General features: G+C 44.4%; 60 protein-coding genes and 5 pseudogenes (1 of these 65 cut by a window edge). 50 read left to right on the forward strand and 15 right to left on the reverse strand.

The features are described from left to right. The first annotated feature begins 159 nt into the window (after nucleotides 1–159). The 12 genes from C9I98_RS20005 (at nucleotide 160) to C9I98_RS20065 (ending at nucleotide 11585) form a co-directional block, all read left to right on the forward strand. The gene (locus C9I98_RS20005; RefSeq protein ID WP_036828663.1) at nucleotides 160–684 is read left to right on the forward strand and encodes a hypothetical protein; all 525 of its coding nucleotides are present in this window, start codon (nucleotides 160–162) and stop codon (nucleotides 682–684) included. Nucleotides 685–1458: 774 nt separating this feature from the next. Next, the gene (locus C9I98_RS20015; protein WP_036824062.1) at nucleotides 1459–1803 is read left to right on the forward strand and encodes a helix-turn-helix domain-containing protein; all 345 of its coding nucleotides are present in this window, start codon (nucleotides 1459–1461) and stop codon (nucleotides 1801–1803) included. After that, on the forward strand, nucleotides 1800–2231 hold the full coding sequence (locus tag C9I98_RS20020; protein WP_036824065.1) for a hypothetical protein: 432 nt from the start codon (nucleotides 1800–1802) through the stop codon (nucleotides 2229–2231). Before C9I98_RS20015 ends, C9I98_RS20020 begins: the two co-directional genes overlap by 4 nt. Before the next feature lie 57 nt (nucleotides 2232–2288). Beyond that, a complete protein-coding gene (locus C9I98_RS20025; RefSeq protein ID WP_036824068.1) occupies nucleotides 2289–2873 on the forward strand; it encodes a hypothetical protein in 585 nt (194 codons plus the stop codon). 97 nt (nucleotides 2874–2970) lie between these two features. Beyond that, on the forward strand, nucleotides 2971–3474 hold the full coding sequence (locus tag C9I98_RS20030) for a hypothetical protein (protein ID WP_146153895.1): 504 nt from the start codon (nucleotides 2971–2973) through the stop codon (nucleotides 3472–3474). Beyond that, nucleotides 3471–6254, forward strand: coding sequence for a CS1-pili formation C-terminal domain-containing protein (locus tag C9I98_RS20035; RefSeq protein WP_081878970.1), 2784 nt, complete (start codon nucleotides 3471–3473; stop codon nucleotides 6252–6254). Before C9I98_RS20030 ends, C9I98_RS20035 begins: the two co-directional genes overlap by 4 nt. Before the next feature lie 20 nt (nucleotides 6255–6274). Further along, a complete protein-coding gene (locus C9I98_RS20040; protein ID WP_051902273.1) occupies nucleotides 6275–6706 on the forward strand; it encodes a hypothetical protein in 432 nt (143 codons plus the stop codon). A gap of 8 nt (nucleotides 6707–6714) precedes the next feature. Then, nucleotides 6715–7002, forward strand: a complete 288-nt coding sequence (locus tag C9I98_RS20045; RefSeq protein ID WP_107272407.1) for a hypothetical protein — start codon at nucleotides 6715–6717, stop codon at nucleotides 7000–7002. Continuing rightward, nucleotides 6986–8086, forward strand: a complete 1101-nt coding sequence (locus tag C9I98_RS20050; protein ID WP_051902577.1) for a hypothetical protein — start codon at nucleotides 6986–6988, stop codon at nucleotides 8084–8086. Before C9I98_RS20045 ends, C9I98_RS20050 begins: the two co-directional genes overlap by 17 nt. Continuing rightward, the gene (locus tag C9I98_RS20055) at nucleotides 8087–8959 is read left to right on the forward strand and encodes an OmpA family protein (protein ID WP_051902502.1); all 873 of its coding nucleotides are present in this window, start codon (nucleotides 8087–8089) and stop codon (nucleotides 8957–8959) included. A gap of 11 nt (nucleotides 8960–8970) precedes the next feature. Next, complete coding sequence (locus C9I98_RS20060; RefSeq protein WP_107272408.1) at nucleotides 8971–11310, forward strand: Ig-like domain-containing protein; 2340 nt, start codon at nucleotides 8971–8973, stop codon at nucleotides 11308–11310. 65 nt (nucleotides 11311–11375) lie between these two features. Next, nucleotides 11376–11585, forward strand: coding sequence for a hypothetical protein (locus C9I98_RS20065; protein ID WP_146153896.1), 210 nt, complete (start codon nucleotides 11376–11378; stop codon nucleotides 11583–11585). Nucleotides 11586–12012: 427 nt separating this feature from the next. On the opposite strand, the gene C9I98_RS20070 is transcribed toward C9I98_RS20065, so the two are convergent. The 3 genes from C9I98_RS20070 to C9I98_RS20080 all read right to left on the reverse strand — a co-directional run bounded on the left by C9I98_RS20070 (nucleotide 12013) and on the right by C9I98_RS20080 (nucleotide 14053). Further along, on the reverse strand, nucleotides 12013–12264 hold the full coding sequence (locus C9I98_RS20070) for a type II toxin-antitoxin system Phd/YefM family antitoxin (protein WP_081879117.1): 252 nt from the start codon (nucleotides 12262–12264) through the stop codon (nucleotides 12013–12015). A gap of 252 nt (nucleotides 12265–12516) precedes the next feature. Next, the gene (gene hpaR, locus C9I98_RS20075) at nucleotides 12517–12939 is read right to left on the reverse strand and encodes a homoprotocatechuate degradation operon regulator HpaR (RefSeq protein ID WP_036830855.1); all 423 of its coding nucleotides are present in this window, start codon (nucleotides 12937–12939) and stop codon (nucleotides 12517–12519) included. A gap of 286 nt (nucleotides 12940–13225) precedes the next feature. Then, the gene (locus C9I98_RS20080) at nucleotides 13226–14053 is read right to left on the reverse strand and encodes a PEP-CTERM sorting domain-containing protein (protein ID WP_036830857.1); all 828 of its coding nucleotides are present in this window, start codon (nucleotides 14051–14053) and stop codon (nucleotides 13226–13228) included. A gap of 437 nt (nucleotides 14054–14490) precedes the next feature. Between C9I98_RS20080 and phnC the strand changes: the two genes are divergently transcribed. The 14 genes from phnC to C9I98_RS20150 all read left to right on the forward strand — a co-directional run bounded on the left by phnC (nucleotide 14491) and on the right by C9I98_RS20150 (nucleotide 25905). Beyond that, on the forward strand, nucleotides 14491–15300 hold the full coding sequence (phnC, locus tag C9I98_RS20085) for a phosphonate ABC transporter ATP-binding protein (protein ID WP_036830859.1): 810 nt from the start codon (nucleotides 14491–14493) through the stop codon (nucleotides 15298–15300). 22 nt (nucleotides 15301–15322) lie between these two features. Next, nucleotides 15323–16315 carry a phosphonate ABC transporter substrate-binding protein gene (phnD, locus tag C9I98_RS20090; RefSeq protein ID WP_036830861.1) on the forward strand — a complete coding sequence of 331 codons (993 nt, stop codon included), beginning with the start codon at nucleotides 15323–15325 and terminating at the stop codon, nucleotides 16313–16315. Between the two features lie 64 nt (nucleotides 16316–16379). Next, nucleotides 16380–17168 carry a phosphonate ABC transporter, permease protein PhnE gene (gene phnE / locus C9I98_RS20095; protein ID WP_107272409.1) on the forward strand — a complete coding sequence of 263 codons (789 nt, stop codon included), beginning with the start codon at nucleotides 16380–16382 and terminating at the stop codon, nucleotides 17166–17168. A gap of 86 nt (nucleotides 17169–17254) precedes the next feature. Then, nucleotides 17255–17950 (forward strand): phosphonate metabolism transcriptional regulator PhnF, encoded by a 696-nt coding sequence (gene phnF / locus C9I98_RS20100; protein ID WP_107272410.1) that lies wholly within the window; start codon nucleotides 17255–17257, stop codon nucleotides 17948–17950. Beyond that, nucleotides 17951–18397 (forward strand): phosphonate C-P lyase system protein PhnG, encoded by a 447-nt coding sequence (gene phnG, locus C9I98_RS20105; RefSeq protein WP_036832186.1) that lies wholly within the window; start codon nucleotides 17951–17953, stop codon nucleotides 18395–18397. Between the two features lie 28 nt (nucleotides 18398–18425). Continuing rightward, on the forward strand, nucleotides 18426–19034 hold the full coding sequence (phnH, locus tag C9I98_RS20110) for a phosphonate C-P lyase system protein PhnH (protein WP_036832188.1): 609 nt from the start codon (nucleotides 18426–18428) through the stop codon (nucleotides 19032–19034). Then, a complete protein-coding gene (locus C9I98_RS20115) occupies nucleotides 19025–20146 on the forward strand; it encodes a carbon-phosphorus lyase complex subunit (protein ID WP_036832191.1) in 1122 nt (373 codons plus the stop codon). The genes phnH and C9I98_RS20115 overlap by 10 nt, the downstream gene beginning before the upstream one ends. Nucleotides 20147–20167: 21 nt before the next feature. Continuing rightward, nucleotides 20168–21100, forward strand: a complete 933-nt coding sequence (locus C9I98_RS20120; RefSeq protein WP_051902712.1) for an alpha-D-ribose 1-methylphosphonate 5-phosphate C-P-lyase PhnJ — start codon at nucleotides 20168–20170, stop codon at nucleotides 21098–21100. 11 nt (nucleotides 21101–21111) lie between these two features. Next, a complete protein-coding gene (gene phnK / locus C9I98_RS20125; protein ID WP_036832194.1) occupies nucleotides 21112–21930 on the forward strand; it encodes a phosphonate C-P lyase system protein PhnK in 819 nt (272 codons plus the stop codon). Between the two features lie 14 nt (nucleotides 21931–21944). Next, nucleotides 21945–22676, forward strand: coding sequence for a phosphonate C-P lyase system protein PhnL (phnL, locus tag C9I98_RS20130; RefSeq protein WP_245907206.1), 732 nt, complete (start codon nucleotides 21945–21947; stop codon nucleotides 22674–22676). Between the two features lie 22 nt (nucleotides 22677–22698). Further along, nucleotides 22699–23835 (forward strand): alpha-D-ribose 1-methylphosphonate 5-triphosphate diphosphatase, encoded by a 1137-nt coding sequence (gene phnM, locus C9I98_RS20135; protein WP_036832197.1) that lies wholly within the window; start codon nucleotides 22699–22701, stop codon nucleotides 23833–23835. Nucleotides 23836–23887: 52 nt separating this feature from the next. Next, nucleotides 23888–24463 carry a ribose 1,5-bisphosphokinase gene (gene phnN, locus C9I98_RS20140; RefSeq protein WP_036832200.1) on the forward strand — a complete coding sequence of 192 codons (576 nt, stop codon included), beginning with the start codon at nucleotides 23888–23890 and terminating at the stop codon, nucleotides 24461–24463. Between the two features lie 24 nt (nucleotides 24464–24487). Beyond that, a complete protein-coding gene (phnP, locus tag C9I98_RS20145) occupies nucleotides 24488–25252 on the forward strand; it encodes a phosphonate metabolism protein PhnP (protein ID WP_036832203.1) in 765 nt (254 codons plus the stop codon). Then, nucleotides 25252–25905, forward strand: a complete 654-nt coding sequence (locus C9I98_RS20150) for a DapH/DapD/GlmU-related protein (RefSeq protein WP_036832206.1) — start codon at nucleotides 25252–25254, stop codon at nucleotides 25903–25905. The genes phnP and C9I98_RS20150 overlap by 1 nt, the downstream gene beginning before the upstream one ends. Nucleotides 25906–26011: 106 nt before the next feature. On the opposite strand, the gene C9I98_RS20155 is transcribed toward C9I98_RS20150, so the two are convergent. After that, nucleotides 26012–26749 carry a MaoC family dehydratase gene (locus C9I98_RS20155; protein WP_036832209.1) on the reverse strand — a complete coding sequence of 246 codons (738 nt, stop codon included), beginning with the start codon at nucleotides 26747–26749 and terminating at the stop codon, nucleotides 26012–26014. 555 nt (nucleotides 26750–27304) lie between these two features. On the opposite strand from C9I98_RS20155, the gene C9I98_RS20160 reads away from it, so the two are divergent. Together C9I98_RS20160 and C9I98_RS20165 are read left to right on the forward strand one after the other, a co-directional pair. After that, nucleotides 27305–28423, forward strand: coding sequence for a serine hydrolase domain-containing protein (locus tag C9I98_RS20160; protein ID WP_245907207.1), 1119 nt, complete (start codon nucleotides 27305–27307; stop codon nucleotides 28421–28423). 26 nt (nucleotides 28424–28449) lie between these two features. Beyond that, nucleotides 28450–28662: pseudogene (locus tag C9I98_RS20165) on the forward strand (alternative ribosome-rescue factor A); the annotation flags it as partial. Nucleotides 28663–28744: 82 nt separating this feature from the next. Here C9I98_RS20165 and C9I98_RS20170 read toward each other — a convergent pair. After that, a complete protein-coding gene (locus C9I98_RS20170; RefSeq protein WP_036832214.1) occupies nucleotides 28745–29404 on the reverse strand; it encodes a pyridoxamine 5'-phosphate oxidase family protein in 660 nt (219 codons plus the stop codon). Nucleotides 29405–29498: 94 nt separating this feature from the next. On the opposite strand from C9I98_RS20170, the gene pdxR reads away from it, so the two are divergent. The 5 genes from pdxR to C9I98_RS20185 all read left to right on the forward strand — a co-directional run bounded on the left by pdxR (nucleotide 29499) and on the right by C9I98_RS20185 (nucleotide 34081). Next, nucleotides 29499–30932, forward strand: coding sequence for a MocR-like pyridoxine biosynthesis transcription factor PdxR (pdxR, locus tag C9I98_RS20175; protein ID WP_036832216.1), 1434 nt, complete (start codon nucleotides 29499–29501; stop codon nucleotides 30930–30932). 343 nt (nucleotides 30933–31275) lie between these two features. Next, nucleotides 31276–31437: a hypothetical protein gene (locus C9I98_RS26585; RefSeq protein WP_158262702.1), complete on the forward strand. Its 162-nt coding sequence runs from the start codon at nucleotides 31276–31278 to the stop codon at nucleotides 31435–31437. 95 nt (nucleotides 31438–31532) lie between these two features. Continuing rightward, entirely contained in the window at nucleotides 31533–31709 is a 177-nt protein-coding gene (locus C9I98_RS26590; protein WP_158262703.1) for a hypothetical protein, read from the forward strand. Between the two features lie 91 nt (nucleotides 31710–31800). Then, the gene (locus tag C9I98_RS20180; RefSeq protein ID WP_107272411.1) at nucleotides 31801–33381 is read left to right on the forward strand and encodes an ATP-binding protein; all 1581 of its coding nucleotides are present in this window, start codon (nucleotides 31801–31803) and stop codon (nucleotides 33379–33381) included. Nucleotide 33382: 1 nt separating this feature from the next. Beyond that, nucleotides 33383–34081 carry a response regulator gene (locus tag C9I98_RS20185; RefSeq protein WP_036830772.1) on the forward strand — a complete coding sequence of 233 codons (699 nt, stop codon included), beginning with the start codon at nucleotides 33383–33385 and terminating at the stop codon, nucleotides 34079–34081. Between the two features lie 65 nt (nucleotides 34082–34146). Here C9I98_RS20185 and C9I98_RS20190 read toward each other — a convergent pair whose 3' ends face one another. Next, nucleotides 34147–34872, reverse strand: a complete 726-nt coding sequence (locus C9I98_RS20190; RefSeq protein WP_036830770.1) for a TetR/AcrR family transcriptional regulator — start codon at nucleotides 34870–34872, stop codon at nucleotides 34147–34149. Between the two features lie 352 nt (nucleotides 34873–35224). Between C9I98_RS20190 and C9I98_RS20195 the strand changes: the two genes are divergently transcribed. From C9I98_RS20195 to C9I98_RS20205, 3 genes and pseudogenes are all read left to right on the forward strand, one after another. After that, nucleotides 35225–36403 (forward strand): efflux RND transporter periplasmic adaptor subunit, encoded by a 1179-nt coding sequence (locus C9I98_RS20195; RefSeq protein ID WP_245907208.1) that lies wholly within the window; start codon nucleotides 35225–35227, stop codon nucleotides 36401–36403. A gap of 2 nt (nucleotides 36404–36405) precedes the next feature. Then, nucleotides 36406–39492, forward strand: a pseudogene (locus C9I98_RS20200) (efflux RND transporter permease subunit). Between the two features lie 109 nt (nucleotides 39493–39601). Beyond that, complete coding sequence (locus tag C9I98_RS20205) at nucleotides 39602–40129, forward strand: GNAT family N-acetyltransferase (RefSeq protein ID WP_036819037.1); 528 nt, start codon at nucleotides 39602–39604, stop codon at nucleotides 40127–40129. A 65-nt stretch (nucleotides 40130–40194) separates the two neighbouring features. Here C9I98_RS20205 and nfsB read toward each other — a convergent pair whose 3' ends face one another. Then, nucleotides 40195–40848 carry an oxygen-insensitive NAD(P)H nitroreductase gene (gene nfsB / locus C9I98_RS20210; RefSeq protein WP_036819046.1) on the reverse strand — a complete coding sequence of 218 codons (654 nt, stop codon included), beginning with the start codon at nucleotides 40846–40848 and terminating at the stop codon, nucleotides 40195–40197. A 129-nt stretch (nucleotides 40849–40977) separates the two neighbouring features. Here nfsB and C9I98_RS20215 point away from each other — a divergent pair, with 129 nt between their 5' ends. From C9I98_RS20215 to C9I98_RS20225, 3 genes are all read left to right on the forward strand, one after another. Then, a complete protein-coding gene (locus C9I98_RS20215; RefSeq protein ID WP_036819040.1) occupies nucleotides 40978–41355 on the forward strand; it encodes a winged helix-turn-helix transcriptional regulator in 378 nt (125 codons plus the stop codon). Between the two features lie 22 nt (nucleotides 41356–41377). Continuing rightward, entirely contained in the window at nucleotides 41378–42325 is a 948-nt protein-coding gene (locus tag C9I98_RS20220; RefSeq protein ID WP_036819042.1) for a LysR family transcriptional regulator, read from the forward strand. A 77-nt stretch (nucleotides 42326–42402) separates the two neighbouring features. Beyond that, nucleotides 42403–43023 (forward strand): LysE family translocator, encoded by a 621-nt coding sequence (locus tag C9I98_RS20225; protein ID WP_036828070.1) that lies wholly within the window; start codon nucleotides 42403–42405, stop codon nucleotides 43021–43023. Between the two features lie 9 nt (nucleotides 43024–43032). Here the strand turns inward: C9I98_RS20225 and C9I98_RS20230 are convergent, their stop codons facing one another. After that, complete coding sequence (locus C9I98_RS20230) at nucleotides 43033–44034, reverse strand: GlxA family transcriptional regulator (protein ID WP_036828069.1); 1002 nt, start codon at nucleotides 44032–44034, stop codon at nucleotides 43033–43035. A 135-nt stretch (nucleotides 44035–44169) separates the two neighbouring features. Between C9I98_RS20230 and C9I98_RS20235 the strand changes: the two genes are divergently transcribed. Next, nucleotides 44170–44781, forward strand: a complete 612-nt coding sequence (locus tag C9I98_RS20235) for a LysE family translocator (RefSeq protein ID WP_036829977.1) — start codon at nucleotides 44170–44172, stop codon at nucleotides 44779–44781. Between the two features lie 130 nt (nucleotides 44782–44911). Further along, nucleotides 44912–45580, forward strand: a complete 669-nt coding sequence (locus C9I98_RS20240) for a CatB-related O-acetyltransferase (protein WP_036829979.1) — start codon at nucleotides 44912–44914, stop codon at nucleotides 45578–45580. Nucleotides 45581–45644: 64 nt separating this feature from the next. On the opposite strand, the gene C9I98_RS20245 is transcribed toward C9I98_RS20240, so the two are convergent. Further along, nucleotides 45645–47036, reverse strand: a complete 1392-nt coding sequence (locus tag C9I98_RS20245) for an MATE family efflux transporter (RefSeq protein ID WP_036829980.1) — start codon at nucleotides 47034–47036, stop codon at nucleotides 45645–45647. A gap of 551 nt (nucleotides 47037–47587) precedes the next feature. On the opposite strand from C9I98_RS20245, the gene C9I98_RS20250 reads away from it, so the two are divergent. Continuing rightward, nucleotides 47588–48523, forward strand: a complete 936-nt coding sequence (locus C9I98_RS20250; protein ID WP_107272412.1) for a pPIWI-associating nuclease domain-containing protein — start codon at nucleotides 47588–47590, stop codon at nucleotides 48521–48523. A gap of 129 nt (nucleotides 48524–48652) precedes the next feature. Here C9I98_RS20250 and C9I98_RS26920 read toward each other — a convergent pair whose 3' ends face one another. The 4 genes from C9I98_RS26920 to C9I98_RS26460 form a co-directional block, all read right to left on the reverse strand. Further along, entirely contained in the window at nucleotides 48653–48829 is a 177-nt protein-coding gene (locus C9I98_RS26920; RefSeq protein ID WP_245907209.1) for a hypothetical protein, read from the reverse strand. Between the two features lie 110 nt (nucleotides 48830–48939). Continuing rightward, nucleotides 48940–49251, reverse strand: coding sequence for an HNH endonuclease (locus C9I98_RS27100; protein ID WP_338049229.1), 312 nt, complete (start codon nucleotides 49249–49251; stop codon nucleotides 48940–48942). A gap of 46 nt (nucleotides 49252–49297) precedes the next feature. Next, nucleotides 49298–50728, reverse strand: coding sequence for an AAA family ATPase (locus C9I98_RS20265; RefSeq protein ID WP_107272413.1), 1431 nt, complete (start codon nucleotides 50726–50728; stop codon nucleotides 49298–49300). A gap of 473 nt (nucleotides 50729–51201) precedes the next feature. Beyond that, entirely contained in the window at nucleotides 51202–51474 is a 273-nt protein-coding gene (locus tag C9I98_RS26460) for a hypothetical protein (protein WP_081879055.1), read from the reverse strand. A gap of 145 nt (nucleotides 51475–51619) precedes the next feature. Here C9I98_RS26460 and dhiT point away from each other — a divergent pair. The 3 genes and pseudogenes from dhiT (at nucleotide 51620) to C9I98_RS20280 (ending at nucleotide 53013) form a co-directional block, all read left to right on the forward strand. Further along, nucleotides 51620–51891: pseudogene (gene dhiT, locus C9I98_RS20270) on the forward strand (type II toxin-antitoxin system toxin DhiT). After that, on the forward strand, nucleotides 51885–52409 hold the full coding sequence (dhiA, locus tag C9I98_RS20275; protein ID WP_036827998.1) for a type II toxin-antitoxin system antitoxin DhiA: 525 nt from the start codon (nucleotides 51885–51887) through the stop codon (nucleotides 52407–52409). The pseudogene dhiT and the gene dhiA overlap by 7 nt, the downstream one beginning before the upstream one ends. A 133-nt stretch (nucleotides 52410–52542) precedes the next feature. Then, entirely contained in the window at nucleotides 52543–53013 is a 471-nt protein-coding gene (locus C9I98_RS20280) for a GNAT family N-acetyltransferase (RefSeq protein ID WP_107272414.1), read from the forward strand. A 35-nt stretch (nucleotides 53014–53048) separates the two neighbouring features. Here C9I98_RS20280 and C9I98_RS20285 read toward each other — a convergent pair. Then, nucleotides 53049–53123: pseudogene (locus C9I98_RS20285) on the reverse strand (hypothetical protein); the annotation flags it as partial. 296 nt (nucleotides 53124–53419) lie between these two features. On the opposite strand from C9I98_RS20285, the gene C9I98_RS20290 reads away from it, so the two are divergent. The 3 genes from C9I98_RS20290 (at nucleotide 53420) to C9I98_RS20300 (ending at nucleotide 54643) form a co-directional block, all read left to right on the forward strand. Continuing rightward, nucleotides 53420–53752: a type II toxin-antitoxin system RelE/ParE family toxin gene (locus C9I98_RS20290; RefSeq protein ID WP_036829551.1), complete on the forward strand. Its 333-nt coding sequence runs from the start codon at nucleotides 53420–53422 to the stop codon at nucleotides 53750–53752. Continuing rightward, nucleotides 53739–54053 carry a helix-turn-helix domain-containing protein gene (locus C9I98_RS20295; RefSeq protein ID WP_036829548.1) on the forward strand — a complete coding sequence of 105 codons (315 nt, stop codon included), beginning with the start codon at nucleotides 53739–53741 and terminating at the stop codon, nucleotides 54051–54053. Before C9I98_RS20290 ends, C9I98_RS20295 begins: the two co-directional genes overlap by 14 nt. Nucleotides 54054–54187: 134 nt before the next feature. Further along, nucleotides 54188–54643 carry a hypothetical protein gene (locus C9I98_RS20300; protein ID WP_036829545.1) on the forward strand — a complete coding sequence of 152 codons (456 nt, stop codon included), beginning with the start codon at nucleotides 54188–54190 and terminating at the stop codon, nucleotides 54641–54643. A gap of 59 nt (nucleotides 54644–54702) precedes the next feature. Here the strand turns inward: C9I98_RS20300 and C9I98_RS20305 are convergent. After that, nucleotides 54703–54848: pseudogene (locus C9I98_RS20305) on the reverse strand (IS110 family transposase); the annotation flags it as partial. Nucleotides 54849–55061: 213 nt separating this feature from the next. On the opposite strand from C9I98_RS20305, the gene C9I98_RS20310 reads away from it, so the two are divergent. Together C9I98_RS20310 and C9I98_RS20315 are read left to right on the forward strand one after the other, a co-directional pair. Next, nucleotides 55062–55439 (forward strand): VOC family protein, encoded by a 378-nt coding sequence (locus C9I98_RS20310; RefSeq protein ID WP_036829542.1) that lies wholly within the window; start codon nucleotides 55062–55064, stop codon nucleotides 55437–55439. 197 nt (nucleotides 55440–55636) lie between these two features. Further along, on the forward strand, nucleotides 55637–56038 hold the 5' portion of the coding sequence (locus tag C9I98_RS20315) for a GFA family protein (RefSeq protein WP_107272415.1). Its footprint extends 3 nt past the window's final position; only the first 402 of its 405 coding nucleotides appear in the window; its start codon is at nucleotides 55637–55639; its stop codon lies off the right edge, out of view.

Consider the following 56038-nt stretch of genomic DNA (forward strand, 5'->3'; position numbering starts at 1 on the left):
GTACACCACAGGATATTACAGCGAGATCAGGCCACATCAATATAACGGTGGCCTGACGCCAAATGAGTCAGAACGATTATTTTGGAATGACTCTAAAACCGTGGCCAATTTCAGTTGACCACTTCAGAGATAGGAAAAATCCAACCTAGTGTTTATAAGATGATGAAAATATTATCTATTATGGGAGTGGACTTATACCCCTTCATAAGGTCTTTAGACGTTGATGTTGAAGATAATGTCATTTATAAAGCACTTGAAAAACGTTACCAGTCATTCCATGCTGTAATATCAAATGCAAGTTACTCCCCTCAGACAAAGCAAGAAGTACCAGTTAAGTGTTATCCATTATTAAGAGATGCTAATGATGGACAAGTTTTATCTGGGATTCATAATTTAGCATCGCACTTAAAAATAAATACCAAAATGCTAAATTTGGTGGATATGTATTTATACCAAATGACACATCGGATAAATGGGCGAAAATTCATCTCAGCCCATGATGAAATAGTAGGGCATACCTTGTCGTTCTTTTTCAATAATGATGAGTTTGACCAGTTTAAGCCGAATAAAGTTGATTTCACCAAAGCAATATCGTACTCAGAAACTAAAGATTTTGTGTACTTTACAACGAGTACATTTGCCTTAGCAAGGATATTGCCATTGAGACAACACTTCGGGATCTAAAGTACATATGTGATAAACCCAATATTAAACGGATTGCTATGCTAATTATTAATCCAGATGTACTTGAAGCGAATAAGGCACTTGGTTACGACACCTTCAAGTACTCCGATGAGTGTGATGAAGGCGCAAGCTTAGAGCTAAATGGGCGGTATTTTAATTACTGTGTAATGATCATTGATAAGCTCAAGTTGCTTAGTAATAAACATATTATTGATTTTATGAAAAAAACGATGTCATCACAACAGATGTAAACTAACTGACACATCGAATATGAAAATTATACTAGGTGAATAATTGTAAAATATCGCTTTTAATTTTCGAATTAGGCAACTAGTACATATATACAGTTTTGGTTGCTATCCTTTCTAATTTAGCCTAAGAGTATAATTTCACGCTTAATATTTTTGCTAAAGTTGACATTAACCTTACATAAAGTGTGATTTTTATCTCAATAATTTATTCAAATGATGTGAGCATGAAATATATTTTGTGCTCATTGTTCTTTTGTTACAAGCAAAAAATAACATACCTTTGTTTTATAAAACAGCAGTTTAGCCCATGAATTATATAAGTGGTGCTTTAACTCTAATTATAAATTAGGCAGAAATTATATTGAATAACGTATGGATGCTAATGAATTGGTATTCATAACACGGCAAAATTATCTACGAAACAGGGGGTTGTTGTTAATTTTAATTTAACTAAATCAGTGTCTTATATTTAAAGCTTTTTATATTACGTACATAAACAGTAGCAAATGAAGCATTGTTTTTTATGGATATGAGGTTCGATGTGTTTGTTTTTTCCGACTTTATCAAGAATCGTCGTCTTCAAGAAGGACTGACTCAACAGGAGTTTGCTTTAAGGTTAAGCGAGGCTTCTCCAAAATTACATGGCGTTGATAATGTCACTCTTTCTCGATGGGAAAAAGATCAAATAACACCGACATTACGTCGGATGGTACAAATACTTGACGCTTTAGGAGAAGGCGTCATGGCCCGGTTGTTAAAAGCGAAGCTGCCAATGCGTAAGACTGTTGTAAATAACTTGCAGCGCCTTTGTTTGGTCAGTTTAATTTACCGGTTGAAAATGCGAATGCTTCTTGGGTTTCTGATATGAGTGAAGCAGGTTCGATAGCATCTCGTTACCGAACCCAGCTTGAAACCCAGGTGCTTTGGGGATCGGGTGAAATACTATTATTGTCGCAGGCTAAAGTCGCAGTATTAGTCTTAAATGATGTACCAATGGCCTACATCGCCTATGCATTTGATAAGAATATACTGAGGGTATTACATGTTGCATATCGTGATCGTCAGAGTTTAATCAGTTTGCAGAGATATTTAGCAGAGTGTTTAGATAACAACTCTTCGGTGTTACATATATTTGCCAAGGTGCCAGATCCACCTTCCCGCTCGCTATTTTTAGCGCTAGGGGCATCAAATTGTACATATAAAGATTCGCTTTATATTGAGCGAGACGAGTTACTGGCAAATGTCATTAGTATTTTAGCCAGTACCTCTAAATTAGAACAGCCTTGTAAAGTCTAAGTCTATTTTTTGTAGTCGGAGTGGCCGGCTACATGATGTAAAAAAGGAAATAATAACATGAAAAAGCAAGTATTGACCGCTGCTGTTGCAGCTGTCATGGGGTTTACTTTTGCTATGCCAGCAACAGCAAATGTATCGAGTGACTCTGCCCAAGCCAATATCTATTGGTCAGGTCAGATCCCGGGTGCCATTGTTGGTAATGGCATTGCTTTGGGGAGCCCAACGGGTGGCGATATTTCTTCAGGTAACCTTGAACCAAAAACGGATGGAACTTTTGTTTCGGACATTATTAATGTACGTGCGTTCGCAACCAAAGACGACGGTAATGGTGGCGAAGAACTAGATCCTGATACCTGGTATACAGGTGCTATCGATTGGACGTTGACGAATGCTCAAGTCAACCTGACTACTTCTGGTGGTAATAGCACTGATGCATATAACTCTGATAACTTAGAATTTAAGATTAATGGCTCGCCTGTTGAGGAAGGAACCCCATATACAACGGCAGATGGTGATGCTCCCGATGCAAATATAACTGTTGGTTATACAGACCCTATCACAGGTGAAGTTTTCCCGAACGACACAGTTCGAGTTGATGTCACTCTATTTGCTGGCCCTGCTGGTGGTGCGCCAACCCCATAAATTAATAAGCGACAACAAAGCTGCGTAAGTGGCTTTGTTGTCAATTCTTTGCCTGTAATGAATTTGCTGAGTAGTAGTAATGCGAAGAAGTATAGCGATGGTAATTATTCTTTTTGGGGGAGTGACGAACGGATTAATGGCAAAACAGATCCCGCATTTATTTAAGGTATCAACCTATATAGATAAAACGGATCTCTACCCTTATTCTTTGACGCTATTGGCTGAGCCATCATCGCTTTATTTAGAGTTTAATTCCCAATTGGGTCGTTTTGATGATGCGACTACTGAACTAATTGTAAATTCTAATATTCCTGAAGTAGAAAGTGCCGCTTTTACTTACCAAGTTACCCTTGTCACCAATGAATCTAATTGCCAGCGGTACAGTGAAACGGAACCCGTGCTTGTTAATGTGATGGACGTCTATCTAGACGGCCAAAGCATGCAAGAGGGGGTGGCATCTTCACGTCAGTACTTGGATGAAGTTGACGAAAGTGGTTTGCGTGTTGGTCGTAATGAAATTCTCCTTCGTAGTCAGCTAATTGAAGAACGTGCTTTAGGTTGCAGTGGCGAAATAATGTTAGAGGCCGAGTTGGCATTATGAACAGGTGGATAGTGTTGTTTTACTGTGTGCCATCGATAGTGCTAGCCCAAGTGCCGGATGGCTTTGAAGACTTATTTGCCGAAGAGGAAGTTCGTGCCCGCGTAAGCCTAAATGATCAAATATCAATAACGGTACCCGCAACAATGGGCATGGGCTCTGCCACAATCATGGAACAGAGCAAAGCGGAATTGGTTCAGTTTCTTGAACGTAATTACGTGAGCCGAAAACACTCAGGATCGATAGTTGCAGAGCTTATCACTGGAGTGAGTGACTCAATTCATTGCCCTGGACGACGCGCAACCTGTCAGGTAGCCGACAGCGGGCGTGGCGAGGTGCAGTATGTTGTGGTCAATGAGCAAAATACACTCCGTATTTTGGTGCCTGACTCGGCCATGGTGTCTGTACAAAATAACAAGCGTTATATTAACCAAAGCCCAGGCCGGAATGCACTGGTCATGCACAACCGGCTTAGTATTAATGGTGGTTCAGAAGGCAATCCCCAAGCGTATTATCAGAACGAAGCGGTATTGGGGATGTTCGGCGGCTACCTTCAGGCTGATCTGAATGCGACAACGGATGAAAATAATAGCGAAGGTGATTATGTCTACCTGGATGAGCTAGCAGGGCATTACTTAAACGAAAATCACCGCCTCAAGTTGGGTTTTACCTCAGAAAATGTTCCAAGGATATGGAATGGTACGGCTTTTCTAGATACCAGAGAAGATTTAAGCGTGCTTGAGGCAGCGGCTGGAACAACCAGAGAGCTTGAGTTTGTTAATGATGAGCAGCGACCAAGAATATATTTTTCAGTCGGCCAAGCTGGGCGACTGTTTGTTCGACGTGAAGACGGTACACCAGTATTAGAACGTAACGTAACCGCCGGCCAACATTTTGTTTCTTATAACGATTTACCTTCGGGAATATCTACTCTGACATTTGAAGTCAGAGCGGGTGAGCGGGTGCTGTATGAAGAAGTGCATAAAGTTTATAACACCCCCAGTACCCGAATGACAGCAGGCGATTGGGATTATTTCGTTGCAGCAGGAAAGCTTTACGATCAAGAGGTTGTGCACAATGAGCTTCTAGCCCGAAATGTTGACGATTATCAGCATGACGCATTTAGTGAATTTCGGGTAGCAACCCAGTTGAACGATGACTTCAAACTGGGTCTGGGGGTGTTTAACACTTCGCAAGATTATTTTGCCAAGGCAGCGCTGGCCTATCAGCCAACGAATGACATCTCTGTTGAGGCATTGTATGGGCAGTTTGGTGACGAAAGTTATTACCTTCAATCTACATTTCGGTTGTTCGGGCTTAATTTAAACGCGAGTCGATTTGCAGACCGAACTGATACGCCAGAAGAGATGACTTTTTCAAATTATCTGTTTGGTTATGGCTCAAACAGAGAGCTTAGCGCGAATTACGTGGTTCCGATTGGGCAAGGCCGCGCATATTTCAATTACTCGTACTTGGAAAGTGAGCTTTTGACAAGTGTGCTTATCGATAATGATGAAGAGCTGTTAACAGAATATGAGTCAGTGACTGCTGGATATACCTTCAGTGCTTGGCGACGTTCTACTGTCGATGTAAGCGCAATGTATACCAATGATAAAGATGATATTGGCATCGAGCATGATGAGCTTACATTTAGATTGTCAGTATCAATACCACTGAGTCGTAGTGCTTATGCCTCATACAGTGTCAGTGCCGATGATGATCAGCACTTGCACCGTATTGCCGCGGGTAATTCATATACCTTGTCTCCTGATGCATCCGTGAATATGGAGGTTGGCGCGAGCTACGACAACCTTGAAGATCTCGAAGATGACTTTGGTTTTGATGCCTCTGTGTCTGGTAATTATGACAATGATTACTTGACCAGCAGCGCTTTTGTTTATGGCGACGAAGATAACTTTAATGTCTCGGCGAACTTAAATTCAACCACAGTGGTGACATCGAACGGCGTATATCAGACGCGCGATAAGGCCGATGCTTACTTAGTGGTTGAAAACACCAGTGCGGCTACAGCGGTCAGCATAGATGAAGGACAACGTGATTTTTTGACCGTGGCAAACCTCAAAGGCAATGGCCAACATGCCGGGCGTATATTGCTAGATAGCGATGAAGTGATTCATCCGCTAGAACGGTATCGAGAATACCAGGTGACATTAGACGAAGCCGCAAGTGACTATCACAACCTTGGTGACTCGAATGCGTCTGCCAGTAGTTACCCCGGAACACTCATTCGCCTGGATGTGGATATGCGAGAAATTAAGTCCTATATATCCACTTTTGATGATATCGAAGGTAACCCGGTTAATACGGTTGAATGCCGTGGGCAGGGGTGTGTGGATGTCGAAGTACTTGCAGAGGGGGTATTCAAATTCAGGGTCAGTGCTGGGATGCCGTTTGAGCTACGCACTAGCGCCCAGTGTTGTCTGATTCCATCGCCAGAAACGTTTTCAACTCAGAACCTTGGTCGTAATTTCTGTATGCCGGTATTTGATGAAGAACGAGATGGTCTTCGCCTTTCTCGAAGTGAAAGCGGTGCCTATTACTACTATGTCGGTGAGTTTATCGATGAAACTTTGATTAAGGCATATGAGCAGCGCTTGGAAGGGGAACCGATGACTTTTATACGTCGCACTGTCGGTGGAAGAACCTTCTTATTTATAGAAGCACCGGAACGTTTAGTTAATACCCAAAGGGAAGTCATTGTGGCCTTGGGCCAGTATGCATTGGAAGAAACGTTAGATACACCAACGTTTGTAACACGTTAAGAGAAAGTAAGAGTAACACTATGAATCGACACGATATAAATTTGATAGGCTTTTGGACACTGTGTGTAGCTTTGCTATTAAACGCCTGGCAAGTAAGCGCTGCACCGACATTTCAGCTTGATACGTTGTTCCAAACCAGTAATGAAAACGGTAATGGCATTTTTACCCTAACTAATACCAACAATAAAAGTATTTTTGTTCAAGGCGAGGTGCTGCAAATAAAAACAGAAAAGGGAGAAATAAAAAAAGTGCCACTGAATAGAGATAACTTCATGATTTGGGATCTCGCAGTGAATCCATCCAAGTTACGCTTATTACCAGGAGAAGTAAGGGATGTGGCAGTAAAATACCTTTGTCAAAGTAATTGTGACCGCAGCTCAGATCTGGTCTATCAAATTCGATTTTCACCAGTCAGCCCCCCCAAGCAGTTCAAAAGCAAGAGGTATCGGTAAAATTTGGCATGGCGCCTTATTATGTCATCCCGGTAGAGCCGCAAAGTGTTAATTATGCATGGGATTTTGATGAAGCAAAGCAAACCGTCAAGGTTTATAACACGGGCAATACCTTCCTAAAAATTGAGTTTGATAACTGCAATGAATTCGCTAACACCAAAAACTGCCGTGGTTTATACCATGTACTAGCTGGTCGTTACTTGGAATTTAAGCTACCTAAAGGGCTGCAGGGTAACAACGTTCAAGTCACTGTCGCCAACCATAACCAGAGGTATGAGGATGAATTTACTCTGTAAACTGGGTTGCTTGTTGGCGGAGGGCGTTCTTTTGTCAACGACGGTTCAGGCAGCGACGTTGAATGGCACGCTTGAAGGCGGAACGTTACGCTGGCAAAACGGCTATTTTGATGGTTCATATTTAACTCTGAGTAATTGGCAACCAGTGAATGGCTTGCAACCAACGAGTGAATGGGTGCCGGGCTCCTTTAAATCGCAGCCCAGTACCGAGATCACGTTAACAAACGGGAGTGACAGCGTCGTAACCCCTTTGGAGGTGGTTGGGCTTGATTATGGTTTGGGGCAAGCATCCAGTGTTTTTGCTAGCCGTGGTAGTCCGTCGTTTTCTGGGCCATCGACATGCGCTGTTTCAGAGCAACAAGCGACAACTGAACGGGTGGTTGGTGCCAATTGCATTGCGAGTGACAGCTATCAAACCGAATCGCAATCGGTGATGTATACGCCCTTTCAGTTTACGCGCCCAGTGCTTGACGCTGACAATGCAGCAATTGCACAGCAATTTATGGATGAAGGGGTAGGCAGCGGGCTTTATTCCGGTACTGTGCATGTGAACCCCGCCTACTATTTTAAGTCGCCAACGGGTACTTGGACCTATCACCAAGTGCTATCGGTGCCTATTACTGTCCGTATTCGCTATGAAGCCGCCAGGCTTGAAGGTATTGAGGTTGTCGGTACCGGTATTATGCCGGCGTTGGCCAATGACCAAAATCAAACAGTGTCTGGCGAAGCCTATTACGACATCACAGCGTCTGGTTTTTTTACTCAAGGCTTGAAGCTGAGCTTTGAAGAAAAGTTTTATGAAATGGAATGGTGCGGCAGTGAGCCCAACGCAGTTTGCGATAACCCCAGCGCTGACAAAACACTCCCCTACAGCGTTGATTGCATTTCATGTGGTGACGAAAGCGGGCCGATAGTGTCGAACGGTGTTTTGCAGCCTGTCGATGGGGAGCTAATAGTGGGGAGCGGAAATACCACCAATGAAATTAGATTTAGGTTGAAAACCCATTATTTCGCTGGCGCTGATGACATTGAAACCGGCCAGTATGCAGGGGAATTCACCGTGTATTTTGAGGAGGCTTTATAAGTGAAGGAAAAACTATTTTTGGCCGCAATTTTGCTGGCCACCCCGGTGTTGGCTGACGAGGAAGAGCAAGTACTCCCTTGGATTTTAGAAAGCCGGATATATGCCGCCAACAACCCTGCGTTTGGTATTGCCTTGTCAACAAATTATTGGGGGTTAGATTGGCATCTTGGGGGGTATCTTCCTGCGGATGATGCTGATAACCCTGATAGTGAGTTTGATGCCAAATTTGACTACGGCGTCGCTAAGTCGTTTGCGGTTACTGATGAGCTAAGTATGAGCCTAGGTATCGGTGCGCTGGAAACAGACATGTATGCCGATTATGGCTTGGATTTTGAAGTGACAAAATCGGTCAGTTTGCAAGCGGGTTACCGTTTCCACTTTGATGAAGATTTTGATAACCGTAATGAATACTACTTGGGTTTTGCCTGGTTTCTTAATGCGCCTGCTGATGTCGTTGTGCCAGCACCGTTACCCGTGCCTGAGCCAATTTCCCCATCACAACCAGAAATTCGCACTGAAGTGACGACGGTGAGCGTGCCGTTTGAGTTAGGTTCTAGCGAATTAATCGCTGCAAACAAGCTTGATGAGTTAACCCAGACAATTTCTACAGCAGACAAAGTGTCACTCACCATCACAGGCCATGCAGATAATACCGGCTCGCCAGCGTTGAATGACCGACTCACCAAACAGCGAGCAGAAGTCGTTAAAGAATATTTAATTCGCAACGGTCTATCGCCTGACTCGTTGGTTTCTATGGGAATGGGTACCCGCCATCCGATTGCAGACAATAACACTGAAGATGGGCGGGCAAAGAATCGCCGTGTTGAGGTGCGCTTGGATGCAACGTTTATCGATAATGCTAACAACGAGTAGTAGGGTAAGCCATGAAAGGACGTAATCTTCTTGGAAGCGTAGCATTGATGCTACTGGCTGCATGTGGAGGGGATGACTCCTCCTCTGGTAGCACTGGCGGGGGGGAAGTGGATACTGTCATGCCGCCTTTTGCTCAACAGAACTTCTCTCAGGTTGCCTTGAATGAAGCAGGGCGTACCGTGTCATTGAAAGACAGTGTCTCGGACCCTCAGGGGCTCAATGTCACCTTAACCTCTGTTAAGGCAGTATCACCCGATTGTGCCGATCCAGACTTTGACTCTCAGACCCTCACATTTGAGGTTGATAAGTCTGTTCCTGATACTTGCTATTACGAATACACGGTAATTAACCACCCTGAAACATCGCAATTTAGTAAGACTTCAACAGCTCAGAGTTATGTATTAATCAGCGAGACGGAGATGTCGGGTACCTTACCGCCTATTTCTAAGATGGCAGCAGAAGGCGATGAGTTGGCGATTGACATTGAAGCGGAGTTAGGCGATCAATATCCTGCTAATTATGTACTTGATAGCGACGTGGTTGTTTTGGGAACAGGCAGTGCCTCCACGACTGGGAACACAATAAACTACACTGCGGCTTCCCGTGGGGTGACGCGAATATTATATTCACTCACGAATCAAGACAGTACTGATGCACAGGCTGGGTATATTGATGTTGCAGTATCTTCCAATGGTAACAATATGCCTGTAGCCGGGAACGTGACTTGGCAGCAAAACGTCGAGACAGGTTCAGAGCACATTATCGATTTGTCAGGCTTCTTTTTAAACCCTGAGGATGAATGTGAACTTAACCCAGACCCACTGCAAAATACGTATATCTGTGACCCCGACGGTGACGCCCTTCAGGTGACCGATGTGTACGCATTCAATGCGTCGGTGTCTGTGGCTGACCAGAGCGACTTGGAGAATACTCAGTTTCGGTTTGAGGCCAACAACCCTGGTGACTACTACGTCACCTATCATGTGACCGATCACCTTGGTGGCTGGGGCGTCGGGATTATACGCGTCACAGTCGATCTACTGTGGGATGATATTATTAGCCCAAATGACACATTCAGTGCACCGTTAACTTTAGAGCAAGCAGAGTCTGCCGGGCATCAAATTGCCGGAACTCATGTTGAGAATGGCACTTCAGGGCCTGATGGCTATGAAATACCCATATACGAATGGTCAGTGGAGAAGGCCGTTTGTAGCAGCAGGGGGCTATACCTTCCATCTATAAATCAACTGGACGTTTTGAATATCACAAACGGTAATATTTATGCCAACCACAAGTGGCCAGCAACGCAACCTTTTCTTACCCATGAAGAAGGAAAGCGTGTTTCATTGATTAATGGGGGGGTAAGTGTAGGGGCGCAAGGATATTTGACTTGTGTAGATACTGAGGAGCTAGAAACTATCAATGTTTCTATTGTTACAGATTTTTCATCAGAGCTATCTATCGGTGATATTAGGCGGATGGAAGTGAAACTTTCTTATTCGGATGGAAGTGATGGATTGGCGAAACCCGAAGAAGTTTATTTTACCAGTAATGATGAAGCGATAGTGCAGGTTGATGAGTCAGGAATAGTTACAGCGGTGGCAACAGGCAGTGCAATGGTAAGGGCAACAAGACGCGGTTCGTCACTATTTGACGAAGTACAAGTTGATGTGAAAGACCCAAGTGGTTTGTTTCCGCTTGATTTAACCGTACCGATAAATACGGGCACTGCAATTCTTGTTATGTATGTTGATGAAGCAAACAATTCGACAACATTTAGCCCTAATGCAGAACCTATTATCACATCCGGTGAAGGCGAAGTGCTTGGAGAGGCTGGCGATTGGTATTTTACTTCGGATACCGAGGGAGTCACCGAACTTATCGTGAGTCATAATGGCATACTGGAAACAATGCGCATAGAAACCATTGATACCGCAGCGCAATTTTCCTATAGGATGTTAACGCAACGAATAAATACCACGGGTGTACCTGGCAATAGCAGTTTCGTTGGTTTTCATCACCCCTCGTTGACAATTGCTAGTTCGGGAACTATCACGCACTTAGGGGCGTCGGATCCGGTTGGGGAAGGATATATTGGAAGTATTGCCGATGATATTGATGGCGGTATTCGCTTGTACGTTCATCCATATGGTGAACCTCTCAGTGAAGCACCTGACGGGACAATAAAAGTGCATAGCTTTAATGGACCAGGCTTTTTGATCCATGATGGACGAAGTATGTATTGCAACTCGAATGAAGTTGGGACTTTGCTGATAAACTGGGTATTCCTAAAGGCTTGGCATGATATCCCCGCTGGCACCATAATTCCGGTATCGATTATGTGCCGTTAACAATGAGAGTGATTAATTCAGCCAGAGTTTTCTGGCTGAATTTTTATCGAAGGAAAGTGATGCTTATGGGCCTTAACCAATCGCAATTGACACCCGAACAACGTATCAAACAGCTAGAACAACAGTTGTTTGATACTCAGCAGGCGTTAATTAAAACCAGGCAACAGCTTTTTCAAGCCAACCAAAAAGCTGAGTTTTTTGAGGCTGTGATTGAAGTGTTAAAACAAGATGGAGGATTCTATATTGTGAAGGAACATTCGGATCCTTCCACTTGAGTTAATAATTTTCGAGCTTTATTTTTCTGAGTTAAGTGGTCAAAGTGTAAAGTACAGTGGTAGTAACAAGCCCAATCAGGTTACAGGTCAATACTAACGACAGCCAGAAAAAGGGTTTATTATCGAGAAGATGATTATCGCTATGTACTTGGACTAGCCGAATAACTTGTTTTATAAAAGGGAGGGTGTGTGCTTTCATTGCAAAAGTCCGTTTTACCTTTTCCAATGTTAGAAAAGTATGATTTAAAATTGGATATGAACAGATCCGAATTATGTCAAATGACTGTTATTATTTCATAGGCATTGATGAACTATTTATTTCCTGGTTTGCCTATTTATAAGGAGGTTGTAAGGCAGGTGCAATTACACTGCCAAGTGGGTTGATAGAGAAAGTAGAAAGTAGAAAGTAGAAAGTAGTTAAGTGGTGCTAGCAGTGGCTAGAAGTTTCTTTACAACTCTCTTCTACGCTTTCGGCATCATCAATAAATAATTTTTCTCCTCTTACAATTCCCTCTAAAATGGCGATGCGGGTCTGCATAAAGTCATAGGCATCGACATCGACAGGGTATGCTGATGGTTTTCCATGTTCTTTAATTAATACTGTTTCTTTGGAATCATGCAGTTCGGCAAGCACTTTGGTCATTTCGCGCTTGAGTGTGGTGACAACTTCAACTTTCATCTTTGAAATCCAATAAGGTAAATTATTGCCACTATTTATTATGGTTTATTATTTAAATACTATTGTGATATGTAGGGATATATAAAGATTCGACTCAAGCTCACAATATTGAGTGGTAGGTAATGATGTCCAACAAGAGAGCAACGGCATTTCATTAATTAAATCACGCGGCGTACGGGTGAAGGTTGGTTCTACTTAAAATGCCTGCGCGCAGTATGCTTGCAGGCATGAATAAAAATGGTAGTAGGTGAGTTATTGCTTATGATTGTTGATTTCGCCAAGAAGGTCAGAAAGTTTATCAATCAACTCCGGTGAGTAGTGTTCGTAGATTTCGTCATATTTAGCATCGACTTTAGGGCTAAGTTCGATAACTAACTTTTTGGCTTTTGGGGTAAGGCAGATAAGTATGCGGCGCTGGTCTTGCTCTGATTTCTGACGTGCAATGAAGCCATTAGCCTCTAAGCGAGTGAGAATCCCTGTTAAACTTGGTGCGAGAATACAGCACTTTTCGCTGATTTGCTTTGGTTCAAGGTAACGATGTTCGTTTAGTAACCGCAAGATTCGCCATTGGTGCTCGGTTATATCGTGCTCTTGAAGCATCGGCCGAAAGAAGTTGAGCACGTTATCTCGCGCTCTAAGCAGCTGTAGCGGAAGAGAGTCTTCAAACTTTCTCATTGGTAGAAATCACTCCACTCTTTTTAGTAATCCATCCAAACAGAATAACTGATTTTCGCTTTATTCAATAGCATAAAATGATAATTAATAGCGAAATATCACCCGTATAAATTGAATGGTTATCACATTTGTGGTGAATGGTTTTACTGACTATTTTGTTATTAGAGTCCGGGTTGTAAAACATGATTTACTTAGCTTTTTCTTCTTTTGTATAAAAACCACAACCCCTAACAAAATAGCGGTAAGGGGCTGCGCTGGTTAGCAATATGGCTAAAGATAAGAAGGCTCATAGGTGGTGCTTGTAAGGTTCTAAAATAGTGGCCTTTTTTTGCTTGCGATAAACTGATCCAACCATAAGTAGAGCGAGGCTGAACAGCCCCAAGGTTTGTGGTTCTGGCACCGGAGTGCTTGATGCCGCCATATAGACATGCATGCTCGCCTTACCACCAAAGCGGTTACGATGGGTGATGGTGAGTTGGTCGATCATCGAGGTTGGCAAGAACCACGCGCTGGCCGATTCAGTACCCGATTGGTTGAAAATGCCGTCATCCAAAAGCCCATCGTCATCAAATTCAGCGACGACCGCTGCATTGTCGGCATCAAAGCCAGAAGGGGTATGCGGGCTGCCGCTACTATCAGGTTTGCTATCAAACAACTCGACCAACCAACTTGCTATTTCTGCATTGGATACCGGTACACCCCCAAGGCTAGCCTGGATGATGGCATCTTCGCCTTCCAGATCGGTTACAGCAAACGCCCAATATGATGGCATGAGCGGTGAATTGAAATTTATCGTCAGTGTTGATATTGGAAGGTTAACATCATTACCACGACCAAAGCGCAGGGATTCTTGGTCGTCACCCTCGCCGAAATAACTTTCCCAAAGGTTATTGTCAAAATCATCGTTGTCATCCACTTTCGTGGAATCTGGATTATGATCGCCCGTAATTGTGAACGTAAAATCGGGCATGCCGCCTAAACCGTTAAACGTACCCGAGCCACTATTGCCTGAGTCATCAACCGTCCAGTCGGCATAGATTGATGCTGCACTAGCAGAGGGAATAGCAAATATTGAGGCTGCGGTTAATAGGGTAGCGGTGAGTTGCTTTTTCATAATAAGTCCCTTTGGTCATTGTTAATCACAGATAACTGGAGCGATGACTTAAGGTAGCAATTGACATGCCAAGATAATTCGATTCCAAAGACGCGTGAAAAGTTGGTAAGCCATTGTTTTATGGCTTGGTGATGGTGTCAGTAGGAAGGCGCTGTTTCGCCAGGCAAGGTGCATTCTATTTTGCAAAGCAAAATGCACTGTAATGGCTGCTTGTGTGCTTCAAAAGCAATGAAATGAAACTTTTCTTACTTTCTTATCTAGACAAGTTGGGTGGTTGTGCTTAATTAGCGTGTTATTTATCTGGCTAATCAACAAGATAAACAAGAGCAACAAGTTCGCCCGTTGTATTGGCGGTCACATGGCTGACATTTCCCATCAATAAAACATTCATACAATCCCTGCACCATGTATCTCGAATCGGACATGAGATGACGGACATGGATACCATCATAAAAATACGCGACGTGAATAAAACTTTTGGTGACAAGCGAGCACTGAAGGATATCAACCTCACTATCAAACAGCGCTCGATGACAGCGTTACTCGGGCCTTCCGGTTCGGGAAAATCAACGCTATTGCGTCATTTAAGCGGCTTGATTGTGGCAGACAGGCATTCAGCCTCGGAAATCACTGTGTTGGGTAAAACTATTCAGTCACAAGGCAAGGTAAGCAAGGATGTCAGGCAGTGCAGGGCTCAAGCAGGGTTTATCTTTCAGCAATTCAACTTAGTTAATCGCCTAAGTGTTATGACCAATGTGTTGGTTGGCGCATTGGGGGCGACCCCGAAATGGCGGACGCTAACAGGCATGTTTACGGCTGAACAAAAGCAGCGTGCTTTGCAGGCACTAAAGCGTGTTGGTATGGAGCAGTTTGCTTACCAGCGCGTATCGACGCTCTCTGGTGGTCAGCAGCAACGTGTGGCGATTGCACGTGCTTTGATGCAAGAAGCCAAAATCATTTTTGCAGATGAGCCCATTGCCTCATTAGACCCAGAATCGTCACGCATCGTGATGGAGCTGCTTGAAGATATCAATAAACAAGAAGGCATCCCGGTAATTGTGACCCTCCACCAAGTGGATCATGCCCTGAAGTACTGCGAGCAGATCGTCGCGCTACGGGATGGCGAGGTGTTCTACCAAGGTGCGGCAGCTAATTTGAGTGAGCAGAAGCTGAACGCACTGTATACCGCTTCGAAGCCGGATACTGGTGCGCGAGTACCGGCAACAGAATTGGCCCCATCGTTTTAATGACAGACAGAGTAAAACACCCATGCTAAACACAATTAAGAAATTTGGCCGCACGTTGGCGCTTGCTGCATGCGTTATTGCCCCGACGGCCGCTATGGCAGAGACGCCGAAAGAAATTAACTTCGGCATTATTACAACCGATGCGCAGCAAAGCCTAAAACAGCGCTGGATGCCAATGTTGGACGATTTAAGCGAGGCGTTGGGTATTCCGGTTAATGCTTACTTTGCACCGGATTACGCGGGCATTATTCAAGGCATGCGCTTTAAGAAGGTCGACTTTGCTTATTATGGCAACAAGTCAGCAATGGAAGCGGTTGACCGTGCCAATGCTGAAATATTCGCCCGTTACATTGATGTCAATGGCCTTGAAGGCTACTACAGCGTTCTGTTGGTAAACAGCGAGAATGACGAGATCAACACGCTGCAAGATGTGATCGATAACCGCCACAACCTCACGTTAGGCAATGGTGAACCGAACTCAACGTCTGGCTTCCTCGTCCCGAACTACTATGCATTCGCCCAAAACCACATATCGGCGCATGATTTTAAGCGCACCATTGTTACTAGCCATGCTGCCAATGCCGTCGCCATTGCTAATAACAGGGTCGATGTGGCTACCAACCATACCATGAACTTAATGCGGCTAGAAAAGGGCAGCCCAGAGCTGCATAGCAAGTTGAAGGTGGTTTGGCAGTCTGAGCTGATCCCTTCGGATGTAATGACATGGCGTAAGGACATTCCGGACGAGCTGAAAGAGAAGGCGCGTGACTTTTTCCTTGCCTACGGCAAAGACAGCGAAGAACAGCTAGAGAAGCTTAAGTTGCTATCTTGGTCAGGATTCTCACCTGCTGACAACAACCAGCTGCTGCCAATTCGCCAGATGGAAGCGTACAAATCACTGGTGGAAACCCAGGATAACCCACGCTTGAGTGACAGTGAAAAAGCGAAACGTGTGGCTAAGTACGAAGCGGAACTGGCTGAACTCGGTAAGCAAATCAAAGCACTAGAAGGCTAACCAAGGAAATTGAAGAGTGAGCGTATTGAATGCTTCAACGTTCACTCTGATTAAGGACAAAATAATGCAGACTCAAACTCAAGTAATGTTGCCGGGCTCTAAGCTGTCGATAAAAAATGCAGTGATTGCGGTTATCGTCTTAAGCGTGCTGATGTGGGCATGGCGAGGGGCTGAAATGGCACCCATGATGTTCTTTGAACACCCCGAGAACATGGTGCAACTGGTGAAAGACTTCTTCCCGCCTGATTTTACCGACTTAGAGCTATACCTAAGCGAGATGATGGTGACGATTCAAATCGGTATTTGGGGAACGCTGCTGTCAATCCTTTTGGCTATCCCATTCGGTATCCTAAGTTCTGAAAACTTAATGCCTACCTGGGTGACCTTCCCGGTACGACGCCTAATGGACGGCTTGCGTGCTATCAACGAAATGGTGTTTGCCATGTTGTTTGTTGTCGTGGTTGGCCTTGGTCCGTTTGCGGGGGTGATGGCGCTATTTATTCATACCACGGGTGTATTGGCGAAGTTATTTGCAGAAGCCGTTGAGGCGATTGACCCAGGTCCTATTGAAGGGATCAAAGCAACAGGTGCTAACCCGTTTGAAGTTATCCTCTACGGCGTTATTCCGCAGGTGATGCCACTTTGGATTTCGTACTCATTGTATCGACTAGAATCCAATATTCGCTCAGCAACTGTTGTTGGGATGGTAGGGGCTGGTGGTATAGGTGTACTACTTTGGCAATCTATCTCGGGTTTTCAGATGCAAGAAACGGCAGCCATTATGTTCATTGTTATTGTTACCGTTAGCATCATTGACTTTGTTTCTCAGATTATTCGTAAGAAATTCATTTAACTTTCATTTGGCATTAATCAAAAAATAAATTTTTTAAGGTTACATGTCTAGATAAGTTAAAACGGAATTAAACCCAAGGACGAATAATGCGTGTTTATTTAGAAATAGCCAAGCAATTGGAGGACGACCTTCGCAATAAATACTCTTACGGTGATTATTTACCCTCTGAGTCAAAATTAGCTGCGCATTTTTCGGTTAACCGCCACACAGTAAGGCGAGCCATTGATGAGTTGGTTGCCGCAGGTTTAATTATGCGTCATCAAGGCAAGGGCAATATGGTGCTAAACCAGCCATCAGATTACTACTTGCACTCGGGGGCGCACTTTACAGGCAACTTACTCGAGCAGGGCTCACTGCCTAGGTGCGAAGTATTACAAGCTCGGGTGACACATGCCAGTGAGTCGTTAGCTAATAAGCTTAATTGCGAACAAGAACAAAAGATTATTCATCTACGCACGTTTAGAAAAATAAACGGTATTCCGCGAACTGTGATTGACCATTATTTACCGGAATATAGCTGGTGGCCTGTGCTGAAGAATTTTCAATCTGGCTCACTGCATCAATTTATTAAAAAAGAATTGGGTGTGGAATTAATTAGGAAAAGTACTCGGCTACGTGCACAAGCGCCAAATACTGAGTATTGCCGATTGTTAAAAATTAATTCCAGTATCCCGCTACTTAAAATACGAACCACGAATGTCATCAAAGGAAGCGATGTAGTCGGCGAATATTCAAGCTCGCATACACGTTCCGATGTCGTTGAATTAGTCATGGAGCACTAAATGGACACGACTGACCAGAGAAAAAACTGGATGTCAGTAGTTGCTAAAGCCAATTTTGATCAGCTTAAGCAACATTGGGAAACCCTAACACTTAATCCTGAGTATCAGGTAATTCGCCCAGCTGAAATTGGCCTAGCGCAGGTTAGAGCACGGATGGGAGGCACAGGGCGTCAGTTCAATGTTGGTGATGTCACTATCACCCGTGCAGTCATTCAACTAGCCAGTGGTGAAATGGGTTACAGCTACCTTCAGGGGCGAAATAAACAGCATGCTGAGCTTGCTGCTGTTATTGATGCCATGTTGCAAACCGAACAGCATCATCGCGACGTCATGGAGCTCGTCATTACGCCTTTGGCTGCCAATAAGCAAGAGCAAGAAACGCTGAAGCAGCAGCAAGTGGCGAGCAGTAAAGTGGACTTCTTCACCATGGTTCGTGGCGAAGACTAACAGCCGAGATAGGAAAACGGAGAAAAGAATGAGTCATATTACCTCGGCTTTTAAGGATGCCGTACATGATAGCCAAGCGTGTTTTCGTCGCTTACTCACTGCAATGTCAGAGCCAGGGCGTGTTGTCGAGCTAGATCGTTGCCATGGCTTTGGTGAAATGATGCCAGCAACTAGCCAAGTATTACTGGCAATGGCAGATAACAGCACACCGCTGTGGTTATCTGCGCACCTACAGCAAGATGCTGCGGCTGTTGAGAACATTCATTTTCACACCGGTGCATCAACCAGTGCTGTTGAGAGCAATGCCGCATTTGCGGTTATCAGCCAGCAAGATCTGCAGCAAATGGAGCAACAAGCGCTGTCTTTCAATGAAGGTGACGAAGAGTACCCTGATCGCAGTACTACAGTGATCATCGAAACTGACAGCGTCGACTCTGGCGCAAGCTTTGTCCTGAGTGGTCCGGGCATTAAAGATCATACCCAAGTCCAGCTGGGTAGCTTGCCAGCCTGGTTGCAAGTGCGCTTGTGTGAGCAAGCGGAGCAGTTCCCGTTGGGGCTCGATTTTATCTTTGTATCGGGGCAGCAGGCCGTTGCCATTCCACGTTCAACATCGGTGGAGGTAGCACCATGTATGTAGCAGTAAAAGGTGGCGAAAAAGCGATTAAATCCGCCCACCAACTTCAAGCCCACAAACGCCGTGGTAACACGGATCTTGCTGAATTGCAGGTCGCGCAGATCAGTGAACAGCTAAGTGGTTCGGTAGACCGCGTGATGACCGAAGGCGGTATCTACGACAAGGAACTGGCGGCACTGGCTGTTAAGCAAGCCGCGGGTGACTTGGTTGAGGCCATCTTCTTGTTGCGAGCTTACCGCACAACGCTACCTCGCTTGGCGGTGTTATCAGCGGTGAATACATCTGACATGAAGATTGAACGTCGTATCTCGGCCACTTACAAAGATTTGCCGGGTGGCCAATTATTAGGGCCAACATATGACTACACGCATCGCCTATTGGATTTCACTCTCCTTGCTGAGGGGGATTATCCTGCGCCTAGCCAGCATGAAGACCCACGTGCAGAAGCAGAACAAGAAGCTTGCCCTCAGGTGATGGGGATTTTGGAAAAGCTTGATTTGATGGTGACCGAGGACGACAACGGGCAGCAGCCTGATGATATCACTATTGAGCCAGTGAACTTCCCATGTGATCGTTCAGCCCGCTTGCAGCAACTGGTTCGCGGCGATGAAGGCTACTTGTTGGCACTGGGTTACTCAACCCAACGAGGTTACGGCCGGAACCACCCATTTGCGGGGGAAATTCGCTCGGGTCAGGTGAGTTTGTCACTGGAGCCGGAAGAGCTGGGTTTTGAGATCGAGATTGGGGATATCGAGCTTACCGAATGCCAGATGATCAACGGCTTTGTGGGTAGCAAGCAAGAAAAGGCCAAACTGACCCGGGGTTATGGTTTGACCTTTGGCTTTACTGAGCGCAAAGCGATGTCGATGGCATTGGTCGACCGTGCACTTCAAGCTGCGGAATACGGTGAACCTGTTGATGGCCCGGCGCAGGATGAAGAGTTTGTCTTGGCACATGCCGATAACGTTGAAGCCGCAGGCTTTGTTTCTCACCTGAAATTGCCGCATTACGTCGACTTCCAATCTGAGCTGGAGTTACTGCGCAAGATGCATAAAGAGTATGACGAAGTGAACGAGCAGCAGGCGAATGTTCAGCTAAAGGGTGAGGGTAAGTAAATGGTGCAGGGAAACACAAGCATGCAAACGTCGAATTCGCAAAGCACAGAAGCAAACAGCGTTAACCACGGATACAACTACGGTTACCTTGATGAGCAGACGAAGCGAATGATCCGCCGCGCACTCCTTAAAGCGGTGGCTATTCCGGGGTATCAGGTACCGTTTGGCGGTCGAGAAATGCCAATGCCTTACGGTTGGGGTACGGGTGGTGTTCAGCTGACAGCCACCATTGTTGGCCAAGATGATACCTTAAAAGTGATTGACCAAGGTGCCGACGATACCACCAATGCGGTCTCTATCCGTGAGTTCTTCAAGACAGTCGCTGATGTGAGTACCACAGAAACCACGACTGAAGCGTCGATTATCCAAACGCGTCACCGTATTCCAGAAATAGCACTGCAAAAAGATCAGATTCTTGTCTATCAAGTGCCAATCCCAGAGCCGCTACGTTTTATTGAACCGCGTGAAACGGAAACCCGTAAAATGCACGCGCTACAAGAGTACGGGATCATGCACGTCAAACTGTATGAAGACATTGCCCGTTACGGTCATATTGCGACAGCTTACGCTTATCCAGTTAAGGTAAACGATCGCTACATTATGGACCCATCGCCAATCCCGAAGTTCGATAATCCGAAAATGGACAACATGGCAGCACTGCAATTGTTTGGTGCAGGACGTGAAAAACGTATTTATGCCATTCCTCCTTACACCAAGGTAAATAGCCTCGATTTCGACGATCACCCGTTCGAGATCCAGAAGTGGGACGAGCCTTGTAGCATTTGTGGCTCAACCGAAACGTTCCTTGATGAGGTCGTGATTGACGATGAAGGTGGCCGAGTCTTCGTATGTTCTGACACCGATTACTGTCGTCAGAACCTAGAGCAGCAAGCTGATCAAAACCAAGCTATTGCAAGTGCACAAGCAACAGAAAGTGCTAGCGTGGCGCAATAAGGTAAACCGAAATGAATGATGGAATGAACACAGTGAATAACCAGGAACAACCGCTTCTTTCGGTGAACAACCTCACCAAACTGTATGCCCCAGGCAAAGGGTTCTCGGCAGTGTCGTTTGATCTCTATCCGGGTGAAGTGCTCGGTATTGTCGGCGAGTCAGGGTCGGGAAAAAGTACCTTGCTACAAGCGATTTCAGGGCGCTTGCAACCTGACAACGGCGAAGTTCTGTATTTACGCGGGGATGCTGATAGCCAGCTAGCCCAAGTAGAAGATTTGTACGCAATGGCAGAAAGCCAACGCCGACATCTATTGCGTACCGAGTGGGGTGTTGTACACCAGCACCCGATGGATGGCCTCCGTGGCCGTGTATCTGCTGGGGGCAACATCGGTGAGCGTTTGATGGCTGTAGGTCAAAGCCATTACGGCGAGATCCGTGAGCAGGCAGAGCAATGGCTGGGTGATGTTGAAATACCCGCTGAACGAATTGATGACATGCCAACGACGTTTTCCGGCGGTATGCAGCAGCGCTTACAAATTGCCCGCAACTTGGTCACTCATCCTAAGTTGATTTTCATGGATGAACCAACAGGTGGCCTTGATGTTTCTGTGCAGGCCAAATTATTGGATTTATTGCGTCGTTTGGTCACGGAGTTAGAGCTTGCCGTTGTCATTGTTACCCACGATCTTGCCGTTGCACGTTTGCTGGCTCATCGCCTCATGGTAATGAAGCAGAGCAAGGTAGTTGAAACCGGGCTTACCGACCAGGTGCTAGATGACCCTCAGCATCCCTACACCCAGCTACTTGTTTCGTCGGTTCTACAGAATTAAAGGAAGTTTCAGGCATGAATAAGCCAATGATTAAAGTAAATAATGTCAGCAAGACCTTCATTCTGCATAACCAGAACGGCATCGAGTTGCCGGTGTTGACCAACGCAGAGCTAACCGTCAACCAGGGTGAATGCGTAGTGCTTCACGGTCATTCCGGTTCTGGCAAATCGACCCTACTGCGTGCTCTGTATGCCAACTATGTGGTGGATGAGGGGGAAATCAGTATTCACCATCAAGGTGAGTGGGTAGATATAGCATCGGCAACACCGCGTGCCATCTTGAATGTCCGTCGTGACACCGTGGGCTGGGTGAGCCAATTTCTTCGCGTTATTCCTCGTATTAGCGCACTGGAAGTCGTCATGCAGCCAATGCTGGAGATGGGCGGTTGCCGTGAAGAAGCAGAGCAAAAGGCGGCCATGCTATTAACCCGACTCAATGTCCCACAGCATTTGTGGCACCTTGCGCCAGCAACATTCTCGGGTGGTGAGCAGCAGCGCGTTAACATTGCTCGCGGCTTTATTGTCGATTACCCAGTGCTTTTGCTTGATGAGCCAACGGCATCGCTGGATGCAACCAACAGCGCAGTGGTCGTGAGCTTGATTGAAGAAGCAAAAGCCCGTGGTGCAGCGATTGTGGGTATCTTCCATGACGAAGAGGTGCGTAGCCAAGTGGCTGATCGCCTCTATGAAATGAAACCCACCGTATCAAACACATTAGAGCAAGTGGCGACAACTCAGGTTGCCTGATAGTCAGTGAAAGGGATCAACAATGATTATTACCAATGTCAATCTGGTGCTTGAAGATCAAGTGGTGAACGGGTCACTAGAAATTGAAAACGGCGTCATTAAAGCCATGTCGGATACCGCCAGTCAATTGCCGCAGGCATTTAACGGTGAAGGCGGTTGGCTAATGCCGGGGCTGATTGAGCTTCATACCGACAACCTTGAAAAATACTTCACGCCAAGACCGAAAGTTGATTGGCCTCCGTTCTCGGCAATGAGTGCTCATGACGCTCAGCTGGTTGGCTCGGGCATTACAACGGTACTTGATGCAGTTGCTTTGGGTGATTACCGTGAAGGCGGCAAGCGTCATGAGAATCTTGACCACTTAATCGAAACGGTTGTTGAAAGTCAGAAACGTGGTGTGAATAGGGCTGAGCACTTTTTGCACCTCCGCTGTGAAGTGCCGCACGAAACCACCGTGGATATGTTCGAGCGTTATCGTGATGTACCGGCGGTGCATCTAGTTTCGCTGATGGATCATGCACCGGGTCAGCGCCAGTTCGTGAATGTTCAAAAGTACCGTGAGTACTACCAGGGCAAATATAAGTTCAGTGATGCGCAAATGTTCCAGTTTGAAGCGGAGCAGCGTGCCCGCTCAGAGAAGTGGTCGGGTGCGAACCGCGCCGAAATTACTCGCCAATGCCGGGAGCGCAATATCCCGATGGCGAGTCACGATGATGCTACCCTTGAACATGTGGCTGAGTCCCATGAATTGGGGATGGTGATTGCCGAGTTCCCAACCACGGTTGAAGCGGCAACTGCGTCTCATAATCTGGGGTTGAAGGTGATGATGGGGGCGCCAAATGTTGTCCGTGGCGGTTCGCATTCCGGTAATGTTGCTGCTCACGAGCTAGCGGCATTGGGTGTGTTGGATATTCTATCGTCAGATTATTACCCAGGCAGTTTGCTCGATGCCATCTTCAAACTCACTGATGATGAACGTAACCAGTTAGATTTGGCTGCCGCCACTCAGCTAGCAACCGTGAATCCGGCACAAGCTTTGCAACTTGATGATCGCGGGGTGATTGCCGAAGGAAAGCGTGCTGACTTGGTACTTGCCCATCACTTACATGATCACACCTATGTAACGCGTGTTTGGCGAGAAGGCCGACAAGTCTTCTAAGCGATGAATACGAAATTAAGATAAGAAATTATGTTCTGGCCTGGAGGGCAGAGTGAAGAATAAGAGTGCAACGTTGTTTTATCTCATTGGTGCCTCCGGCGCAGGCAAAGACAGTGTTTTGCATGCCATGCGTGAAATGTGGCCCGATAAACTGATGGTTGCCCATCGGTATATCACCCGGGCGGCAGAGGCGGGCGGGGAAAACCATGTGGCGTTGTCAGAGAAGGAGTTTCTGCAACGCCAAGAAAGTGGTCTATTTGCTATGAGTTGGCAAGCGAATGGATATCGCTATGGGGTCGGGGCAGAAATTGACTTGTGGTTGTCGCAAGGTAGGGACGTTATCGTCAATGGATCCCGAGCCTATCTTGATACGGCAATTGAGCGCTATGGCGACAATCTTGTGCCAGTTGTTATTGATGTAGAGCCCGCTGTGTTGAAACAGCGGCTTTATGCCCGTGGCCGAGAGAGTGAGCGTGAAATTATCAAGCGACTCGATAGGGCAGAGCTTTATCGACGATTGTGCCCAGCGAATGGCATTGTGGTTGATAACAGTGGCTCGTTGGAAAACACCATGATGCAATTTTCTAAGGCATTGTCGGCGTCATTATCAACAGAATCATCGAGCTAACTTACAGTACATAGGATACATACCATGAAATTGACGGCAATCGGGACTGGAAATGCCCGACACCTGCCAGTGTATGGCTGTCATTGCCAGGCTTGTGAACGCGCGAGGCTCAAACCCGAGTATCGTCGTAGCAAAACATCTGCCGTGTTGAGCCACAACAATAAGCAGTTGTTGATTGATGCGAATGCCGATGATTTGATGACTCGGTTTCCGGCTGGCGATATTGATCGTATTTTATTAACCCATTACCACATGGACCATGTTCAAGCGCTGTTCGACCTTCGGTGGGGGCTCAATATGACGATCCCGGTTGATGGGCCCGATGATCCGAATGGGTGTGACGATTTGTTCAAGCACCCGGGGATCCTCGATTTTCAGCCGCCAAAAGTCGCTTTTGACCCCTTTCAATGGCAAGGCATTACGATCACCCCACTTCCTATGCTGCACTCAAAGCCATGCTTCGGTTATTGCTTTGAGCTAGGGGAAAGAAGCATTGCTTATTTGACGGATACGGCTGATTTACCTCTAGTAGTGAAAGAATGGTTAGTGGCAAACCCGGTCGACCTTATGCTGATAGATTGTAGCTTTCCGCCGGTTGACCGCGATAACGGTGAGCAGCCACAAAACCACAATGATGTGGTTTTGGCTAAGCAACTAAAAGAAGAATGTCGAGTCGCCCAAATGGGACTGATTCACATTGGCCACAATTTAGAAAGCTGGGCAATGGATAATCCCGATCACTTTGATGACAGCTTCTTTTTAGCAGCTGATGGACAGGAATTTAGCTAATGATAACCAAATCACAACCGCTATCGCCGACACTCAATGCTGAGCCAAGTGTGTCTGAGAGCAGTAAACTTCACAATACGAAACTGGGTCGCTGGGTTGAAATTAGTGATCGCTGTGTACTGAATAATGTTGAGGTTGGGGATTATAGCTATATTCAGAATGATTCTAACTTGATGTTTACCGAAGTGGGTAAGTTTACCTCTATCGCAGCCAGCGTCAGGGTGAACCCAAGTAACCATCCTTGGTGGCGGCCAACACTGCATCACTTTACTTATCGGCCTGGCAAGTACCAGCTGGGAGAGAATCCGGCGGATCTGGATGACGAGGTGTTTGCTTGGCGGCAGGAGGATAAAGTTTTGATCGGCCATGATGTTTGGATCGGTCATGGTGCGATTATTCTGCCGGGAGTGACTATTGGCAATGGCTCAATCGTGGGGGCAGGAAGTGTTGTCACGAAAGATGTACCGCCGTGGTCGATAGTGGTTGGCAACCCAGCTCGTGTACTAAGGCCAAGATTTGAGGACGCTTCAATAGGCCCTCGATTAGAAGTTGTTGCCTGGTGGGATTGGCCTGACGAGAAAATTAGCGAGAACCTTCACTTGTTCCAACAAGATGCTGATGTTTTTGTCTCAGAGCTTGAGGCGCTTGCTTAATTGGTCGCGATGAATACATAGTAGATAGCGCGGGTATCAGGTTTTGATAAAGAAAAAGCCAAAGGCAGTGCCTTTGGCTTTCGTTGTTTGGTAGTGGCAACCTTGCTTAGAAGTGAAGGCGAATGACTGATTCGGCTACACAACCAGGGCGACGGACACCTTCAATCTCAACAGTCAGTACTTGAACGATTTCAAGGCCGCGTTTGATTGGTGTTACTGATTGGATCTTGGTTGTTGCACGAACACGGTTACCAGCTTTAACTGGGTACGGGAAGCGTACTTGATTCATTCCCATATTGACCGTCATTTTTGCGGTAGGGAACTTTTGGTTTTCAGGGTCAACACTGTCTGTCAGTACAGAAAGCAATGATAGGGTTAGAAAACCGTGCGCAATGGTTGTTTTGAATGGCGATTCTGCAGCAGCACGCTCAGGATCGGTGTGGATCCACTGGTGATCTTCAGTAACGGCAGCAAACTTGTTAATGCGCTCTTGATCAACCATCAGCCAGTTACCTGTATGGATAACTTCACCAAGGGTCGCTGTTAATTCGTTGTATAGCGCTTCAGCTTCAGGCTTCATTACGATAGCTGGCGCTTTGGGTGCATCTTCAACTTGAGGTGCTGATTTTTCTATTACTTCAAATTTTTCAGCAACTTCAACAACAACATCATCGTTTGATGCTGCTTTTTTATCATCAATCAGTGCACCTAGTTGTGATTTATTCGCTTTATTAACGAAATCATGCCAGTGCTCACGCAGAGACGGTGAGACTAACTCTTTAAGCTCAAACGCATGAAAAGAAAACCCATCACGCTTTTGCATTAAAAAATCGACAACTTTCATGACTTAAGACCTTATTAAATACTGTCCTTAACCGGAGCAAGACGATGTATTGTAATGATTTATTGATATAAGAAAAGCAAAAACGTGTGCTGGATCTCATTTTTGTAACTATACATGACTGCTTTACGCTTATCTATCAATGTTTTAAGCAACTCATGCCTTTAGTGTAAAAATTCTAACCAGCGCTCAAAAATGACGCTTTATTCAGCTGGAATCTATTTTTCAGCGTACACATGTTCGCGTAATCTTATTATTTCCATGACATCTCAGCTAACACGTGTTCATTATTTCTAGCTTACACCTGTTCGCGGTTTACAAATAAAGACGGAGTCGATGGTAGCAAAAAAATACACTATTTTTTTACGACCTTAAAACAAATTAATCATAGTCCAAAATAAGCATTGTTTCCTGAATGTAGGTAAAATTATTAGACATCCCAACCTAAACTTATCACTTGGCTTAGCCATTAATCATAATGTTTCTCATTTGAGAGAAAAAGAAAGCCACCTCTGACCAACTACGCTTACTGTGGGCGTTCATCAAGGTGTTTCGATTGTGAGCAAATGGTTTAGGCTAGCTAGTTTTGTCTTATTGCTGACATTTTCTAATTTCAGTGCAGCCGCCAAGCATGATGAGATCGCACTGAATCTCGATAAATACGTTAAGAATGCGGTTAAAAAGGGCATACCCGGAGCATCGCTGGCTGTTGTGATTGACGGTAACATCCGCTTGTTACGCGGCTACGGGGTGACCAAAAAAGGGGGCTCCCAGAAGATAAATTCCGCGACTGTCTTTCCTCTGGCGTCAATTTCAAAGACTTTTGCTTCGGCAGCCGTCTCTATCCTTGTTGATAAAGGCATACTGGAATGGGATACCCATGTAGTGCCGTACCTCGATAATATTGAGTTCAGCGATGCTGAAATGGGCAGCGAGGTGACATTAAGGCATTTGCTATCCCATACCACTGGGCTTGTGCCACAGGCGTATTCAGATCTTCTTGAAGATAACGTGAAATACTCGCGTATCCTGCAGATGCTTGATAGGGTGAAGTTTGTTTGCGAACCGGGTAATTGTTATGGCTACCAGAACATTGTCTATAACCTAAGTGCAGATATGCTTAAACTCGCAGCGGGTATGGATTATCCCACCTTTGTAAAAGAGCAGGTGTTTATTCCTCTAGAGATGGATCATGCATCGTACGGGCTTGAGCAGTTCAAGGCAGAGAAAAATCGGGTGGTGCCACACGTAAAGGTGAAGTCAGGATATGCGCCAGTTAAGCCTGCGCCTTATTACTACCGTGTACCGGCTGCAGCTGGGGTGAACGCCAGCGCTCAGGACTTAGCCAAATGGATGCTGGCGCAATTTGGCTATAACCCAACCGTATTAAAGCCAGCGTCTTTAGAGCTGATGCACAAGCCCCACATAAGGGCCAATCAGTATCGCTACCGAGCAAAATTAAGCAATGTGTATTATGGCTTGGGTTGGCGTACCTTTGATTATAAAAAGATGACCGGGTTTATTCATCATGGTGGCTGGGTGAAAGGCATTCGTACCGAGATGCTGTTTAATCGAGATACCAAAACGGGCATTGTTTTTCTGACTAATTGTGAAACCGATGTCGCCCGTGATATCGTGTTGCACTTCTTAAAGCTCTACCAAGAGCACTATGGTTAGCCATCATTTAAACAGAGAGTATCCAAATGGGTAAAAAGCGTAAGCTGCAGCTCGTCGAAGCTGGGCAGCACGACATACAACAAAGCCAAGAAACTGAGCTTGGTCGTGGAACGATTAAAGACAACGCGTTGAAAGCGGCGGTAACGAGCCAGTTGTTTAGAACTCGCGTGGTGAAAGCGAAGAAAGGGAAGGGCAGCTTTCAGAGAAAGGGCAAGCACGCAGGACGAGAGTCCTATTCAATGGCAGCTTAACGATACGGTATTAGCTGCTATTGCATAGGACTTTTTCGTTGCTTAAGTTTTACTCCTTACTCCTTACTCCTTACTCCTTACTCCACCTTTCACCGTAGGCGGTACTGTAATCAGGCTTTGGTATCACATCCGCTAGTCCAGCGTCAGCTTTCAGTGGTCCAATTTTGGTCTGATAAGGGATATAGCCCGCCCAAGCAGGCACATCCAGATCTTCGGTATCATCGTTTACTTCACCATTGCTGATTTTTACAGAAGCTTCGGTTAATGGCAGTTTCAGCACCATCGTTGCCATGAGCTCTTTGGGATTGCTAAGCCGTATATCCTGTGTTCGGCCTGGCGCAATTTGTTCGATGAAGTGATTGAGCAATAGGTCTTTCTCACTATTATCATTAACCTGCTCGAATTGGCCGAACACTACGGCTGAGCGGTAATGGGCACTGTGGTGAAAGGCAGAGCGTGCCAGCACCCAGCCGTCAAACAAAGTGAAGGTTAGGCAGGTTTGGCCGCCATGTTTCAGGTTGCGCAGAAGACGGCTGTTGTTGGCGCCATGAATATACACATTGTCGTCTACTCGCCATGCCAGCATTGGAATAACGACAGGCCCTGACTCCTCAATAATGGCTATATGGGCAACCATGCTCTCATCAATGATCTGATAAAGCTGTTCATGGTCGAATACAGCTTTGTGGGCACCTTTCTTAATTTCTGTTCGCTTGGTCTTGGAAAGCATTGTTCTACCTTGTTCTTGCATGCGGATAATTGAAATTTAAAACCAAACTGGTATGTTTTTTAGTGCCAGTTTTTAATAAATAGTGGATCCAGTTATGCAGATGATAGAGGTGGGTGATTTGACGTTGAGTCCTGGTAAGGGCTCTAGGCAAAGCAAACTCTTTCATGCCATACGTAGCAAGATAGTGAGTGGATTATGGTCGAATGGTGGCAAGTTGCCTTCAACCCGCAAGTTGGCGCAAGAGCTGTCTTTAAGTCGTAACACTGTGATTGCGGCCTACGAGCAACTGGCGGCAGAAGGGTATATAGAAAGCCGACTGGGTTCTGGTTTTTACGTAGCCGTTGAGCTACCAGAGCAGTATATCGACGCCAATATTACCCCAACAGGCAAAGTACCGCAGACACCACACCTGAATGTTAACGCACCGTTTGCACCGGGTGTGCCTGATCTGGCTCAGTTCCCCCACGCGAAGTGGCAAAGGTTGCTACAATGCCATTCTTCTCTCACTTCTTTACTTGGGAGCCAGGATATTCAGGGTAGTAAAGAGCTTCGTATTAGGCTGGCAGATTATCTTGCATCAAGCCGTTCGGTTGTATGTAACTCCAATCGAATCATTATTACCTCTGGCGCTCAACAAGCCCTGTCCATAGCGGTAATGGCAACATTGAAACAATCAGATAGCATTCTGATGGAGCAGCCGGGTTATACCCAGATGGACAAAATCATTGCATTGCTAGGTTTGGACAAACAGGGGGTGAGGGTGCACGAGAAACAGGGCGTCGATATCGACGCGATTCTGCAAAGCCGATCACAGGCGGTTTATATTACGCCGAGTAATCAATACCCAATGGGCACAGCCATAACCACAGAAAAGAGGCTAAAGCTCATTGAGTGGGCAATGGCAGGTAACCGATGGATCATCGAAGATGATTATGACAGTGAATTTCAGTTTGCTCATCGACCATATACCAGTTTGCAGGGTCTAGCTGGCCAGATGGGGATGGACGGCCAAGTTTTGTATATAGGCTCGTTCAGTAAAGTGATGTTCAACAGTTTAAGGATTGGCTACTTGGTTGTGCCTGAGCATTTGGTTGAACCGTGCTTGATGATTAAAGACGCCTTATCGGGTGACACGCCTGGCCACACACAGGCGGCATTGGCTGATTTTATCCTTGAAGGTGACTTGTTACGCCACATACGCAAGATGCGCCGGCTCTATCAAGATAAGTATCAGCAGATCGTACGCTCCATTGAGTACTATTTGGGTCAGCATGTCGAGGTTATCAGCCAACCAGCTGGGCTGCATGTCACACTTAAATGGCAGCAGGGGATCGATGAACAAACGTGGGTCTCCCGAGCCAAAGAAGCGGGCATTATCATGCGGCCGTTGGCTTATTATGAGCACCTGCATAATGAGAATGTAAGGTCGTGGCACAGTGTAGTGCTTGGTTATGGCAACGTCGCGCTTGGCGACATCGACAGCCTTATAAGTTCGCTTGCCATGCTGTTTCATGCCAAGAAAAAATAGCTACCGAAGCATGTTTAAGCTGTTACGGCATACTCTGTCCTTAATGTTTGCACATTTTCTCCCAATTCCTTCCATATTCAACTCGTATCATTAATTCAACTAAACAACACGAGGCAGAGTGATGTTATTGAAGTTGATAGGTTGTATTTGTTTATTCGTCCTATGTGGATGCCAAAATGAAAACAGGCAAAAACTTGAAAGCCGCTCATACCGTGCCGTAACGGTGAAGGTGCCTGAAATCATTCCAGATTGTGAGTGTTTCGATAGTCTCGGAAAAATGATCAGCTGTAAGCTGCTTGGAAAATTCCATATAGAAGAGTGTGTAGATTAACAGGGAATCGTTATGACAAAGTATATTGCCTTATTGGTATCATTTTTCAGCATTTACCTTGCTGTAGAACTTGCAGACATATTAATGATTACCTTCTCATTAATAGGCTATTTTACGATTATTTTTGGCTTTATTATTGATTCTGTCACCAATCAAAAAAAAGATCTACATTGAATCTGAAGGCACTTAATAGTGAAGAGTGGTTCAGCCAGAAAATTAGCCAACCTAATTAGTTTCTTTTGATACTAATTGCAGTCAAGGATGAAAACATGAAGTACCTCGCATTAATACTATCTCTTTTTTGTGTGCTAATTTCACTGCTATTGAAAGAAAAAGCCATAACTGGCTTATTTATAATTGGTTTTGCGCTGTTAGTTATCGTTGCGGCAAAAGAAGCTGTTAGTTTAAGAAAGATGAAAAAGCAAACTTACTTTATATTTTATTAACCATCTTAATAACCACATATAAACAGTGTCTAATTGTTGAGCTCTGTCTATTATAATTAGAACAATTTGATTGGTTGTTGAGAGTCATGAAATGGATGCTATGATTCGTTCCTTAATATTGGCGATACAAAACCATATCCGCTTTCGGGCTATTTTAATGATAGTGGCGACAACATTGGTAGGTTCAATAACGCTTATCATGTTAACTAAAATAACGATGAAAGAAGGTTTTCTGCGCTATGTAAACAGTGAAGAGCAAGCGCGCGTTGAAAAGCTAACTGTTCAGTTGGAAAAGTATTTACCGGCCTATTTAGAAAGCGGTAGTAATCCATATAATTGGTGGCCACGACTAGTTAATTCCACATTGCCTGAAGGCGCTGAACACTGGCAACGGCCTGAATCACCGTTAAGTTCAAATTTTAAAGAACACAGTGCACTTAGGGGGGATAACCTATATCACTATACCATGATGTCTATGCGACCCTTCATGCCAGGAAGGGAAAGCGAAAGCTACTTTGCTAACGTGAGTTTTGATACCGATTATCATCGCCCTCCTAGAGGGGATTCATCAGCATTTGAGCATCGTTTAATGCTACTAGACGGCGATAAAAATCATATCATCGGTGCTCATCACCATCCTAATGAAATATTGTACCCGATATACTCAAATAACAAGGTCATTGCTTATTTAGGCCATACTCCACACCAAAAGCTATTAGAAGCGACAGAAGTACAATTCGTTCAAGACTTTAACGGTAGTTTATTATGGATTTGGGTCATATCTTGTGGAGTGACATTAGCAATGGCATACCCTTGGGCGCATGGGTTAATAAAAACAATAGAGTCATTTAATTCAAGTGTTCGTCAGTTAACCTTAGGTACATATAAAACGCGACTTCCTATCAAACGGCGTGATGAACTCGGTCATTTAGCATGTGATATTAATCATTTGGCCAAAGTGTTGGAGCAAAATGAAAAAGCCCGCCAGCAATGGATTGCTGATATTTCCCATGAATTAAGAAACCCGCTGGCAATAATGCAAGCAGAAGTAGAAGCGGTTCAAGATGGTGTGCGTGAAAATAGTGATGCAACAATAAAATCATTACACTACAACGTGATACATCTTTCGCATTTAGTTAATGATCTTTATGAACTCTCTTTAAGTGATATTGGTGCTTTAAGCTACAATAAAATCAAGGCATCACCCTTATCCATGCTCGAGCAGAGTGTAGAGTTATATCGAGACGCTTTTGAAGAAAAGCAACTTACTTTTGGCCTCTATTATGAAGGAGAGGCTGAATCGATGAGAAATCTGTTAATAGACTTAGATCAAAACCGAATTCAGCAATTATTTTCAAACTTAATTAAAAACTCGTTGAAGTATACCGACAGCGGGGGTGGTTTGGATATTAGGGCGCAGATGATTGGTGAGCATAAACTCATTATTTCCTTTAGTGACTCTGCGCCAGGCTTATCGGATAGTGAACTTTCACAGATTTTTGAGCGACTATACAGAACAGACCGATCTCGTACGAGACAAAATAATAACGGTGCGGGGTTGGGTTTGGCGATATGCAATAACATTGCTGATGCACATGGCATGACGTTATCTGCAGAGCATTCTTCAATGGGTGGTGTGTGTATGAAGTTGGTTATCCGCAAGGAAGTTTAATATGAACGATCATGTTTTAGTTGTAGAGGATGAGATACAGCTAGCAACCTTAACTGAAGACTATTTGAAAGCCTCAGGCTTTCAAACCAGTGCCCTTTATGAAGGATTATCGGTGGTGGAGTGGGTTAAAACCCATAGTCCAGATTTGATATTGCTCGATAGCATGCTGCCCGGCAAAGATGGTGTCGAGATATGTAAGGAAATACGCCAGTTTTCCCAAGTCCCGATCATCATGGTGACAGCAAAAATTGATGAAATAGACAGGCTGCTAGGCTTGGAAATCGGCTCCGATGATTATATCTGCAAGCCTTGTAGCTTAAGGGAAGTGGTCGCGAGGGTGAAAGCAGTGCTGCGCCGCCATGCCTTAGTACCTGAAAATCTAATCCAATCTGCAGAATCGAATAGTGAACCCGATATCATCCTGCAGCTAGATAAAACCCGCTATAAAGCCAAGTTACGGGGTAGGGAGCTAGACTTAACCGCGGTAGAGTTTGCCATGCTAGATATACTATCAGCCTCACCTGGGCGAGTGTATTCACGGGGCCAGTTAATGGAGGCCATCTACCGCGATAACCGTATCGTCAGCGAGCGAACAATCGACAGCCACATTAAGAAATTGCGCAAGAAGTTTACCGAAGTCCAACCCGATTATGAGCTAATTCACTCTGTATACGGGGCAGGGTATAAGCTGGAGTATTGATATATTAACTCCCATATTCTTAAGCTGGTCATGGTGATCAACACCATTGTTAATCATGGCCGGCCTTATCTCATTCCACGCTGCTGAAGGATCTTTTCAATTTCGGTGAGTTCTGCGCTAGAGACGGGCGCTTTCCAAGGGTAGCCATTGGTCATACGAACCGTTGCTTTAATCAAAGGGTGATCGAGAGGCAGTGCTGGGCTAGCGTCGGTACCTTCTTCAATTTGGTAGGAATCATGATGGTGATTGGTGATTTGCGGAAAGCCAACATTAATCGCCCACTGCAAAAGCATAAATTCTCGGATCAGGGCTTCTTCTTCGTCAGCGGCGCACAACAACTCGTTATCGATAACGGCTTGTTTTAGCGCACCTTCAAAACAGTGGTGGATATCGTTAGAAACGCCATTTAGCTTACTCAGCCACTTCTCAGAAGCTTTTGCCAGTAAGTCTTTGCTGTTAAGCAAGGTCATAAGCTGGTAGCCAAAAGGGTACAAATACATGGCTTCTTGAGAAACAAGGTTGATGGCGACAATTTTTGTTGGAAGTGAAAACGGCAGTGCTAGCACTTCTTCAATCACATTGGCGGCACGTTGTTCCAAGCGAACCGAAAGGGCAACTAAAACGTCTTCTTTAGATTGGATATGCTTATACACCGATCCCATCGATAGGCCAGCATGTTTGGCAATGGCAGACATTTTGAAGTCGATGAGCGAGCTTTCAAGAATGCATTGCGCAGCAGCATCCAAAATTAGCTGTTCTTGTTCGGCGATAGAGTACTTCGGTGCAGGCATAAGGTATCTTTATTCGAATGATATTCGTAAAGATGCTAATGAATCCAAACAGATGAGTCAACATTAAACGGCTTGGCTGTTATTAATTTGCTTAACAAGTCAACAAGTATAATTTCACTTTTATTCTTGATGCATTATCTTCTTGTTATTGAAGAATAATTCATATTCTCTGGTATCAATTTCCTTCCGATTTTAGTCTTGAGTAGTTTGACATCGAAAACCGACAAAACTAGCATTTAACTTGATTCGAATAATATTCGAATATAATTCGAATGCAATTCTTGTGTTGGTTGAGAGTAGTCATTGCGAGTAATGGACTTCTCAATGTTGGTTTTAGAAAGACGGTGAAATTATGAAAAAGAGTCGGTCTTCATACTCAGTATGGTTGCTGGTGGCTACCGGTTTAGTGAGCTTGATTGGTGGGTTGACCTATTACAAATATTCAGAAATAAAAACGGCCATTGAGTTTGCGGAATCCTTTCCAGAGCATTATGAAGTTGTTGAGCCAACCGTAGTTGAAGCAACTCAACATATCCCTGTCGTAAGTGTATTAGGTACTGCGCTGTCGCCGGAACAAACTGAGCTTTATTCTGAGCTTTCAGGAAAGGTGACAAAAGTGGCTTTTTTATCTGGTGAGTCGGTGGCTAAAGGGCAGTTGATTTTTCAGGTTGATATCAGTGAAGAGTTGGCGCGAGTGAAGTCGGCAAAGGCACGTGAAAAACACGCACGTTCTGTCTACATGCGAGCGAAAAAACTGCTTGGCACTAAAGCGATCAGCCAAGAAAAACACGATCAGGCTTATGCCGATCTCATTGTTATTCAATCTGAGATTGATGTGCTAAACACAACTATCGACAAGAAAACGGTAACCGCACCTTTTGATGGGGTCGTGGGGATGCATAACCTCAAGCAAGGGGATTTTGTTACTGCAAACCAAATGCTAGCCAGCTTTGTTGGCGTGACCGATACAATGTGGGTGGAATTTAGTGTTCCTCAGTTTTATCCCGAAATGTTTGTGGGCGATGATGTAGCCGTTCGAAATATCGATGCTTTGGGGCTTTCTCGCTACCAAACGGCAAAGATTATTGCGCGTGATACCCAAATAGCTAGCAACACCAGAAGCTTGCGTTATCGGGCAAAAGTGAGTCGAGAAAAAGTGGAATACACACCGAATACCCCGATGGAAGTGAATATTCCGGTTAGTGCGAATCAAACTGTGTTTAAGGTACCGCTGGCGTCTGTTAACCAAGATTTATACGGTGATTATGTGGTGCAGCTAATTGAACAGGATGATCAGCCAGGAGCTTACCGTGCGCAAAGACTGCCGGTTGAAGTGATTGCTGAAAGAGAGGGCTATCGATTTTTATCGCAAGGCGTTACTGGGGGAGAGCTAATCGCAGCGGCTGGCTCATTCAAATTGTACGACGGCCTTTTAGTGCGCACGCGTGCCAAGCAGCCTGGGCAATATAAACTTGAGCAAAATGAACAAGAGCAAGCCGAATCTTCAGCAATCGCGTTGGCCGGAGAGTAACGATGGATATATTCGTAAAGAAACCAGTGATTGCCATTGTTATCTCATTGGTGATTACCATCGCAGGGATAATGGCATCATCAAAGCTACCGATATCGCAATTTCCCCAAATTGAAAGTTCTTCTTTGGTGGTTACCACTGAGTATGTTGGGGTATCAGCCGATGTGGTGAAAGGCTTCATCACTGAACCGATTGAAAGAGTCGCTATGAGTATTCCTGGGGTTGATTATGTGGACTCTTCCACGACCGCAGGGATCAGTAAGGTCACGGCTTGGCTGAAGCTCAATGAAAATAGTATCGATGCCCTCGCCGAATTGAACTCTCGCCTGAGCCAAATAGCCTATGAGCTACCGGAAGGTGCCCAAGACCCAAGTGTCTCTGTTGCCAGAGTTGATAGGCCCAGTGGCGCGAGCTTCTACCTCAATGTTGCCAGCGCAACAATGGACAGAGCTGCATTAACAGACTTTCTTGAAAGGGAAGTGACTCCTTGGTTTGCTTCGGTTGAGGGAGTACAAAGTGCAGACGTCCTGGGTGGCCGCAAGCCAGCGATTCGTATTTGGCTCGATCCGCTGAAAATGGCGAGTTTGAATATTGGTGCCCATGAAGTGCACCAAGCGCTAAACGACAATAATGTTATCGCATCGTTGGGCAGTGCGGAAAATGCCTCTCAGAACATTAGCTTAATGAGTAACGCATTATTCCAAAATGCAGAGGACTTTCGTGACCTAATCATCAAGAAAAATGACGATACTTTTGTCTATCTTGGTGATATTGCCCGCATTGAGCTGGGTGAAGACCGGGGAGCAGATACCGCGCGATTGGATCTCAACGAATCTGTATTTATCGGTATTGTCTCAACGCCCGGCTCCAATGAAATCGCCATAGGTGATGCACTGTATAAGCAATTAGCCAGTGTGAATAGCCGCCTGCCAGAAGGTACCGAGATCACAATCGGTTACGATGGCACCGTGTACATGCGAGACGCACTGAAAGAAATCTTTACCACGTTGGCTGAAACAGTGCTGTTGGTTGGTATTGTGATCCTATTGTTGATGGGCTCGTTTAGGACGGCCATCGTTCCTCTGGTCGCCATTCCAATTTCAATATTGGGCAGTGTGGCTGCGATGTCATTGGCTGGCTTTTCGCTGAACTTGTTAACGATACTCGCGATTGTGTTGTCCGTTGGCCTAGTGGTCGATGACGCGATAGTGGTTGTGGAAAACGTGGCCCGCCATATGAGAAATGGTAAAGGGCGCATTGAAGCGGCGTTGATCAGTTCAAGGGAGCTGTTTAGCCCCATCTTCTCTATGACAATCACCTTGGCTTTGGTATTCGTACCGATTGGTTTTGTGAGCGGTTTGTCTGGTGCGCTTTTCAAAGAGTTTGCTTTTACCTTGGCATTAGCGGTGTTGTTCTCCGGGGTAGTGGCAATCACGCTGTCGCCGATCATGAGTGCTTATGTATCGCCAGAAAAAGGGAAAGAGGGCCGTTTTACTCAAAGAGTGAATAAGGTATTTGAGCGCTTGTCGCTTCGTTATGAAGGCGCGATGCGTGTCATGTTTGTTCATCGTCGGGCGATATTAACATCGGCAGTGGTGCTGTCGTTGCTAACGGTGCCATTTTACTTGTTCTCCCAGAAGGAGTTGGCGCCAGTAGAAGATCAAAGTTCTTTGTTTATTATCTCAGAAGCGCCTTCTGGTGGTTCTTTGGAATACGGTAACCAATACATGCAAGAGGCAATTGGCGCTGTATTGGAAATGGACGGTATCGATTTGGTGTGGCAGACAGTCACAGAGTCAGGCGGTTTCAGTGGGATCAGTTTTGTACCTTTTGATGACCGCTCGTTTTCTGTTTCTGATGTGTTGCAAGACATCTACTTCACTCTGAAGGAGGTGACAGGTCTTCGTGTTTTGCCAACCATGCCGTTACCGCTCCCAACCGCCGGGCAGTTTGATGTTGAAATGGTTGTTCAATCGCAAGATAACTATGAACAAATGCAGCAATACGCCTACCAGTTATTAGAAGCGGCACAGCAAAGCGGCATGTTTATGTTTACCGACACTGATTTAAAGATCGATATGCCACACGCCAAATTGAACTTTGATAACAAGAAGTTGATGGACTTAGGCTTAACTACGAAGGCGGTGACTGATCAGGTGTCCTTGATGGTATCGGAAGTCGATGTCACTCGGTTTGACAGTAACGGCAAAGCTTATCGTGTGATCCCTATGGTTGACTCAGCGTCACGTTCAAGTAGCGAAGCCTTGCTAGACTTGCAGGTTAAAACACCCGCTGGTGATTTTGTGCCACTTAGCAGCTTAGCAACCTTGGAGAGGGTGGTGGGTGTTCGCAGTATCGCGAGATTCAACCAGCTCAATGCGTTTCGTATTCTGGGTGGTCTAGTCCCAGGCGTTACGCAAGATCAGGCATTGTCGCTATTGGAGCAAAAGGCACAGGAAATCTTGCCGCCTGACTACCAAGTCAACTATGCCGGCAGCAGTCGTCAGTTAAGACAAGAGGGCAATAGCCTGTTTGCGGTACTAGCCGTGGCATTGTTCGCTGTGTATATGGTGTTGTCGGTACAATTTAATAGCTTCCGTGCTCCCTTGGTTGTGTTGTTGGGTTCGGTACCTTAGGCGCTGGCTGGGGCGTTGTCATTCTCGTTTCTTGGCTTAACCAGTATCAATATCTATGCCCAAATAGGCTTCATCACCCTAGTAGGACTTGTGGCGAAAAACGGCATTCTTATTACAGAGTTTGCCAATGAGCTTCAGCATCAAGGCTATAGCAAAATTGAAGCAGTGATACAGGGTGCCAAGATTCGACTAAGGCCAATCTTGATGACCACGGCAGCAACGGTGCTGGGCCACTTCCCATTGATATTGGTGACAGGTGCAGGGGCCGAAGCGCGTAATAGCATCGGCATCATTTTGGTTGCTGGTATGCTGATCGGTACCTTATTTACCTTGTTTGTGTTGCCCGCTGTCTATTTAGCGATAGCTGAAGACTTTAGTCAAAAATCCAGTAAAAAGCCCAGTAAAAAGTCGGCCGCCAAAAGTGAGGACGAGCTTATTCAGGAGGTGGCGTAGCGATTGGCTTTAGGATTTTTACTTTTTGTGGTTGACCTGTCTAAGGCTTCACAGTTTATCTTTGCCTTATCGAAACTTAGAGTAGAAACGAAGAATAGAAAGGTAAAATATGAAAATTCGTTTAGAAACAGCGTCTGATAGTACATACATTGAGTCTTTGACATATCAAGCTTTTGAAAATCATCCTCATCATGAGCCGGGTGCGAAGCCAACAGAGCACTTGATTGTTAATCGCTTACGAGAAGGCGGCGCATTGAGCTTGTCGCTAGTCGCCGAAGACGAGTCTGGCATTATCGGACACATCGCTTTTTCGCCTGTCACTATTGCTGGTGAAGCATCGAAGTGGTTTGGTTTAGGCCCTGTTTCTGTCACGCCGTCACGCCAAGGTGAAGGCATTGGTGGCTCGCTTATTCGCGAAGGTGTTGAGATGCTTAAAACGCAAGGTGCCGAGGGGATTGTCTTACTTGGCGAGCCTGAGTATTACGGTCGATTTGGCTTTAAAGCGAATGATAACTTAACGCTACCAGGTGTACCTGCTGAGTACTTTTTGGTTATGCCGCTTTGCGAAAATAGCTGCGACGATGCAAAACAGAGCATTCCAACGGGTGACGTTGCCTATCACCCAGCGTTTGGCTGATACGATAAATTAAAAAAGCACTTCTGAATATTCAGAAGTGCTTTTTGCTATCTAATAAACACTAATTAAATCTTAGTGATGATCTCATCAGCCGCTAGGCGAGATTTTGGCAGAGACGCATTGAAGTCGGTATCTTTGCGGTAGCCTAGTGAAACCAAGGCAACCGCAGTGTAGCCTTTCTCGATAAGGCCAAATTCTTCATTAAGGATTTTGGTATCAACCCCTTCAATTGGCACCGCATCAACGCCAAGTGCGCCAGCGCCAAGAAGAATGGTGCCCATGTTTAGGTACACTTGCTTTTCCATCCAGTGTTGAACATCTTTCAGATCGTAGCGGTGCATGTTAACAAACATGGTGCGACCTTTATGAACCGTTTCCTTGAATGAAGGATCGGCGAAGCGACCATCCTGATCTTCTTTTTCTAGGATGTGCTCTAGGTAGCTCTCGTCGATACCTGTTTTTGCACAAAATACGATCACGTGAGAAGCGTTCAGTACCTTACCTTCGTTGAAGGCAAATAGCCCTTGTGTGCCTGTGCTAATGCGTTCACGGCCTTCTTTAGAATCCGCAATGATGAAGTGCCAAGGCTGAGAGTTAACGCTAGACGGGCTAAAACGTAGTAGATCTTGAATTTGTTCGAATGTGTCGGCAGGGATCGTTTTATCTGCATCAAACTCTTTGGTCGAATAGCGGGTTTGAGCGATATCGGTAAGGTTCATGACTAGCATCTCCGGCTAAATGTTGTGTTTTGTTTGTACATATACCTATGTAACGTGGTTATATAATAGAGCTACAACCTTAAATAACAAGTACGCACATTTTGGGTACATAGGTACAAAAAGGATACTATGAAACAAAGTCGATATAAGACCTATGCCCGTGAAGGTTGCCCGGTGGAAGCAACGCTAGAGTTGTTCAGTGGCAAAGGGAAGGGGATGATTCTTTACCATTTGCTGGAAGGGACATTGCGATTTAACGAGCTGAAGCGCCGCGTGGGCGCCCTGACGCAACGTATGTTGACCAAGCAGCTTAGGGAATTAGAAGGCTATGGCTTAGTGCATCGCGAGGTGTATGCAGAAGTACCGCCAAAAGTGGAATATAGCCTTACCGATACAGGCCGCTCCCTAGAGCCGATATTGCTAGCCCTAAAAGATTGGGGTGAAGAGCATGCTTTGCCAAGGTTGCGCGAGAAGCAAGCTGAGTCTGCCATCTGCGAAACTGAATAGCTTGATTGAGTAGGAATGATAAATGTCGATTACTAACCAGCTATCACTGTTTCATGATGTGGTGCAGCAAGGTTCTTTCTCTAAAGCAGCGGCGTTGCACAATATGGATAATTCTTCGTTATCCAAACAAATCAAAAAGCTTGAAGCTACCTTGGGTGTCCAGTTGCTCAATCGTTCAACGCGTTCGTTCTCATTAACTTCCGCCGGGGAAGAGATCTTAGAACAGACGCAGGTATTGCTTGATACGGTAAACCAAATCCAGAATATAGCTGATTCCTATCAGGCAGAGCCGACCGGGACGCTAAGGATCACCTCGCCGGTATATTTTGGCCAAGAATACCTACAGCCGGTCATTTCTCGGTTTATGAAGAAATACCCCAAGGTTAAGGTGACGCTGTCACTTAATGATAGAATGGCCGACATCATTGGCGATCAGTTCGACGTGGCTTTTCGTATTAGCAAGTTGGCGGAGTCTAACCTGATTGCCAAGCGAATCGCCAAAACCAACTTCGCCATCATTGCTTCTAAAGAGTTCATTGAACGATATGGTAACCCTAAAACGCCAGAGGAGCTGATTGCGCTGCCAGCCGTGATTTATACCAACGGTGACTTCACCCTTGATCAGCTTAGATTGAGTACTGGCCCTAATGGCAATGAACTTAAAACCTATAGGATGCAGGGAAACTATAAAGTCACCGATGTCAGGGCGGTGGTGGATGCTGTCAAAGACGGTGTAGGCTACAGCTTGTTTGATTTGTTTTATCTCAAGCAATCAGCTGATGAGCTTGGTTTGGTTCCATTATTGACTGACCATGTGCTTTCAACCATGGAAACAGGTATCTATGCGCTTTACCCCAACCGCAAGCAAACCCCGTTAATGCGTGAGTTTATCAAGGCTGTGCAAGAAGATATTGGTGACCCGCCTATTTGGCTTAACCATATTCCAAACTACCAGCAATGTTATAAATGATTTATAACGTAGTAGACATTAATAATAAGAAAACCCAAAGGATATTGGGTTAGCAAAACAGTGATTAGGAGAACAGCTTGGAGCTAGGTATCTTGTTGGTGTTCATACCAACATTCTTTTTCGTGTCGATAACCCCTGGTATGTGTATGACGTTGGCGCTTGGCCTTGGGATGAGTGTCGGGTTTCGTCGTACATTGTGGATGATGCTGGGTGAAGTATTTGGTGTTGCCCTTGTCGCAATCAGTGCTGTGCTTGGTATTGCCGCTATTATGCTGAAATTGCCGTGGTTGTTTGTGGCCTTCAAGACCGTTGGCGCAATGTACTTGGCCTATCTGGGATACCAGATGTGGCAATCGCGCGGTAAGATGGCGATCACTGACGATAATCTCCAGACCACGCAATCTTCAAACTACGGCTTGTTGTCGCAAGGGTTTATTACCGCCATAGCCAACCCGAAAGGGTGGGCGTTTATGATTTCGCTGTTGCCGCCATTCATCAACCCAGAAACATCGTTGGTGCCTCAGCTGTCTGTGCTGGTGGGGATCATCATGATGTCAGAGTTTGTCTGCATGTGCCTTTACGCCAGTGGCGGCAAGGCGCTTCGAGCGCTGTTAATGAACCAGCAAAACGTGAAAACCATGAACCGTATAGCCGGCAGCTTAATGTTTGGTGTCGCGATTTGGTTATTGCTTAGCTAGGGCTAAACACTACCGCAGCGAACCCGGTGTGATGCCAAAGTGGCGCTTGAACACTTTGCAGAAATAGCTGACATCGGAAACCCCCACTTCTTCTGCGATAAGCTGTAAGCTCATGGTGGAGTTGGAGATGCGCCACTTGGCGTGATTCATCTTCATCATGAGCCAATAATCTTTGGCCGTCATCTGATAGCCTTCCGTGAATAATCTATCTAGCTGACGTCTGCTGATTCCAAGTTGTGCGGAAACATCTTCCACCGAAATCTTTAGTGATAATTGCTGTCGCATGATCGCGATGGCGCGTTTGACATGACGACCAACGAAGGCACCGGATTGGCTATCATCTTGGAGCGATTTAAGGTGATGGTGCTGCTGTCTTGCCTCATCGACCAGCATATCGGCTAGCCCTTTTAAGGCTCGCGTTCTTCCGCTGTGGCGGGAAAGCAACTCAATCGCCAATTCAATGGCAGCGGCACCGCCGGCACAGCTGATCCGCTTGCCATCAATGCAATACAGTTGTTCCGTGATGGTTGGAATGTGCGGAAAAGCACTGTTGAACTCTTGTTCATGCCGCCAATGTACCGCTGTTTTCTTTCCGTTAAGTAAGCCAGCTGCCGCCAGCATGAAGCACGCATTGTCGATGCTGACCAAGATGATCCCTTGCTTAGCCGCTTTGCGAAGTAAGGGTTGATAGTCAGGCGCAAGCTGCATGCTGGCTTGGGCACTGCGTCCACCAAACACAATTAAGTAATCAAATTCAGCAAAGTTAACTTCTGCTAGCGAATGCTGAGCCTCAATGGTTATCCCACTACTAGAGGTAATGGTTCCTGCCCCCAAACCTGCAACAGTCCACTGGCAGTAGCGTTGTTGACTGTAATCTTCTTCATCTGCAGAAAATCGAAGCTTATCGAGAAAGCCGCCGAAGGGCAGCATGTTGAACTCAGGTAGAGGCAGCAGTAAGAACCTCACATCGACGAGCTTCACTTCAGAATTTGGGGCGGGATGCTGGCTCATGAGAAAATTTGCCTTCGAAAACATGGTAATAATTAATGTCTAAATATTACCTTAATTATTCTACGTAACACCAAGTTAATTTCTCACTTTAACCCTATAGTTGAGCCATATCATCATGTTGTATTAGGAAGTGTTATGCCGTTTGAAACTTGGCTTTTGTATTTGGTTGCCGTGACGGGTTTGGCGTTTGCCCCTGGGCCCAACGGCCTATTGGCGCTAAGCCATGGGGCTTTATATGGCCGGAAAAAAGTGCTTGCGACCATCTTTGGTGGGGTGAGTGGTTTTATCTTGATTATTGCATTGGCCATGTTTGGTGTGGGTGCGGCCATGCAGGCTTCATCACATGCATTGAGTATCTTGAAATGGGCTGGTGGGCTTTATCTGATTTACATTGGTATCCAGCTTTGGCGAAGCCCTACCATTGATATGAATACGGCTACTCAGGCCACAAGCAAAGGGGCGGGTAGCTTATTTCGTCAGGGCTTTTTCGCTGCGATATCCAACCCAAAAGTACTCTTGTTTTTTGGTGCTTTTTTGCCGCAGTTTATGACATCGGATAGCCCAATCATCCCGCAGTTCATTATTCTTGCTCTGACATTTGCGGTGGTTGAATTTGGCGTGGAATACTTCGTTGCTTGTATGGCATACAAGCTGCGCCCGTGGCTGGAGAACAAAGGCAAACAGTTTAATCGCGGCTGCGGCAGCGTATTTGCGCTACTTGGTGCAAGCTTACCGCTGAGTTCGTAACTGATATTTTTTTATTCTCGATATCAGGTATTAGCGAGAATCAGCGCCCCTGAGCAATGTTTTGCTTAGGGGCGATTTTGTATTTCACCCTGTGCTATGATTTGCAAAACATCCATGCTGTGAAGTATTAATGAATAACGATATCAACCCAGAAAATATATTCCCAATCGACGGTTTTACTAATACTGTCTTCCTCAAGCCTTTGCTTGATAAATCCGGCATTCAAAACATAGAAGTAGGGGACTATTCCTACTACAGTGATTTTGATGATCCTACTCAGTTCTTCGAGCAAAACGTGCTCTATAATTTTGGCTTTTCTGAAACCGCCCTGCGTATTGGTAAGTTTTGCGCCATAGCCAACGGCACCAAGTTCATCATGGCAGATGCCAACCATGCGACCGTTGGCGTCTCGACCTTTCCTTTTGCCGTGTTTGGTAAGGGTTGGGCAGAAGCGATGCCATTGACCGATTATCCGTTAAAAAAATACGAGGATATCCGCGTTGGTAACGATGTCTGGTTTGGCTACGATGTTACCGTGATGCCAGGGGTGAAAATTGGCAACGGCGCGATTATTGGTAGCAAGGCCGTGGTTGCATCAGATGTACCGCCTTATGCGATAGTGGCGGGTAACCCGGCGAAAGTGATCCGTACAAGGTATAGCGAAGAAGAGGTTAAGATCCTAGAGCAACTTGCTTGGTGGGATTGGCCGATTGACCACGTTCAGGCTGTTATTCCAGTGTTGGTAAAAGGTCAGATTCAAGAGCTGCACGCTTACGCTCAACAGCATCAGTTAATTTAGCCAAATAGCCAAATTAGGTCATAAAATAACGCCTCTCTTAAGCTGTTAAGAGAAGCGTTTTTTATTAAGCGGTAGAGGCAGCGGCTTGCGAAGCCGCATTATGGTTGCGGATGACGTAGGCCAAGCGCATTAGCATCATGATGGCGGCAATGGTTAAGCCTGTCACGATACCCACCCAGAAGCCGGTTTCACCCATCGCAGGGACAATGTAGTCGGTCAAGCCAAGGGTCATACCCAGCGGCAATGCCAAGCCCCAGTAGGCGCTGATCGCCAGTATCATTGGTACCTTGGTATCTTTGTAGCCACGCAATGCGCCGTTGGCTGAGGTTTGCAGGGCATCACTTAGCTGATACATCGCGGTGTACACCAGCAACACAGAGGCTGTCGCACTAATCACCGGGTCTGTGGTGTATAGGCGAATAATCCAGTCTGGGAACAGCAAGAATATAGAAACCGAAACCAGCGAAATAAGCGCAGCCACGATGATGCCGAACACGCTTCGCTCGATAGCCTTTTGGTTTTGCTTGGCACCCAGTGAATGGCCTACACGAATCGTGATACCGAATGAGACACTCATTGGGATCACGTAAGTCATGCTTGATATATTCAAGGCGATTTGTGCTGCCGCGACATTATCGGCACCAATTCGGCCAATCAATAGGGCAATTATCGCAAAGATACTGCCACACACGGCAATGTTCATACCGATTGGTGTACCCAGTTTCAGCAGGTGTTTTATCTCCGCCATGCGAGGTTTAATGTCAGCAAAGTGGATGATCTTCTTATAGTGGTGATGGCCTTTGATGTAGCTAAATAGAAGGCCAGACATTAGCCAGTAGACAATACTAGTAGCAACACCACAGCCTACTGCTCCCAATGCAGGGAAGCCGAACTTACCGTAGATAAGCACATAGTTAATCGGAATATTCACCAACAGGCCAAGTACCGAAACCAGCATAGGCGCTTTGGTATTGTTCATCCCTTCACAGAAGCCGTTAAGGGTGTAGAACAAGGCAATACCCGGCACACCAAAGGCTAGCGCCAGTACGTAATCGCTGGCGATTGGGATGATTTCTTCCGCAACTCCAATGCTAGTGAGGATATTGCCACCTTGGGAAAGGTAGACAATCAGTAGGGAGCTGATAAATGCGGCAACCCAAAGCATCTGAATAAATTCGATACGTACTTTATCTAAATCTTGCGCCCCGCGATGGAAGGCAACAACTGGCGTTAGCGCCATGATAATACCGCGCAGGATCAGCAATACGGGTAGCCACAGGCTAGTACCAATAGCGATGGCGGCCAAGTCTGCCGGGCTAACCTGACCCGCCATGGTGGTATCAACAAAGCCCATGGCTTGCGTTGCCAACTGCGTCAGAATGATTGGGATAGACAGGTTTAAGAGTGCACCGGACTCACTGCGGAAGCGAGATAGTCGAGAATTGTTATTTTGCATGTAGATATAGAAACACCAATATAAATGCACCAATGAAAGCAGGATAGCGGGTGGGTACATTTTAGGATGCGCCTTTTGGCGGTGAGAATTTATACAAGTTTACTGACTAATTCAAGCAATGATTTGTAAGTTTATTCAAGTGGTTTGGAGTGGTGGTATAGGGCAGGTGAATGGGTGCTGGTGGATGTATTAAAGTGCTTGTTTATTGGGGTTGAATGGCGCTTGGTGTTGTGTCGATATTGTGAGTTGTGGTGGTGTTTGATTGTGGGTTTTTGGTTATAATTCATTGATTTTATTTGATTTTATTTGATTTGATTTGATTTGATTTAAAAAAATTGATTGTTATCCATCGTCATGCTCAGAGTTGGTGGCTAAGCTGGATAGCCCGAAAGTGTTTCGCATGTATCTTTCGTTTATTTACTTGATTTGGGTCGATATACAAAAGAGATGCGCATAATAAATGTTAGGTTTCTAAGCCTACTTAGGCAGTTATGCTTTTGTTTAATAGAGAGAATTATATGTCGTTAGTCGCAAGAAGAGTAAGAAATAAAATGGCTAAGGTACAACGTAGATTACAATTTGGCGTCGTACCAAAAAATGAGAAATTAAGAGCGAAGATATATATAAATCTAAATTCAAGTAAAGAAAGTCAAAAAATATTGTCTCATTTGTCTTTGGGATTTGAAAAAGATCTTTATCAGGCTGCACTTAATAATCTGAGTGATAAAGGCAATCCTCTAAGATTTAATAATTTTGCATATACAATGCGGGAAATCATCACTCTTATTCTATCTAGGTACTCTTCAGATGAAGAAATCTTGAAATGTTGTTGGTACAGGAATGAAACAAATTCTGAAGATGGCATTACTAGAGCTCAAAGAGCTAAATATGCAATACAAGGTGGACTAAGCGATGAAAGAGTATTCGAATTACTTGAATTGGATGAAGAAGATCGTGACTACATTCAAACGAAATTAAAAACGTTTACAAAGTTATTTCGTGAGTTAAATGAGCATACTCATTTACGAGAAAAACGTTTCAATATTGGTGATTCTAAATGTGAAGAATTAGCTTTGTCTGTAATGCACATTGTTAATAATATTCTAGTGTTAGTTGAAGATATGAGAATCCAAATTATTTCACTTATAGAGTCTGAAGTCGACTCAACAATAGTGGAAGAGTTTATATCTAATACTCAAGATGAAATTGACATACTTTCAACTCATTCAGTAGTTGACTATAGTGAGCTTGAGTCATTTCATGTATCTAAAATATCAAGTGAGCATATATGGATTGTAGGTATCGGTATTGCTCATTGTGAATTGCAGTGGGGTTCTAATTCAGATTTAAGAAATGATATTGGTGCGACTATGAGTGAAAGCTATCCTTATGACTTTACACTGCAAGCACCACTGTCGAATTTAACAGATCTCGAGTTAGCCCCTGAAGGTTTAAAAATTGATACATCTTCATGGTGGGGAGAATAAACCTAACAATCGCATCAACACGATTTTGCTACATTCGGTATTCTAGGTTTCTTTGAGTTTAGCGTATTAAGTGGTAAATTTAGGCTTAATTTGCATGGTAGTAAACGTGTTATGCAGGCGTTATACGAATCAACCCTGTCTCTTGCTTGCGACAAGCCCTTCAAGAGCTAGTGCAGTAATTTTTCTGAGTATTTCCTGACGTATATTTTCACAACTTTCGCTTTTTGATAGTTCAGTTAATTGGTTAATTTTTGTAAATACATCTTCACTTTCTCCAAAACCAGCAAATTCATAGAATCGATTCAATCCACACACTTCAATGGTCTTACGTCCTTTTGACTCTAAAGGGTAGTAAAACAACCCTGGCTTAACAGCTATAAGATAGTCATCGTAATTATCAAAATGTGGATGAATAATTAAGTATTGAGAAGTTTTTTAGGGTAGTTCTTTTTTGCGTTACTTGTTGTAATTTTTTTATCTGACTTTTCTTTATTACAGTCGACACAACTCAAGCATAGGTTTAAGGGTTCAAACATAAAGTTAGGCTGGTGTGAACGTGGAATTATATGTTCTATATCCCAATATCGACCATGCTTAGAATTTAGTTTCTGCCTGCAATATGGGCATACAGTATTTTGAACACTATGATAGTGATGTTTTACAGTTTCTTTTATAGGTTCGAGATCTTCGTCTGACCAATTTTCGTGATCGAAATCTGGCTCTTTTATTTTTTTTCAATAGTACTTTTTTGACTATCGTCAAAAACTACTGGAGTTAACATTGTTCAGCTATCTCCATCGTGTTTCTTATTATGCCGATTAAAGATTTTACATTATCGCCATCCTCTAAATTTTCTTCCATTGATAACAAAAAACTAATGTTGTTTTTTGTTTCATCGTCAATAATTCCTCCTTTTGCAAAGGTACTTAATACTGAGATACATAGCCTGTTCAAATATTCGTTTTGATATCCTGGTGTGCTAAAGAGTCGTGCCAATTGGAAGTCTACAGATTTATTGAAGTAGCCTTTTGATTCAACTGTTTGATTTTTATCCATATTAAGTATATAGCAACCACTTTCAGGTAAATCGGATATAATTAGCGGAGAATGGGTAGCTATTATGAAGTGGCAGCGTTTATAGTGAGAAAATGCATTGTAAATCAAATCAATAAATGTTTCTTGCCACTCAGGGTGTAAACTAATCTCTGGTTCATCAATTAATATCAAACTATTATTGTTTATCTGACTGGCAATGGAGCAGACTAATAACAGCAGTGATCTTTCGCCAGAGCTAGCATCATCAAGTGTTAACCTTTGATTTGAGTTTTTCTTTCTTAAAGTTATGCTTTGAACTGTTGAAATATTAAGGTCCAGAGAGTTGACTAATGAAATTTTTGTTTTTTCTTCTAGATCTGAGTTTGTACTGTATATTTCAGGTAGGTCTTTCTCACCTATTAAATCACTAAGAGTTTTTTTACCAATTTTAGTCTGAGAGTTTTGACTCAACTCTTGTAGTATATAGTATGACATTAAGTGGTTTTCATCAGCTAATACTCTACTATATAAGTCTTTGTTATTTAATACTAGTTCATTAAATGTACGACTATTATAAGCTAGCCTATTACGTTGGAAGTATCGCTCTAAGTTATGCTTAAATTTTATCGTAATATCACTTTTATATCCGAGTAGTCTCAACGTTCTTTTTACTGCAACGTTACTTCTTGAGCTAACGATAGATGTTGCAAATCTAGTGAGTAGGTTTTGTTCAGATAACGATGATTTGTCTGTCTTAAAACCAATGTAGCTGTAGAAGTTATCATTCGAAAGGTGGTTTGTACTTTTTTTGGGCAACGGAAACTTATCAAACGGACTAATAGATGCGGTTATAAGTTTTTTACACATATTATCTTTAGTTCGTCTGTTTCTTTCGTAGATTTTTCCACCTTTCCCTTTTCCAGACTTGATAGTAACTTGTTTATTTTGATTAATAAAAGTCAACTCTTCAGTTTTGTGGTGTTTAAGTTTCGAGTGGTTCTGAGTGTACTTTTTGACGCCTAAAAATGTTGTAGCTACTTTTGCCAACAAGCGGCTTTTGCCTGTTCCATTCTTACCAATGACTATGCTGAATGTGTTTTGGTTGGTTTGCTCTTCACCACTTGCTACGTTGTAAACATTTTCATTTAGGTTTACAGAAAGTAGTTTCATCAATTTGTCTCAAGATTCTATGCAATGTGTTGTATTGTAACAAATAATTCGTAAGATTCGTATAACAAAACAATTTAAGAGTGATTCAGCACGCATGGCATTTTTGGTTTGGCTCTAGTTTGGTGTTTATGGTGTTCAAATCGAGTGTTGTGGTGGCGTGTTTCACACCTTAATTGGGCTACATGGAATCCCCCCGGTTGTCAACAATAGCGTCAGGTAATATAAGGTTTGGGACTGCCGCTCTACATTCGGTCTGCTTACTGCCCTGATGACACTACGCGGTTGCGGTTCCTCATTCGTTAGAAGGCATCTACAGTACCCGCCGTATTATCAGGTTTTCCCGCAAAAGGCCTGAACCTTATTTATATCATCATTGGCTATTGCAATGACCCGGTGAAGTCGGCTAATCCGTTAGAAAACATCTTGGTTTTATATTGGTAGGTATTTGGTGTCGTTATTAAGTAGCTACCAGATTATCCGCGCATGCTTGGCTCCCGTTCTGAAAGGTACAACATATTTAGATGCCATGACTTTGGGCTGTGGCCCAGCTTAACGAGCTCACGCGCCCAATAATGGGAAGCACCGCATGCTTCCATTCCGACAATGGATGAGGATATATTGGCAAAAGTTGAGAGGACTTTTGAACGAGTTATTATTTTATGAATCAGTACCTTGCCTTGTTCATCTTCGCCTTGGAAATTGTAGAAATGTTTGGTTAAATTAATGTCATAAATTGATTGTGACATGGTGATCTCCGGGACTGTAGTCAGACTTACCTAGTGTGGTAGAGCCTGATGGGGGGAGTCCATGTCATTTGTTATATACTCTTTTCTTTGTCTCCCTTAGGAGACGATGCTATAGTTTACTCATGATAAGTCTATAGAGGTTCATATGCCCGAAATTGATATATTGTTGGGTCTTTCGTTCTGTATGTATTTCTTTGATAACAAGCAGCACAAACTCCCTCATGTCCATGTGAAATATGGCGGCTATGAACTTATTATAGCGATAGAAACAGCTGAAAGTTTAGAAGGTTATCTTCCAAATAAGCAGCGGAAAAGAGCAGAAGCGCACATTGCCGAAAACCGTGAAAAACTAATGCAAATGTGGGCGAAAGCGGTTAACGGCGAAAATCCAGGTAAGCTATAGGTGACGTATGCTAAAAGTAATTGATGTTGATTGGTTGGAAGGCTTCAAGCTTGAGCTAACGTTTAGTGATGGCTTTTGTGGTGAAGTAGACTTAAAAGAAATTTTTCAAAAACCGGCTTTTAAATCAGTAAATGACTTCAAACGATTTGCCTTACGTAGTGATGGTTCACTGGATTGGGAGGGTATTGATTTACCAGCGAGTGTACTTCGTGAGTTAGCTGTAGGTAGTTATGTTGACTCCCCTTTAAATCTCATCAATGTCCAAGAGATGGAACAAATTATCAAACAAGCTGCTTGGGACTCAATGAAGGAAGGTCGTGTTGATATTCTTCAGGCGGCAATTCGTTCATATGTTGAGTTCTTCGGTCATAGTCAGGTAGTTGAGCGAGCAGGTATAAAGAGTCGTACAAGTGCGTATAAATCATTAAAACCTGAGACATCTCCTAACTTTGGAACTTTGGTGCAGCTTGGACATGCAGTGATCGAAATTGCTCAAGATCAGGCAAAATCCGAAAACGCTGATCGTATATAACAATCGTATCAAGTTGACCCAAAACACTCAGCAGTTTGGGTATGAAATTAGCTAAGTGATTAAGGTGTTCAAATCAGGCTTATGTGTCTGTTTGGGGCAACTTGTTCGTGGCGCTATGTGGCAAAGAGGAAATATGGAAATTTCATTACTAGCTGATCATCCTGATTATGCACCTAAAATAGCTAAATGGTACTTTGATGAATGGGCGCATATTGCTCCTAACATCACTGAAGATATCGTACTGGAAAAAGTCATCGAGAAATCTCTAAATCGTGACCAAATACCATTGGCTCTTGTTGCTCGTGAGGGTGGCGAGTTAGTCGGTGTGTTGGAACTCAAGATTCGTGAAAATAAAAACTATCCTGAATATGAAAATTGGGTCGGCGGTGTGTTTACCAATCCACCTAACCGAGGACAGGGTGTCGCTGGTCAATTGCTCAACAAGGCTAAGGAGTTAGCAATAGATTTTGGTGTTAAGGATCTATATTTACAGTGTGAAAGCTTCAATATTCCGTTGTATTTAAATCATGGTTTCAAAGCTCTACACCAAGCTCGACATCACGACGCAGAAACAACAATAATGGTGTGGCATGCAGCCAAATAACAGATTGCTCAAATGGACGCGTAACGTTTTGCGGCTCTGGCACTATGAACCAATAATGTTCGGAGATACTTATCGCCTTTTTGGGTAATCCGGCCAAGTCTTGGTTTACCGCTGTTAAATATTGAGAGGGCTTTTGAGCGAGTTATTGTTTTTATGGTTCAGTACCTAGCCTTGCTCATCTTCGCCGTGGATACTGAAGGAATGCTTGGCTAAATCAATACCATAAATTGATTGTGACATGGCTGCCTCAAAGAGCTGAGGTCAGATTCACCAAGTGTGGCAAAGCCTGATGAGGGGTGAGTCCATGTCATTAGTTTTGGCTCAGTTTGACTCCTCACTCCCCAAAATAAGCTACGTTAGTCACGTATAGTTTGCTATCTATACGTTACTTGCGTACACTTTCTGTATGAAAAGTGTATTTGTCGAATCAAGTATTTTTGAAAAGTACCGTAACGAATACCTCAGCGATGAAGAGTTTAGGCTGTTTCAGGCTGAGTTAATGTCTAACCCTAAGCAGGGTGATGTGATTCAAGGTACAGGTGGTTTGCGAAAGGTTCGAGTTGCAAGTAAAGGCAAGGGTAAGCGTGGTGGCTCCCGTATTATTTATTACTTCTTCGATGAAAAACGACGTTTTTACTTGCTGACCATTTATGGCAAGAATGAAATGACGGATTTAACCGCAGATCAAAAGAAACAGTTAAAGTCTTTTATGGAGGCGTGGCGTAATGAGCAATCGTGACCTATTTGCAGAGTTAAGCTCCGCACTTGTTGAAGCTAAAGAGCACTCAGAGGGTAAGGTAACCCTGAAAACTCACCAAGTTAATGACATTAGTGAGTTAAATATTACACCAGATGAAATTGTTAGTATCCGAGAGCAGTTCAATATGTCTCGTGGTGTATTTGCTCGCTTACTGCATACATCATCCCGCACACTTGAAAATTGGGAACAGGGGCGCAGTGCACCAAATGGACAAGCTGTAACACTTCTAAAGCTTGTTCAGCGCCATCCAGAAACACTGTCACATATTGCTGAGCTATAACAAATGCTTAAAGACGGACTGCCAATCTTTGGCATTTTGGCTCAGTTTGAGTTAGTTGATTACGGTGACCTGTTTGAGTGTCGTGGTGTTGGTAGTCATTTGACCAAGTGTTATGTTTTTATGCGGAAAATTAAGTGAATCATCTTAAAGTTCTAAATTCAGTTATTACACTGTTAGATGAAATTGGTGCTGTAAGTAAAGGCAGTATGGGTAAGCTAATGGGCGACAAGGCCGAGTTGGTCATTTGCCTCATGACTAACGGCAAGTTGTCAGCATCGAATCAACCGGGTTACGATCTCATTGGTACCTCATTATTGCCTGACCTCGAACAGGACAAGGAATTACGTTATGAGGTCAAGTTACGACGAAGCAGTGTAACAGCTTGTAACTTTGAAAATAGTAAATTAGGTAAGTTTGATGTTGGTATTGTGATTTGGTACGACGAAACTACATTACAGCCCTCAGCAGCATTTGCGATACCGCATTCAGTTATTGAAGATCTAGCGAGAGGCAAGCGAGCACATATTACAAAGAAAATTTGTCGAGAGCACGGTTTTGATTTCTTAAATCAGTTATATAGCTTTTGGTAAGCTTAATTCTAAATACAACACGGTAGGTCAAAATAATTGTATAACAACCGACTATGGCGTCAATAGCTAGTTTTTAGCTGTGTTTTATCACACATGACGCCATCTCGAAGCATTGAGTTTAAGACCACAACCATCTTCCTGACACAGGCATTATGGCTACTTTCTTCGGTTTACCAGCGTCTATAAGCCGTTGGTAACTTGTCTTGCTCATCTTCGCCGTGGATACTGAACGAACACTTGTTTAAAACAATGCCATAAATTGATTGTGACATGGTGGCCTCCAAGGACTGTAGTCAGACTTACCAAGGTGATAGAGCTTGATTAGGGGGAGTTCATGTCATTCGTATTGTTGAATTTGGCTTCAAAAAACAGCGGTATTTAGCTAATCTCTATTTCCAAATAATATCTAGGTATAAACATGATTGATCACGTCACAATTTCCGTTAGTGATTTAGAGCGAAGCCGGAAGTTTTATGAAGAAGCTTTTAGTCCATTAGGGTATAAAATTGCGTTTGGTGAAAAGGAAAAATTTTGGGCTTTTGACCTCGGTAAGGGCTTTTTATTCGAGATCTGCAGTGCAAATACAACGGGCGCTTTAACCAGTTTTCATATTGCCTTTCGTGTGGCGAGTCAACAAAAGGTCCGAGAGTTTTATGACGCGGCTATTTTGGCGGGAGCGCGAGATAATGGAGCGCCAGGGCCACGACCTCACTATACCGAGAACTATTATGCTTGTTTTGTACATGACCCAGATGGTCATAATATTGAAGCTGTTTTTGATACATGGAAATCTTGATGCAGTTGGATAAAAAGTAAAAGTATAATGTTCAACACGCTGTGAGCTTCAATATACAAAGCATCTAAGAGTGATTCCCAACGCTTGGCATTTTCGGTTCAAATCGGCTTTAGTTACTACGGTACAATAGCTTAGGTTGGGTAGCGGCGTTGCTCATTACTTTATTAGGCGTTAACTGCCAAGAGGAGAGGTTAGCGATGTATAAAGGAAGTTGCCTCTGTGGCACGATAAAAATTGAAATTTCAGGCGACATCAAAGCAGTGACACACTGTCATTGCAAGATATGTCAAAAAGCTCACGGGGCTGCTTTTGCTACTTTCGCCGCGAGTCGTGATGAGCACTTTGCAATTGTTCAAGGGGAAAGTTCGCTTAAAAGTTATGAATCTTCACCTGGATATGTACGTACATTTTGTGTTCACTGTGGTTCTAATATTCAATGGATTCATGACTTTGGGTACAACAGTGGTTGGTCATCATTTGCGCTGTCTTTGCTAGACACACCATTTTACAGGAATAAACAAAAGCATATTTATACAGACTTTAAGGCCCCGTGGTTGAGTTTGTGTGACAATCACCCTAAGCACGGTGGGTCTGGCAAC

Source organism: Photobacterium sanctipauli, assembly GCF_003026495.1.
In the GTDB taxonomy this organism is placed as follows: domain Bacteria; phylum Pseudomonadota; class Gammaproteobacteria; order Enterobacterales; family Vibrionaceae; genus Photobacterium; species Photobacterium sanctipauli.

What these genes read in the sequence shown, in the direction of transcription:
- C9I98_RS20005 (WP_036828663.1), top strand. Translation starts at nt 160, where the DNA reads ATGATGAAAATATTATCTATTATGGGAGTGGACTTATACCCCTTCATA.
- C9I98_RS20015 (WP_036824062.1), top strand. Translation starts at nt 1,459, where the DNA reads ATGGATATGAGGTTCGATGTGTTTGTTTTTTCCGACTTTATCAAGAAT.
- C9I98_RS20020 (WP_036824065.1), top strand. Translation starts at nt 1,800, where the DNA reads ATGAGTGAAGCAGGTTCGATAGCATCTCGTTACCGAACCCAGCTTGAA.
- C9I98_RS20025 (WP_036824068.1), top strand. Translation starts at nt 2,289, where the DNA reads ATGAAAAAGCAAGTATTGACCGCTGCTGTTGCAGCTGTCATGGGGTTT.
- C9I98_RS20030 (WP_146153895.1), top strand. Translation starts at nt 2,971, where the DNA reads ATGGTAATTATTCTTTTTGGGGGAGTGACGAACGGATTAATGGCAAAA.
- C9I98_RS20035 (WP_081878970.1), top strand. Translation starts at nt 3,471, where the DNA reads ATGAACAGGTGGATAGTGTTGTTTTACTGTGTGCCATCGATAGTGCTA.
- C9I98_RS20040 (WP_051902273.1), top strand. Translation starts at nt 6,275, where the DNA reads ATGAATCGACACGATATAAATTTGATAGGCTTTTGGACACTGTGTGTA.
- C9I98_RS20045 (WP_107272407.1), top strand. Translation starts at nt 6,715, where the DNA reads ATGGCGCCTTATTATGTCATCCCGGTAGAGCCGCAAAGTGTTAATTAT.
- C9I98_RS20050 (WP_051902577.1), top strand. Translation starts at nt 6,986, where the DNA reads ATGAATTTACTCTGTAAACTGGGTTGCTTGTTGGCGGAGGGCGTTCTT.
- C9I98_RS20060 (WP_107272408.1), top strand. Translation starts at nt 8,971, where the DNA reads ATGAAAGGACGTAATCTTCTTGGAAGCGTAGCATTGATGCTACTGGCT.
- C9I98_RS20065 (WP_146153896.1), top strand. Translation starts at nt 11,376, where the DNA reads ATGGGCCTTAACCAATCGCAATTGACACCCGAACAACGTATCAAACAG.
- C9I98_RS20070 (WP_081879117.1), bottom strand. Translation starts at nt 12,264, where the DNA reads ATGAAAGTTGAAGTTGTCACCACACTCAAGCGCGAAATGACCAAAGTG.
- hpaR (WP_036830855.1), bottom strand. Translation starts at nt 12,939, where the DNA reads ATGAGAAAGTTTGAAGACTCTCTTCCGCTACAGCTGCTTAGAGCGCGA.
- C9I98_RS20080 (WP_036830857.1), bottom strand. Translation starts at nt 14,053, where the DNA reads ATGAAAAAGCAACTCACCGCTACCCTATTAACCGCAGCCTCAATATTT.
- phnC (WP_036830859.1), top strand. Translation starts at nt 14,491, where the DNA reads ATGGATACCATCATAAAAATACGCGACGTGAATAAAACTTTTGGTGAC.
- phnD (WP_036830861.1), top strand. Translation starts at nt 15,323, where the DNA reads ATGCTAAACACAATTAAGAAATTTGGCCGCACGTTGGCGCTTGCTGCA.
- phnE (WP_107272409.1), top strand. Translation starts at nt 16,380, where the DNA reads ATGCAGACTCAAACTCAAGTAATGTTGCCGGGCTCTAAGCTGTCGATA.
- phnF (WP_107272410.1), top strand. Translation starts at nt 17,255, where the DNA reads ATGCGTGTTTATTTAGAAATAGCCAAGCAATTGGAGGACGACCTTCGC.
- phnG (WP_036832186.1), top strand. Translation starts at nt 17,951, where the DNA reads ATGGACACGACTGACCAGAGAAAAAACTGGATGTCAGTAGTTGCTAAA.
- phnH (WP_036832188.1), top strand. Translation starts at nt 18,426, where the DNA reads ATGAGTCATATTACCTCGGCTTTTAAGGATGCCGTACATGATAGCCAA.
- C9I98_RS20115 (WP_036832191.1), top strand. Translation starts at nt 19,025, where the DNA reads ATGTATGTAGCAGTAAAAGGTGGCGAAAAAGCGATTAAATCCGCCCAC.
- C9I98_RS20120 (WP_051902712.1), top strand. Translation starts at nt 20,168, where the DNA reads ATGCAAACGTCGAATTCGCAAAGCACAGAAGCAAACAGCGTTAACCAC.
- phnK (WP_036832194.1), top strand. Translation starts at nt 21,112, where the DNA reads ATGAATGATGGAATGAACACAGTGAATAACCAGGAACAACCGCTTCTT.
- phnL (WP_245907206.1), top strand. Translation starts at nt 21,945, where the DNA reads ATGAATAAGCCAATGATTAAAGTAAATAATGTCAGCAAGACCTTCATT.
- phnM (WP_036832197.1), top strand. Translation starts at nt 22,699, where the DNA reads ATGATTATTACCAATGTCAATCTGGTGCTTGAAGATCAAGTGGTGAAC.
- phnP (WP_036832203.1), top strand. Translation starts at nt 24,488, where the DNA reads ATGAAATTGACGGCAATCGGGACTGGAAATGCCCGACACCTGCCAGTG.
- C9I98_RS20150 (WP_036832206.1), top strand. Translation starts at nt 25,252, where the DNA reads ATGATAACCAAATCACAACCGCTATCGCCGACACTCAATGCTGAGCCA.
- C9I98_RS20155 (WP_036832209.1), bottom strand. Translation starts at nt 26,749, where the DNA reads ATGAAAGTTGTCGATTTTTTAATGCAAAAGCGTGATGGGTTTTCTTTT.
- C9I98_RS20170 (WP_036832214.1), bottom strand. Translation starts at nt 29,404, where the DNA reads ATGCTTTCCAAGACCAAGCGAACAGAAATTAAGAAAGGTGCCCACAAA.
- pdxR (WP_036832216.1), top strand. Translation starts at nt 29,499, where the DNA reads ATGCAGATGATAGAGGTGGGTGATTTGACGTTGAGTCCTGGTAAGGGC.
- C9I98_RS26585 (WP_158262702.1), top strand. Translation starts at nt 31,276, where the DNA reads ATGACAAAGTATATTGCCTTATTGGTATCATTTTTCAGCATTTACCTT.
- C9I98_RS26590 (WP_158262703.1), top strand. Translation starts at nt 31,533, where the DNA reads ATGAAGTACCTCGCATTAATACTATCTCTTTTTTGTGTGCTAATTTCA.
- C9I98_RS20180 (WP_107272411.1), top strand. Translation starts at nt 31,801, where the DNA reads ATGGATGCTATGATTCGTTCCTTAATATTGGCGATACAAAACCATATC.
- C9I98_RS20185 (WP_036830772.1), top strand. Translation starts at nt 33,383, where the DNA reads ATGAACGATCATGTTTTAGTTGTAGAGGATGAGATACAGCTAGCAACC.
- C9I98_RS20190 (WP_036830770.1), bottom strand. Translation starts at nt 34,872, where the DNA reads ATGCCTGCACCGAAGTACTCTATCGCCGAACAAGAACAGCTAATTTTG.
- C9I98_RS20195 (WP_245907208.1), top strand. Translation starts at nt 35,225, where the DNA reads ATGAAAAAGAGTCGGTCTTCATACTCAGTATGGTTGCTGGTGGCTACC.
- C9I98_RS20205 (WP_036819037.1), top strand. Translation starts at nt 39,602, where the DNA reads ATGAAAATTCGTTTAGAAACAGCGTCTGATAGTACATACATTGAGTCT.
- nfsB (WP_036819046.1), bottom strand. Translation starts at nt 40,848, where the DNA reads ATGAACCTTACCGATATCGCTCAAACCCGCTATTCGACCAAAGAGTTT.
- C9I98_RS20215 (WP_036819040.1), top strand. Translation starts at nt 40,978, where the DNA reads ATGAAACAAAGTCGATATAAGACCTATGCCCGTGAAGGTTGCCCGGTG.
- C9I98_RS20220 (WP_036819042.1), top strand. Translation starts at nt 41,378, where the DNA reads ATGTCGATTACTAACCAGCTATCACTGTTTCATGATGTGGTGCAGCAA.
- C9I98_RS20230 (WP_036828069.1), bottom strand. Translation starts at nt 44,034, where the DNA reads ATGAGCCAGCATCCCGCCCCAAATTCTGAAGTGAAGCTCGTCGATGTG.
- C9I98_RS20235 (WP_036829977.1), top strand. Translation starts at nt 44,170, where the DNA reads ATGCCGTTTGAAACTTGGCTTTTGTATTTGGTTGCCGTGACGGGTTTG.
- C9I98_RS20240 (WP_036829979.1), top strand. Translation starts at nt 44,912, where the DNA reads ATGAATAACGATATCAACCCAGAAAATATATTCCCAATCGACGGTTTT.
- C9I98_RS20245 (WP_036829980.1), bottom strand. Translation starts at nt 47,036, where the DNA reads ATGCAAAATAACAATTCTCGACTATCTCGCTTCCGCAGTGAGTCCGGT.
- C9I98_RS20250 (WP_107272412.1), top strand. Translation starts at nt 47,588, where the DNA reads ATGGCTAAGGTACAACGTAGATTACAATTTGGCGTCGTACCAAAAAAT.
- C9I98_RS20265 (WP_107272413.1), bottom strand. Translation starts at nt 50,728, where the DNA reads ATGAAACTACTTTCTGTAAACCTAAATGAAAATGTTTACAACGTAGCA.
- C9I98_RS26460 (WP_081879055.1), bottom strand. Translation starts at nt 51,474, where the DNA reads ATGTCACAATCAATTTATGACATTAATTTAACCAAACATTTCTACAAT.
- dhiA (WP_036827998.1), top strand. Translation starts at nt 51,885, where the DNA reads ATGCTAAAAGTAATTGATGTTGATTGGTTGGAAGGCTTCAAGCTTGAG.
- C9I98_RS20280 (WP_107272414.1), top strand. Translation starts at nt 52,543, where the DNA reads ATGGAAATTTCATTACTAGCTGATCATCCTGATTATGCACCTAAAATA.
- C9I98_RS20290 (WP_036829551.1), top strand. Translation starts at nt 53,420, where the DNA reads ATGAAAAGTGTATTTGTCGAATCAAGTATTTTTGAAAAGTACCGTAAC.
- C9I98_RS20295 (WP_036829548.1), top strand. Translation starts at nt 53,739, where the DNA reads ATGAGCAATCGTGACCTATTTGCAGAGTTAAGCTCCGCACTTGTTGAA.
- C9I98_RS20310 (WP_036829542.1), top strand. Translation starts at nt 55,062, where the DNA reads ATGATTGATCACGTCACAATTTCCGTTAGTGATTTAGAGCGAAGCCGG.